This is a genomic window from Albimonas pacifica (assembly GCF_900113695.1).
GTDB lineage: Bacteria > Pseudomonadota > Alphaproteobacteria > Rhodobacterales > Rhodobacteraceae > Albimonas > Albimonas pacifica.
Genome location: NZ_FOQH01000007.1, coordinates 56,270 through 112,154 on the forward strand (window position 1 = coordinate 56,270; position 55,885 = coordinate 112,154).

The 55,885-nt window shown below is 73.7% G+C and carries 50 protein-coding genes (1 of these 50 only partly in view); 24 read left to right on the top strand and 26 right to left on the bottom strand.

Annotated features, from left to right (window positions below; translation table 11 throughout):
• Positions 1-263, top strand: partial view of a sulfite exporter TauE/SafE family protein gene (locus BM064_RS15675; RefSeq protein ID WP_092860970.1) — the 3' end only. Its footprint begins 490 nt before the window's first position; 263 of the gene's 753 nt are visible here — the last part of the coding sequence; its start codon lies off the left edge, out of view; it ends in the stop codon at positions 261-263.
• A 4-nt stretch (positions 264-267) separates the two neighbouring features.
• Here the strand turns inward: BM064_RS15675 and BM064_RS15680 are convergent, their stop codons facing one another.
• A complete protein-coding gene (locus tag BM064_RS15680) occupies positions 268-1,383 on the bottom strand; it encodes a CaiB/BaiF CoA transferase family protein (RefSeq protein ID WP_092860972.1) in 1,116 nt (371 codons plus the stop codon).
• A 314-nt stretch (positions 1,384-1,697) separates the two neighbouring features.
• On the opposite strand from BM064_RS15680, the gene BM064_RS15685 reads away from it, so the two are divergent.
• The 6 genes from BM064_RS15685 to BM064_RS15710 all read left to right on the top strand — a co-directional run bounded on the left by BM064_RS15685 (position 1,698) and on the right by BM064_RS15710 (position 9,404).
• A complete protein-coding gene (locus tag BM064_RS15685) occupies positions 1,698-3,002 on the top strand; it encodes an amidohydrolase family protein (RefSeq protein WP_092860974.1) in 1,305 nt (434 codons plus the stop codon).
• Positions 3,003-3,319: 317 nt separating this feature from the next.
• On the top strand, positions 3,320-4,309 hold the full coding sequence (locus BM064_RS15690) for a BMP family protein (protein ID WP_092860976.1): 990 nt from the start codon (positions 3,320-3,322) through the stop codon (positions 4,307-4,309).
• Between the two features lie 62 nt (positions 4,310-4,371).
• A complete protein-coding gene (locus BM064_RS15695; RefSeq protein WP_218161055.1) occupies positions 4,372-5,778 on the top strand; it encodes an amidase family protein in 1,407 nt (468 codons plus the stop codon).
• Positions 5,775-7,307 (top strand): ABC transporter ATP-binding protein, encoded by a 1,533-nt coding sequence (locus BM064_RS15700; protein ID WP_092860978.1) that lies wholly within the window; start codon positions 5,775-5,777, stop codon positions 7,305-7,307. The genes BM064_RS15695 and BM064_RS15700 overlap by 4 nt, the downstream gene beginning before the upstream one ends.
• The gene (locus tag BM064_RS15705; RefSeq protein WP_092860980.1) at positions 7,307-8,356 is read left to right on the top strand and encodes an ABC transporter permease; all 1,050 of its coding nucleotides are present in this window, start codon (positions 7,307-7,309) and stop codon (positions 8,354-8,356) included. The genes BM064_RS15700 and BM064_RS15705 overlap by 1 nt, the downstream gene beginning before the upstream one ends.
• Before the next feature lie 109 nt (positions 8,357-8,465).
• A complete protein-coding gene (locus BM064_RS15710) occupies positions 8,466-9,404 on the top strand; it encodes an ABC transporter permease (RefSeq protein WP_218161064.1) in 939 nt (312 codons plus the stop codon).
• A 234-nt stretch (positions 9,405-9,638) separates the two neighbouring features.
• On the opposite strand, the gene BM064_RS15715 is transcribed toward BM064_RS15710, so the two are convergent.
• Both BM064_RS15715 and BM064_RS26940 read right to left on the bottom strand, forming a co-directional pair.
• Positions 9,639-10,328: a flagellar hook capping FlgD N-terminal domain-containing protein gene (locus tag BM064_RS15715; protein ID WP_092860984.1), complete on the bottom strand. Its 690-nt coding sequence runs from the start codon at positions 10,326-10,328 to the stop codon at positions 9,639-9,641.
• A gap of 9 nt (positions 10,329-10,337) precedes the next feature.
• Entirely contained in the window at positions 10,338-10,787 is a 450-nt protein-coding gene (locus BM064_RS26940; RefSeq protein WP_177236281.1) for a flagellar hook-length control protein FliK, read from the bottom strand.
• 1,261 nt (positions 10,788-12,048) lie between these two features.
• Here BM064_RS26940 and BM064_RS15725 point away from each other — a divergent pair.
• On the top strand, positions 12,049-12,354 hold the full coding sequence (locus BM064_RS15725; RefSeq protein WP_092860988.1) for a rod-binding protein: 306 nt from the start codon (positions 12,049-12,051) through the stop codon (positions 12,352-12,354).
• Complete coding sequence (locus BM064_RS15730; protein ID WP_092860990.1) at positions 12,351-12,788, top strand: hypothetical protein; 438 nt, start codon at positions 12,351-12,353, stop codon at positions 12,786-12,788. Before BM064_RS15725 ends, BM064_RS15730 begins: the two co-directional genes overlap by 4 nt.
• A gap of 186 nt (positions 12,789-12,974) precedes the next feature.
• Here the strand turns inward: BM064_RS15730 and BM064_RS15735 are convergent, their stop codons facing one another.
• From BM064_RS15735 to BM064_RS28375, 4 genes are all read right to left on the bottom strand, one after another.
• A complete protein-coding gene (locus BM064_RS15735) occupies positions 12,975-13,817 on the bottom strand; it encodes a DUF1217 domain-containing protein (protein WP_092860992.1) in 843 nt (280 codons plus the stop codon).
• A gap of 11 nt (positions 13,818-13,828) precedes the next feature.
• Positions 13,829-14,248 (bottom strand): flagellar biosynthesis repressor FlbT, encoded by a 420-nt coding sequence (gene flbT, locus BM064_RS15740; protein ID WP_092860994.1) that lies wholly within the window; start codon positions 14,246-14,248, stop codon positions 13,829-13,831.
• Between the two features lies 1 nt (position 14,249).
• A complete protein-coding gene (flaF, locus tag BM064_RS15745) occupies positions 14,250-14,675 on the bottom strand; it encodes a flagellar biosynthesis regulator FlaF (RefSeq protein WP_177236282.1) in 426 nt (141 codons plus the stop codon).
• Between the two features lie 182 nt (positions 14,676-14,857).
• On the bottom strand, positions 14,858-16,432 hold the full coding sequence (locus BM064_RS28375) for a flagellin (RefSeq protein ID WP_092860998.1): 1,575 nt from the start codon (positions 16,430-16,432) through the stop codon (positions 14,858-14,860).
• A gap of 384 nt (positions 16,433-16,816) precedes the next feature.
• On the opposite strand from BM064_RS28375, the gene BM064_RS15755 reads away from it, so the two are divergent.
• The gene (locus BM064_RS15755) at positions 16,817-18,019 is read left to right on the top strand and encodes a hypothetical protein (RefSeq protein ID WP_092861000.1); all 1,203 of its coding nucleotides are present in this window, start codon (positions 16,817-16,819) and stop codon (positions 18,017-18,019) included.
• Between the two features lie 3 nt (positions 18,020-18,022).
• Positions 18,023-19,936, top strand: coding sequence for a peptidoglycan -binding protein (locus tag BM064_RS15760; RefSeq protein ID WP_092861002.1), 1,914 nt, complete (start codon positions 18,023-18,025; stop codon positions 19,934-19,936).
• A gap of 94 nt (positions 19,937-20,030) precedes the next feature.
• Here the strand turns inward: BM064_RS15760 and BM064_RS15765 are convergent, their stop codons facing one another.
• Positions 20,031-20,816, bottom strand: a complete 786-nt coding sequence (locus BM064_RS15765) for a dimethylsulfonioproprionate lyase family protein (RefSeq protein WP_092861004.1) — start codon at positions 20,814-20,816, stop codon at positions 20,031-20,033.
• A 331-nt stretch (positions 20,817-21,147) separates the two neighbouring features.
• On the opposite strand from BM064_RS15765, the gene BM064_RS15770 reads away from it, so the two are divergent.
• Positions 21,148-21,549 carry a GFA family protein gene (locus BM064_RS15770; RefSeq protein ID WP_092861006.1) on the top strand — a complete coding sequence of 134 codons (402 nt, stop codon included), beginning with the start codon at positions 21,148-21,150 and terminating at the stop codon, positions 21,547-21,549.
• Positions 21,550-21,715: 166 nt separating this feature from the next.
• Here BM064_RS15770 and BM064_RS15775 read toward each other — a convergent pair whose 3' ends face one another.
• The 6 genes from BM064_RS15775 to speB form a co-directional block, all read right to left on the bottom strand.
• Positions 21,716-22,513: an inositol monophosphatase family protein gene (locus tag BM064_RS15775; protein ID WP_092861008.1), complete on the bottom strand. Its 798-nt coding sequence runs from the start codon at positions 22,511-22,513 to the stop codon at positions 21,716-21,718.
• A 168-nt stretch (positions 22,514-22,681) separates the two neighbouring features.
• Positions 22,682-23,002 carry a cupin domain-containing protein gene (locus BM064_RS15780; protein ID WP_281244875.1) on the bottom strand — a complete coding sequence of 107 codons (321 nt, stop codon included), beginning with the start codon at positions 23,000-23,002 and terminating at the stop codon, positions 22,682-22,684.
• Positions 23,003-23,004: 2 nt separating this feature from the next.
• Positions 23,005-23,565, bottom strand: a complete 561-nt coding sequence (efp, locus tag BM064_RS15785) for an elongation factor P (RefSeq protein WP_092861010.1) — start codon at positions 23,563-23,565, stop codon at positions 23,005-23,007.
• 220 nt (positions 23,566-23,785) lie between these two features.
• Positions 23,786-25,519, bottom strand: coding sequence for a CpsD/CapB family tyrosine-protein kinase (locus tag BM064_RS15790; protein WP_092861012.1), 1,734 nt, complete (start codon positions 25,517-25,519; stop codon positions 23,786-23,788).
• A 1,099-nt stretch (positions 25,520-26,618) separates the two neighbouring features.
• Positions 26,619-27,164 carry a gamma carbonic anhydrase family protein gene (locus BM064_RS15800; protein WP_218161056.1) on the bottom strand — a complete coding sequence of 182 codons (546 nt, stop codon included), beginning with the start codon at positions 27,162-27,164 and terminating at the stop codon, positions 26,619-26,621.
• Between the two features lie 112 nt (positions 27,165-27,276).
• A complete protein-coding gene (gene speB / locus BM064_RS15805; RefSeq protein ID WP_092861014.1) occupies positions 27,277-28,239 on the bottom strand; it encodes an agmatinase in 963 nt (320 codons plus the stop codon).
• Positions 28,240-28,412: 173 nt separating this feature from the next.
• On the opposite strand from speB, the gene BM064_RS15810 reads away from it, so the two are divergent.
• Complete coding sequence (locus BM064_RS15810) at positions 28,413-28,613, top strand: CsbD family protein (protein ID WP_092861016.1); 201 nt, start codon at positions 28,413-28,415, stop codon at positions 28,611-28,613.
• A 109-nt stretch (positions 28,614-28,722) separates the two neighbouring features.
• Here the strand turns inward: BM064_RS15810 and BM064_RS27510 are convergent, their stop codons facing one another.
• Positions 28,723-28,869, bottom strand: coding sequence for a hypothetical protein (locus tag BM064_RS27510; protein ID WP_177236283.1), 147 nt, complete (start codon positions 28,867-28,869; stop codon positions 28,723-28,725).
• Between the two features lie 138 nt (positions 28,870-29,007).
• Between BM064_RS27510 and BM064_RS15815 the strand changes: the two genes are divergently transcribed.
• The 3 genes from BM064_RS15815 to BM064_RS15825 all read left to right on the top strand — a co-directional run bounded on the left by BM064_RS15815 (position 29,008) and on the right by BM064_RS15825 (position 36,720).
• Positions 29,008-32,412 (top strand): transglutaminase family protein, encoded by a 3,405-nt coding sequence (locus tag BM064_RS15815; RefSeq protein ID WP_092861018.1) that lies wholly within the window; start codon positions 29,008-29,010, stop codon positions 32,410-32,412.
• A 655-nt stretch (positions 32,413-33,067) separates the two neighbouring features.
• Positions 33,068-35,728 carry a circularly permuted type 2 ATP-grasp protein gene (locus tag BM064_RS15820; protein ID WP_092861020.1) on the top strand — a complete coding sequence of 887 codons (2,661 nt, stop codon included), beginning with the start codon at positions 33,068-33,070 and terminating at the stop codon, positions 35,726-35,728.
• Positions 35,725-36,720, top strand: coding sequence for a transglutaminase family protein (locus tag BM064_RS15825; RefSeq protein WP_092861022.1), 996 nt, complete (start codon positions 35,725-35,727; stop codon positions 36,718-36,720). The genes BM064_RS15820 and BM064_RS15825 overlap by 4 nt, the downstream gene beginning before the upstream one ends.
• A 187-nt stretch (positions 36,721-36,907) precedes the next feature.
• Here the strand turns inward: BM064_RS15825 and BM064_RS15830 are convergent, their stop codons facing one another.
• Positions 36,908-37,375, bottom strand: coding sequence for a hypothetical protein (locus BM064_RS15830; RefSeq protein WP_092861024.1), 468 nt, complete (start codon positions 37,373-37,375; stop codon positions 36,908-36,910).
• Between the two features lie 13 nt (positions 37,376-37,388).
• Positions 37,389-38,510, bottom strand: coding sequence for an isopenicillin N synthase family dioxygenase (locus tag BM064_RS15835; protein WP_092861026.1), 1,122 nt, complete (start codon positions 38,508-38,510; stop codon positions 37,389-37,391).
• A 579-nt stretch (positions 38,511-39,089) separates the two neighbouring features.
• Here BM064_RS15835 and BM064_RS15840 point away from each other — a divergent pair.
• The 6 genes from BM064_RS15840 to BM064_RS15865 all read left to right on the top strand — a co-directional run bounded on the left by BM064_RS15840 (position 39,090) and on the right by BM064_RS15865 (position 44,691).
• Positions 39,090-40,202, top strand: coding sequence for an ABC transporter substrate-binding protein (locus BM064_RS15840; RefSeq protein ID WP_143103348.1), 1,113 nt, complete (start codon positions 39,090-39,092; stop codon positions 40,200-40,202).
• Positions 40,203-40,213: 11 nt separating this feature from the next.
• Positions 40,214-41,326: an ABC transporter ATP-binding protein gene (locus BM064_RS15845; protein WP_092861030.1), complete on the top strand. Its 1,113-nt coding sequence runs from the start codon at positions 40,214-40,216 to the stop codon at positions 41,324-41,326.
• A gap of 163 nt (positions 41,327-41,489) precedes the next feature.
• On the top strand, positions 41,490-42,449 hold the full coding sequence (locus tag BM064_RS15850) for an ABC transporter permease (protein WP_092861032.1): 960 nt from the start codon (positions 41,490-41,492) through the stop codon (positions 42,447-42,449).
• Positions 42,446-43,246, top strand: coding sequence for an ABC transporter permease (locus BM064_RS15855; RefSeq protein WP_092861035.1), 801 nt, complete (start codon positions 42,446-42,448; stop codon positions 43,244-43,246). Before BM064_RS15850 ends, BM064_RS15855 begins: the two co-directional genes overlap by 4 nt.
• 13 nt (positions 43,247-43,259) lie before the next feature.
• A complete protein-coding gene (locus BM064_RS15860) occupies positions 43,260-43,877 on the top strand; it encodes a cysteine hydrolase family protein (RefSeq protein ID WP_092861037.1) in 618 nt (205 codons plus the stop codon).
• A 1-nt stretch (position 43,878) separates the two neighbouring features.
• Positions 43,879-44,691 carry a hypothetical protein gene (locus BM064_RS15865; RefSeq protein ID WP_092861039.1) on the top strand — a complete coding sequence of 271 codons (813 nt, stop codon included), beginning with the start codon at positions 43,879-43,881 and terminating at the stop codon, positions 44,689-44,691.
• A 296-nt stretch (positions 44,692-44,987) separates the two neighbouring features.
• Here BM064_RS15865 and BM064_RS15870 read toward each other — a convergent pair whose 3' ends face one another.
• Together BM064_RS15870 and ubiG are read right to left on the bottom strand one after the other, a co-directional pair.
• Positions 44,988-45,809 carry an MBL fold metallo-hydrolase gene (locus BM064_RS15870; RefSeq protein WP_092861041.1) on the bottom strand — a complete coding sequence of 274 codons (822 nt, stop codon included), beginning with the start codon at positions 45,807-45,809 and terminating at the stop codon, positions 44,988-44,990.
• The gene (gene ubiG, locus BM064_RS15875; RefSeq protein WP_245779187.1) at positions 45,806-46,579 is read right to left on the bottom strand and encodes a bifunctional 2-polyprenyl-6-hydroxyphenol methylase/3-demethylubiquinol 3-O-methyltransferase UbiG; all 774 of its coding nucleotides are present in this window, start codon (positions 46,577-46,579) and stop codon (positions 45,806-45,808) included. Before ubiG ends, BM064_RS15870 begins: the two co-directional genes overlap by 4 nt.
• 60 nt (positions 46,580-46,639) lie before the next feature.
• Between ubiG and pip the strand changes: the two genes are divergently transcribed.
• Positions 46,640-47,605, top strand: a complete 966-nt coding sequence (gene pip / locus BM064_RS15880; protein ID WP_092861043.1) for a prolyl aminopeptidase — start codon at positions 46,640-46,642, stop codon at positions 47,603-47,605.
• 76 nt (positions 47,606-47,681) lie between these two features.
• On the opposite strand, the gene BM064_RS15885 is transcribed toward pip, so the two are convergent.
• From BM064_RS15885 to BM064_RS15910, 6 genes are all read right to left on the bottom strand, one after another.
• A complete protein-coding gene (locus BM064_RS15885; RefSeq protein WP_092861045.1) occupies positions 47,682-48,545 on the bottom strand; it encodes an urea carboxylase-associated family protein in 864 nt (287 codons plus the stop codon).
• Positions 48,546-48,889: 344 nt separating this feature from the next.
• Positions 48,890-49,195 (bottom strand): hypothetical protein, encoded by a 306-nt coding sequence (locus tag BM064_RS15890; RefSeq protein WP_092861047.1) that lies wholly within the window; start codon positions 49,193-49,195, stop codon positions 48,890-48,892.
• 164 nt (positions 49,196-49,359) lie between these two features.
• The gene (locus BM064_RS15895) at positions 49,360-49,680 is read right to left on the bottom strand and encodes a 2Fe-2S iron-sulfur cluster-binding protein (protein WP_092861049.1); all 321 of its coding nucleotides are present in this window, start codon (positions 49,678-49,680) and stop codon (positions 49,360-49,362) included.
• A 124-nt stretch (positions 49,681-49,804) separates the two neighbouring features.
• The gene (locus tag BM064_RS15900; RefSeq protein ID WP_092861051.1) at positions 49,805-51,235 is read right to left on the bottom strand and encodes an MATE family efflux transporter; all 1,431 of its coding nucleotides are present in this window, start codon (positions 51,233-51,235) and stop codon (positions 49,805-49,807) included.
• Positions 51,236-51,316: 81 nt separating this feature from the next.
• Positions 51,317-52,573 (bottom strand): MFS transporter, encoded by a 1,257-nt coding sequence (locus tag BM064_RS15905; RefSeq protein WP_092861053.1) that lies wholly within the window; start codon positions 52,571-52,573, stop codon positions 51,317-51,319.
• Between the two features lie 215 nt (positions 52,574-52,788).
• A complete protein-coding gene (locus tag BM064_RS15910; protein WP_143103349.1) occupies positions 52,789-53,604 on the bottom strand; it encodes a VPLPA-CTERM sorting domain-containing protein in 816 nt (271 codons plus the stop codon).
• A gap of 295 nt (positions 53,605-53,899) precedes the next feature.
• Here BM064_RS15910 and rimO point away from each other — a divergent pair, with 295 nt between their 5' ends.
• A complete protein-coding gene (gene rimO, locus BM064_RS15915) occupies positions 53,900-55,264 on the top strand; it encodes a 30S ribosomal protein S12 methylthiotransferase RimO (RefSeq protein ID WP_092861057.1) in 1,365 nt (454 codons plus the stop codon).
• Between the two features lie 30 nt (positions 55,265-55,294).
• Here rimO and BM064_RS15920 read toward each other — a convergent pair whose 3' ends face one another.
• On the bottom strand, positions 55,295-55,867 hold the full coding sequence (locus BM064_RS15920) for a hypothetical protein (RefSeq protein WP_092861059.1): 573 nt from the start codon (positions 55,865-55,867) through the stop codon (positions 55,295-55,297).
• Positions 55,868-55,885 lie beyond the last annotated feature (18 nt).

The window sequence follows — 55,885 nt, forward strand, 5'->3', positions numbered from 1 at the left end:
GGATGGAGCACGTGGCCACCCACGCGACGATGATGACCGCCCAGCACCTGCTGAAGGTGATCGCCTTCGGCTTCCTCGGCTTCGCCTTCGGGCCCTGGCTCCTGCCGGTGGCGCTGATGGCGGCGACGGGGTTCCTGGGCACGCTGGCGGGCAAGCGGGCGCTGTTGCGGATCGACGACCGGCTGTTCAAGCGGGCGCTCGCCGCGATCCTGTGCCTGCTCGCCGCCCGGCTGATCTGGAGCGGGGCGGCGGAGCTTCTCTGACGCCTCAGCCGAACTCGGCGCGGATCGCGTCGTCGTGCTCGCCGACGCCGGGCACCTTGCCATAGGTCGGCGCATCGCCCGCGACGATGGCGCCCGGCGCGATCAGCTCCACCGGGCCGCCGTCGGTCGAGACCGAGATCAGCCGGTTCTGCGGATGCTCCATCAGGTCGGCCATGCCGTTGAGGCGGCCGTAGGCGATCTTGGCGGCGTCCAGCTTGGCCGCCAGCTCTTCGCGCCCGTGCTGCTGGAACAGCGCCGCGACGCGGGCGTCCAGCTCGGCCCGGTTCTCGATCCGCGCGGTGTTGTCGTGGAAGCGCGGGTCGTCGGCCATGGCGGCGTCGCCCAGCACCTGGTCGCAGAGCATCCGCCACTCGCGCTGGTTCTGGATCGAGATCAGAATCGCGCCGTCCGCGCAGGGGAACACGCCGTAGGGGGCGATGGTTGGGTGGCGCAGGCCCTCGCGCTGGGGCGGGCGGCCGCCGTAGCGGGCCTGCAGGTAGGGCACGTTCATCCAGTCGGCCATGGCGTGGAACAGGCTGACCTCGATCTGGCGCCCCTGCCCGGTGCGCCCGCGCCCGATCAGCGCCTGCAGGATCGCGGCATGGGCCGTGATCCCTGCGCCGATGTCGCAGATCGAGACGCCGACGCGCGCCTCCTCCGTCGGCGAGCCGGTGATCGAGGCGAGCCCCGTCTCCGCCTGGATCAGCAGGTCGTAGGCCTTCTGGTCGCGCCGCGGCCCGTCCTCGCCATAGCCGGAGATCGAGCAGGTGATCAGTTCGGGACGTTTCCTGCGCAGCTCCGCCATGCCGTAGCCCATGCGGCCGATGGCGCCGGGGGCGAGGTTCTGGATGAACACGTCGGCCTGATCCAGCAGGCGGCCCAGCAGGGCGTGGTCCTCGGGGTTCTTCAGATCCAGCCGCAGGCTTTCCTTGCCGCGGTTGAGCCAGACGAAATAGGCGCTCTGCCCCTCGACCATGCGGTCGTAGCCGCGGGCGAAATCGCCCTCGGGGCGCTCGATCTTGATGACGCGGGCGCCGGCGTCGGCCAGGCGCGCCGAGCAGTAGGGGGCGGCGACCGCCTGCTCCACCGCCACCACCAGCAGTCCTTCGAGATCGCGCATGTGTCCTCCGGGGGCATGGCCGGCGCGGGCCGGCTGGATTGGCCGGCGCGGCCGGCGCCTCTTTCCACCGGAAGCGGGGCTCCGGGTCAACCGTCCGGCCGGTCATCGCGGCGGGAAGCCGGGTTGCAGGCCAGCGCGCGCCCCGCCCTCGCCCCCCTCCGGCGGAGGCGAGGGCGGGCGGGTGGGGAGCCTCCGCCGGAGGGGGGCGAGGGCGGGGCGGCGCCGCCTCGGCTCCGGGGCGCGACGCCCCGTGCGTTGCGCGCGCCGGGTCCGCGTGCTGATCTGCGCGGGCCGGCGGATTTCGAGGGGACCCCATGCTGCAGCTCAAGATCGTGAACGCGCGCCTGCCCGTGGCCTCGGGCCTGGGAAGCGCCCCGCTGTCGGTGGCCGTCCGCAACGGCCGCATCGCCGAGATCGCCCCCGTGATCGACGGCGAGGCCGAGCGCGTGATCGACGCCGCCGGCCGGCTGCTGTCGCCGCCCTTCACGGATCCGCATTTCCACATGGACGCGACCCTCTCGCTGGGCCTGCCGCGCCTGAACGTCTCGGGCACGCTGCTGGAGGGCATCGCGCTCTGGGGCGAGCTGAAGCCCCTGCTGACGGTCGAGGCGGTGGCCGAGCGCGCCCTGCGCTACTGCGACCTCGCCGTCGCCCAGGGCCTGCTGGCGATCCGCACCCATGTCGACGTCTGCGACGACCGGCTGACCGCGGTCGAGGCGCTGCTCGAGGTCCGCAAGCAGGTCGCGCCTTACATCGACCTGCAGCTGGTGGCCTTCCCGCAGGACGGGCTCTACCGCGACCCCACCGCCCGCGCGAACCTGCTGCGCGCGCTCGACATGGGCGTCGACGTCGTCGGCGGCATCCCGCATTTCGAGCGCACCATGGCCGACGGCGCCGCCTCGGTGCGCGAGCTCGCCGAGCTCGCCGCCGACCGCGGCCTGATGCTCGACCTGCATTGCGACGAGAGCGACGATCCCCTGTCGCGCCATGTCGAGACCCTGGCCGCCGAGACCGTGCGCTGCGGCCTGCAGGGCCGGGCCGCGGGCAGCCACCTCAGCTCGATGCACTCGATGGACAACTACTACGCCTCGAAGCTGATCCCCCTGATCGCGGAGGCCGAGCTGCACGCGATCCCCAATCCGCTGATCAACATCACCCTTCAGGGCCGCTCCGACACCTACCCGCGCCGCCGCGGCCTGACCCGGATCCCCGAGCTGCGGGCCGCCGGCGTGAACGTCGCGCTCGGCCAGGACTGCACCATGGACCCGTGGTATCCGCTGGGCTCGGCCGACATGCTCGACGTCGCGCACATGGCGATCCACGCCGTCCCGATGACCAGCCGCGAGGCGATGGCCTGGACCCACACGGCCGTCACCGTGAACAACCGCCTCGCCATGGGCCTGCCCGACCCGACCCTGCGCGAGGGCGCGCCCGCCGACATGGTCCTCCTCCAGGCCCGGGACGAGATCGAGGCCGTCCGCCTGCGCGCCACCCGCCTCGCCGTGATCAAGGCCGGCCAGGTGATCGCCGAAACCCCCGCGCGCCAGGCCGCCCTGACCGTCCCCGGCCGTCCCTCCACCCTCGATCCCGCCGCCTACGCCCCCGCCGCCGAGGGCTGATCGCCCGCCCCAGGCGCCCTTCGCCGCACGCCCCGGCGGGAGCGCCTGGTATTGGGCCAGTGAGGAACCCGCCGGAGGCTCCGCCAGCAGCCGATCGTGCGCGTCCTCGCCGCCCGCGCGACGCAGCCAGGCCCGCCCGCAGGGCGCCTGCATACCGCTCGTCCCAGTTTTCGCCGCAGCGCAGCGACGCCGCTGTTGACAGCGCCCCTCCTCCTCCGGCTTCATTTTCTGATCGGTCAAAAAACGCTGCGTCCGCGCGCCTCGACAAGCGTCCACCACAACGGCCCCAAGGCCGGATCATCCCGACAGGACATGCCATGCCCATCACGCCTTCCCGCCGCCAGCTTCTCGCAGGCGCAGCAACGCTCCTCGCCACGCCCGCCATCCTGCGTGTCCGCCGCGCCCATGCGGCCGACCCGGTGAAGGTCGCCGGCGTCCACGCCTCGCCGGTCGAGAACGCCTGGAACTCGCGCATCCACTCCGCCATGCAGGCCGCGGCCGCCGACGGACTGATCACCTACGAGTTCTCCGAGGGCGTCTCGGCCACCGACTACCCCCGCGCCATGCGCGAATACGCCGAGGCCGGCGCGCAGCTGGTCTGGGGCGAGTCCTACGCCGTCGAGCGCGACGCCCGCGCGGTCGCCACCGACTACCCCGAGACCGCCTTCCTGATGGGCTCCTCCGGCGGCCCGCAGGGCGACAACTTCGGCGTCTTCGGCACCCGCAACCACGAGGCCGCCTACCTCGCCGGGATGCTGGCCGCGAAGATGTCTCAGACCGGGACCTTCGGCTCCGTCGGCGGCTACCCGATCCCCGAGGTCAACATGCTGATCAACGCCTTCCGCGCCGGCGTCAGCGAAGTGAACCCGGACGCGAAATTCCTCAACGGCTTCATCGGCGCCTGGTTCGACCCGGCCAAGGCCAAGGAGGCGGCCCTCGCCCAGATCGACGCCGGCGCCGACATCCTGTTCGGCGAGCGCATCGGCACCGCCGACGCCGCCAAGGAGGCCGGGATCAAGGCCGTGGGCTCGCTGATCGACTACACGCCCCGCTACCCCGACACGGTCTTCGCCAACGCCATCTGGAACTACCGCCCCACCATCGACGCCATCGTCAAGGACATCGCCGAGGGCGCGGCGACCGGGCGCGACTACACCGAGTATTCCTTCATGAAATACGGCGGCAACGAGCTGGTCTTCGTCGAGTCCATGGTCCCCGCCGACGCCATCCCCGCCATGCAGGAGAAGCAGGCCGCGATCCAGGCCGGCGCGTTCGACGTGCCGATCGACGAGTCCGAGCCCGCCTGAACCCAGCCCCGGCGCGGGAGCCCGCCTCCCGCGCCCACCTCGCCAGCATCCGGGGGACGGCCATGACAGGCCCGATCGGCGGCGACGCCACCCTGCTCGCCCGCGCCATCGCCGAGGGCCGCCTCCGCGCGGCCGAGGCGATGGAGGCGGCGTTGCTGGCCGCCGAGACCGACCCGCTGGGCGCCCTCGCCCGCCTCGCGCCCGAGCAGGGCCGGGCCGGCGCCGCGCGCGCCGACGCGATCCTGGCGGCAGGAGGCGCGGCCGCCTCGGCCCCGTTCCGCGGCGTGCCCTTCCTGGGCAAGGACCTGGGCGCCTCCGGCCGTGGCCTCGCCGCCTGCGGAGGCAACGCCGCGCTGCGCGCCAGAACCCCGGACCCCGAGGCCGACGACGCCCTCTTCGCCCGCTTCCGCGCCGCCGGGCTGATCCCCTTCGGCCTGACCACGGTCCCCGAGTTCGGCAACGCCCTGACCTCCGAGCCGATGGGCGCCCCCCCGGCCCGCAACCCCTGGAACCCCGATCTTTCGCCGGGCGGGTCCTCCGGCGGCGCCGCGGCGGCGGTCGCCTCCGGCATCGTGGCGATGGCGCATGCCACGGACGCCGCCGGCTCGATCCGGGTGCCGGCCGCCTGCTGCGGGCTGGTGGGCCTGAAGCCCTCCCGCGGGGCCACGCCGATGGGCCCCGGTTTCTCCAACTGGCTCGACGGTCTGGTCGGCGAGGGGGTGCTCGCCCGCTCGGTGCGCGACGTCGCCGCGATCTTCGGCGCGATCTCCGGCGGCGCGCAGGGCCCGGTCCCCGACCCGGCGCTGCACGGCATCCCCGCCACCCCTCGCGTGGCCCTGGCGATCCCGCCCTCGGTCTCCGAGGCCGCCGCCCGCCCGGCGCGCGAGGCCTCCCAGGCCCTCGGCGGCCCGGTGACGGAACTGGACCCCGCCGGCTGGGCCGCCCTCTCCGCCCGCGCCGCCGCCGTCGCCGACCTGGTGCTGGCGGTATCCCTCGCCGAATGGGTCGGCGCCGCCGGCCTGAGCGACGCCGACATCGCCCCGATTTCCGCCGCCGCCGCCCGCTTCGGCCGCGCGACCTCCGCCCCCGCCTTCTTCGCCGCCACCCGCGAGGCCGCCTCCGTCGCCCACGCGCTGTGGCGGATCTTCGACGAGGCGGACGTGATCCTGACCCCGGTGCTGGCCGACGGCCCGCCGCCGCTGGGCCATTTCGACCCCGCCTCGACCGACCTCGACGCCCACCACGCGAAGATGGACGCGACCGCCCCCGGCGTCGCCATCGCCAACGTCTCCGGCTTCCCGGCGCTGGCGGTGCCCTTCGGCATGGAAAACGGCCTGCCCCGCAGCTTCCAGATGATCGCCCCCTTCGGGACCGGCCGCGCCCTGCTGGCGCTCGCCGCCCGGATCGAGGACGCCGCCCCCGCCATCCCCTTCCCCCGCCTCGCCGGCCTGCCGGAATCCCTGCGATGACCCCGGTCCTGGAACTGGACGGCATCACCAAGCGCTTCGGCGCGCTGACCGCGAACGAGGACGTGTCCCTCTCCCTCGGCCAAGGCGAGATCCTGGCCCTGCTGGGCGAGAACGGCGCCGGCAAGACGACGCTGATGAACATCCTCTTCGGCCACTACACCGCCGACGAGGGCGAGGTCCGCGTCTTCGGCGCCCCCCTCCCCTCCGGCCGCCCCCGCGCCGCCATCGAGGCCGGCGTGGGCATGGTCCACCAGCACTTCACCCTCGCCGGAAACCTCACGGTGCTCGAGAACATCACCATCGGGGCCGAGCCCCTCTCCCGCCTGATGTCCGCCACCGGCCCCGCCCGCCGCCGCCTGCGCGAGCTGTCGGACCGGTTCGGCCTGGCGGTGGACCCCGACGCCCGCGTCGGCGACCTCTCGGTCGGCGAGCGCCAGCGGGTCGAGATCCTCAAGGCGTTGTATCGCGAGGCGAAAATCCTGATCCTGGACGAGCCCACCGCCGTCCTCGCCCGCCCCGAGGCCGAGCGCCTGTTCCAGACCCTGCGCGGCATGACCGCCGAGGGCCTTTCCCTCATCTTCATCTCCCACAAGCTGCACGAGGTGATGGCCGCCTCCGACCGCGTCGTGGTCCTGCGCCGCGGCCGCGTCGCCGCCGAGCGGCGGACCTCCGAGACCTCCGCCCCCGAACTCGCCGAACTCATGGTCGGCCGCCGCGTCGCCCGCCCGGTGCGCGAGGCGCAGCCCCCCGGCGCCCCCGTCTGCATCGCCTCCGCCGTGACGGTGACCGAAGGTGGCCGGGACCTGCTCGACGAGGCCGACTTCACCGTCCACGCCGGCGAAATCCTCGGCATCGTCGGCGTGGCGGGCAACGGCCAGGCCACCCTGGGCCGCCTGCTCTGGGGCCTGACCCGCCCCACCCGCGGCCGCCTCGCCCTGGGAACCGAGGACCTCGGCCGCATGACGCCGGCCGACTGCGTCGCCGCCGGCGTCGGCCGCATCCCCGAGGACCGCCACGCCGAGGGCGTCGTCGGCGAAATGACGGTGTGGGAGAACGCGACGCTCGAGCGCCTCTCCTCCCCCGCCTTCTCCCGCCGCGGCTTCGTCAGGCGCTCCGCCGCCCGCGCCTACGCCGCCGACCTGATCCGCCGCTTCGACATCCGAGGCGCCGAGCCCGACACCCGCGCCCGCCTCCTCTCGGGGGGCAACATGCAGAAGCTGATCCTGGGGCGGAACCTGGCGCAGGGCCCGCGCCTGATCCTCGCCAACCAGCCCACGCGCGGCCTCGACGAGGGTGCGGTCGCCGCCGTCCACGCCGAACTGCTGGCTGCCCGAGGGGCCGGGGCGGCCGTTCTGCTGATCTCCGAAGACCTCGACGAAGTCCTCGGCCTCGCCGACCGCATCCAGGCGATCGTGAAGGGGCGGCTGTCCAGGCCGATCCCCGCCGAACAGGCCGACGCCCGCCGCATCGGCCTGATGATGGCCGGCGCCTGGGACGAACCCGTGCCGTCCTCCGCGGGGGCGTCCTGATGCGCCTCGAGCGCCGCCCCCAGCCCTCGCTGACCATGACCGTCGCCGCCCCCTTCGCGGCGGTTCTGGCCTCGCTGGTCCTCTGCGCCGGGCTGATCGCCCTGGCCGGCGTGAACCCATTGGACGCCTATGCCGAGATGCTGCGCGGCGCCTTCGGCTCCCGCCTCTCGATCACCGAGACGCTGGCCCGCGCGACGCCCCTGATCCTGACCGGCCTCGCCGCCACCGTCGCCTTCCGCGCCCGGCTGTGGAACATCGGCGGCGAGGGCCAGTTCTACGTCGGCGCGCTCGCCGCCGCCTGGCTGGGCTCCGAGGCGCTGGCGGGGCTGCCGCCTGCGCTGGGCATCCTCGGCGTGATGATCGCCGGCATGATCGCGGGCGCTTTGCTGCTGCTGGTCCCCGCCTTCCTGCGCGTGCGCTTCGGCGTGGACGAGGTGGTCACGACCCTTCTGACCAACTTCATCGTCATGCTGTTCGTCGGCATGATGGTCGAGGGGCCGTTGAAAGATCCGCTCGCCTTCGGCTGGCCGCAGTCCGTGCCAGTGGCCAACGAGCTGATGCTCCCCAAGCTGGTCGAGCGCACCCGCCTGCACATCGGCCTGCTGATCGCGCTGGCGACGGCGGGGCTGGTGTGGCTGATGCTCGCCCGCACGGTCTTCGGCGCGCGCGCCCGCGCGGCCGGCCTCTCCGCCGGCGCCGCCGAGTTCGCCGGCGTGCCCCTGGCGCGCACCCTGCTGGGCGTGGCGGTCATCTCCGGCGCCCTCGCGGGGCTGGCCGGCGCGATCGAGGTGGCGGGCGTGAAGGGCTACGTCACCACGGACCTGTCGCCGGGCTACGGCTACTCCGGCATCGTGGTGGCGATGCTGGCGGGGCTGCAGCCGCTGGGCGTGGCGGTCGCGGCGGTCTTCGTGGCGGTGGTCTTCGTGGGCGCCGACGCCATGTCCCGCGCGCTGGGCGCCCCCACCTTCATCGCCGACGTGATCGTCGCGGTGTCCCTGCTGACCATGCTCGTCGCCCTGCTGTTCGCCACCTACCGGGTGCGGAAATGACCCCCCCGGCGCCGGAGGGCCGCCCCGCGGGGGCATCGAGCCCCCGCGTGCCGGGGCGCCGGCGCGCCGGGCGCATTCCGGCCGATGCCGCACGGGGAGGCCTGCGTTGATCGAGGCGCTCGAGATCCTGACCACCGCCTCCCTATGGGCCGCGGTCCTGCGCATCGCGACGCCGCTGATCTTCGGCGCGCTGGGCGCGCTGATCTGCGAGCGATCCGGCGTTCTGAACCTCGGCATCGAGGGGATCATGACGCTGGGCGCGATGATCGCCTGGCTGGCCGCCTACCAGGGCGCCGACCTCTGGGTCGCGCTGGCCGCCGCGGCGGCGGCGGGGGCCTGCTTCGGCCTTCTGCATGCTGTCCTGACCGTGCCGCTGGGCCTGTCGCAGCACGTCTCGGGCCTCGGCATCACGCTCTTCGCCTCCTCCTTCACCTACTACGTCTACCGGCTCGTGGTGGTGGTCGGCGACGCGCCCCCCACCATCGAGCCGTTCCGGCCCCTCGCGATCCCCGGCCTCTCCGACCTGCCCTTCGTGGGCCCGGTGGTCTTCGCCCAGACGGCGCCCACCTACGCGGCGCTGGCGGCGGCGGGGCTCTGCGCCTGGATCCTCGCCCGCACGCCGCTCGGCCTCGCGGTCCGAATGGCCGGCGAGAACCCCCACGCGGTCGAGGCGCAGGGGCTGAACCCGCTTTCGATCCGCACCGGGGCGGTGGTCGTCGGCTCGGCCCTGATGGCGCTGGGCGGCGCCTTCCTGACCACGGCGGCCTTCAACAGCTTCTTTCCGCAGATGGTCCAGGGCCGCGGCTGGATCTGCATCGCGCTGGTGGTCTTCGCCGGCTGGCGTCCGGGAAAGGCGCTGCTCGGCGCCCTGCTCTTCGCCTTCTTCGACGCCTACCAGCTGCGCCTTCAGCATGTGGTCGAGGGGCTGCCCTACCAGCTGTTCCTGATGGCGCCCTACCTCCTCTCGATCGTCGCCCTCATCGCCGTCGCCCGCCGCGGCCGCGCGCCCGAGGCGCTGATGGCACCCTACCGTCGCGGCGAGCGCTGACCGCGCAGGCCGCCCGCGTCCTGCCGCGTCGCCCCTCCCGCCGACGCCCCAGCCCGCGCCCGTCCCTCCCCGTTCCTGCCGGCGGGGCCACGTTCGGGGGCGGGGTTGCGGCGGACGCCACAGCCGGAGCCGCCGCCCGAACCGGATTGCTCCGCCTCGGATCCAGGCCGGCGGACCGGGTCGCCGCCTCCCGTCTCGCCTGGCTCCGGGAGGGGTTCCGCAAGCGTTCGCCCCTCAGTTTCCGGCGCGGATCGCCGTCACCGCGTCGGCCGAGATCTCCTCGCCCCCGGCCAGCACCAGCATCGGCTCCTCGCCGCCCAGCCGCAGTTCGACGACCTCTGCATAGACGCGGCCCGGCCGGCTTTCGATCAGCGCATCCTCGCCAAGGTATTCGACCGAGAACCGGTAGGCGCCCGGCGCCGCCTCCCCGGCGCCGGTCTCGCCGGACCAGGTCAGGCTCTGCGCCGTGGGGTCGACGGCGAGGCGCGCGACCTCCGTGCCGTCGGCCGTCTCGACGACCAGGATCGCGCGCTCGGCCTCGGCCGGCGGATCGACCTCGAGGCCAAGGGGCTCGCCGTCGTAGGGGACCGCCGCGGCGGCCTGCACCTCCTTGCCGATCCACTCGGCCAGGCCCGCCCCGTCGCCGCCCAGCGCCGCCAGGATCGCGTCCAGGCGGTCGTTGGACCGGATCTGCTGCTCCACCGCCGAGAAACTGGCGAGCTGGGCCACGAACTCTGTCGATTCCACCGGTTTCAGCGGATCCTGGTTGCGCATCTGCGTCGTCAGCAGCTTCAGGAAGGTCTCGAAATCGCCGGCCGCCTGCGCCGCGGGCGAGTCGCCCGCCGGCGCCGGCGTGGGCGCGGCCCGCGGGCCGGCGCCGCCTCCGGCGGGGCCGGCGAGGGGCGAGGTCGCGGCATCCGTCATTCCATCCTCCTAGACTCTGAGGTCGAGCCCGCGGAGTCCCGCGAGGCTCCCCGTGGGCGGTCGCGCAGGCTCCTCCTCCGCGGCGAGGTCGGCGGGACCGCCGCCGCCCGGCGGCGCGTCGCGCTCCCCCCCGCCGCGGCCGAACTGCAGGTCGACCCGGGAATGGCCGGCCTCGGCGAGGGACTGGCCCAGCAGGTCGGCGTGACGGCGCAGGAGGTCCGCGACCTCCGGCCGCTCCGCCACGATGGAGACCACCAGCGCGTGGTCATGCCGGGAGAGCGACAGGCGCACGCGCCCCAGCTCCGGCGGGTCGAGGCGGATCTCGACCTCCCCGGAGGTCTCTCGCCTGGCCAGCCGCACCGCCTGCTCGGCGACGGCATGAGCCGCGGGCGGCGCCTGCGCGAAGCTGGCCGCAGGGGGCGACGTCGACGACGGCCCCGTGGCGCCGGCTCCGGTCACGAGGCCGCCGGCCTCCGCGTACCCCGACCCTCGCGCGGTCTCGGCCGCCGGCGTCTCGCGCAGGGCGCGGGCGGCCGCGTCGATCCCGCCGCCGGCCGCGACGCCGGCCAAGTCGGGCGCGGGCGCCGCAGCCGTCGGGACCTGCGGCGTGGCCGGCGGGGTCAGGCGCGACGCCGCAGGGCCCTCCGGCGCGCGAACGCCGGACGCTTCCCCCCGCTCCGCGCGCGCCTCTCCGGTCCACCTGTCGCGAAGGGTCGCCCTGCCCTCCGGCGCCGCCCCTGCGGGCGTCGCCTGAAGTCCCGCAGGCCCGACCGAGGCGGCGATCGCGCCGAGTTGCACGGGCGTCGCGGACGCCGCCTGCGGGCGCGCCGCGCCGACCTCGTCCAGCTTCCCGGGCGATCGGGGGCCGCCGTCGGACGACCGTGACGTCGCCACGGTCGCAGAAGCCATCGCGGGCGCCCGTTCCACGAGCCGCGCGTCGGGCGTCGGCGACGACAAGGGAGAAGCGCCCGGGTGGGCCGACTCGCGCGCCGTGGCGCTTGATGTCGCAAGGTCCGCGCGGCGCTGCGATGAACCGCCCGCGGCATCCGCCACCGCCGGCGCTTGCCCTTGCGCCCGCCAGTCTGCAACGGCGGCCGCGGAGGACAGCTTCGGAACCGACGACGCCTGAGCGTCGTCTGCCCGCGTCGCGCCAGGGGCCGGCAGGAGGGCGTCGCCTTCCGGAAGGGTCGCGCCTGCACGGCTGTCCAGGGCGGCGCGACGAGGCGCGGCGGGGGAGGCCCCCGACCCCGCCGCTTCAACGGATGGCCGACCGACGACCGAGGCCGCGGACGGCGTCGCGGGCGACCACGACGCCTCGGCGACGGGACGGCGCGAAGTCTCCGCCCAGGGAGGGGATGGCGCGGGTTCGGGCGTCGGTTTCGTCGGCGGCGCGGCGGCCGCGAACGCCAGGTCGAACGCCAGCGCCGCGGACGCAGGGTCCAGTTCGGCGGCCGGCTCCATCGCCGCGGGCCGCCCCCGCGCCCGATCGGAACTGCCGGGGTCCGCGACCTCCGGCGGCGCTGCGCCCGAGGCCTCGCCCGAAGGCGTCGACGCGCGCCCCCGCAACGGGGCGGAGACGGGACGGGGCGAGGCGTCCGGGATCTCGAAATGGGGCATGGGCGCATTCTGCTCCGCGGCTGGGTCGGGAGGCAGAATGGCCGCGAATCGTTACCCAACGTTTACCGACGCGGGCGTATCGAGGCGGCGAAGGAGATCCGCGATGCTCGACGCCCCCTCCGCCGTCCCGCTCGGCGCCGGCGCCACGACGCCCGACCGCCCGATCCGGGGCTCGGACGACGCCGCCCTGCGCAAGGCGGCCGTGGAGTTCGAAACGATGTTCCTGGCGGAGGCGCTCTCGGCCGCAGGTCTCGGCCGCCCGCCGGAAGGCTTCGGCGGCGGCGTCGGGGAACAGGCCTTCACGAGCCTGCTGGTCCGCGAACAGGCGCGCCTGCTCGCGGAAAGCGGCGGCATCGGGCTGGCCGAGCGCATCTATCGATCCCTCATCGGGAAAACGGAGGCCGGATGACCGAGGATGGCTGGAACGGCCTGCGCGCCGGCATGCCCAACGGCGGCGACGGCCCGGGCGGGCGAATCGGCGCGGCCCTGCGCGGCGCCGCCTGGCGGGGCCGGGCCCGACAGGTGCGCGCCCTGCTGGAGGAGGAGCGGGAGCTGATCCTTCGCGGCGATCTGAAGGCGCTCGCAGGCCACGCCGCGCGCAGCCGGACGGCGCTGGACGATCTGACCTCGACGCCTCCGGGCGGCGAGGCGCCCGGGCGCGAGCTCGAGCGGATCCGCGTCGCGGCAGAGCGCAACCGGCGACTGCTCTCGGCGCTGCTCGAAGGAGCGGCCGAGGCGCGTCGCGAACTGGCGCGGCATGAGAAGGCGCGCAAGCGGCTCGGCTACGATCGGTCGGGCGATCCGCTTGCCGGCTCGGACACGGGGCGCGGCCGCCGCGCCTGACGATGGCGAGGCCGGGAGCGAGGTCTGCGCCGCGGCAGCGCAACCTCCGATGACTCCGCCGGGAATGCGGTTCTCCCTCTCGTCCCATGGGCGCGGCGACGCAACAAGGCGCCGGTCGCCCTCCGATGCGCGCGCGACGTGAGGGAGGCGCCTCCTGCAATCCAGTCGCAGACCGGGTCGGCGGGATCAGCCGAACCTGGACTGAACGAGGTTTGCGAAGCTCGCGGCGCCGGCCTGGAGCAGCGAGACGGCGCCTTGGCCGGGGACATAGCCGCTGAGGCCCTGCTCTGCGGCGGAGCGGGCGAGGAAGCGACGGATCACGGTCTCGACCTTTTCGGGGTCGGTGAAGACGGCGATGGACTCCTCGCCGAACAGTTCGCGGGTCTTGGCGCGCAGGGTCTCGCGCTGCTGGTCGAGGTCGATCTGGGCGAAGGCGGAGGGCAGGCCGTAGGCCTTCTCGATCACCGCGCGCAGGGGACGGTCGCCCAGCGCGGCGAACCAGGATTTGCCGTCGCTGCCCGAGTCCTCCGCCGCGGCGGCATGTTTGGCGAGCTCGCGACGCGCGTTCAGGGCCAGCCGCAGGTCGGAGTCGGCGTCGCCGACCGCGACCTCGAACTGCCGCTCCTTGAAGGCGGCGGCGATCTCGCCGGGAAAGCCGATATCGGCGACGCGAGGTCCGAGGATGCTGCCGTAGCCGAAGGCGTTTGCGAGGTCGCGGTAGCGGGAGTCGACCAGGCGGTTGGCGAAGGACTGGGCGTCGAGCGGATCGCTCTCCAGCACCTTCTGAATGAAGGCCCGCTTGTCGATCTCGTCCTCGAGGCCGAAGGCGCCCAGGGCGACCTGCAGGAGGCGGCGATCCTTGACCAGGTCCGCGGCGGTGGCGGCGGTGTGGATCTTCTCTTCGAAATGCGCGGTCGCCCGGGTGATCTCGGGAGATTTCTCGAAGGTCTCGCGCTGCTGGTCCTCGATCCGCTGGAGCAGGGACCAGCCGGCGACGCCGCCGACGGGGAGGACGGGCGTGAAGGCCATGGCGGCCGCCTCTACTGGGCGGCCGTCGCGGCGGAGGAGACGGCGAGCAGCCGTTCCTCCCGCGGCAGCAGCGTGCGCAGGGTCTTCAAGGACTGGTAGAACCGCTCGGCGATCGCGTGCTCGGTCGCCTCGGTGAGGCGCGCGCGGCTGTCGGGATCGTCGAAGACCTGGGAGAGCTGCTCGATCCCCGCGAGGATCTGGCGGCGCGCCTCGAACGGCTCGGCCTCGCCGGCCAGCACCAGCTGGGCGACGTAGCAGACCCGGCGGACCGGGGTGGTGACCTCGTGCGGGTGGATCGCGTCGCGCAGGCGCAGGACATTGGCCTCGGGCGTCAGGATGTTGATCCGCGTGCGGCGCGGCCCGTTCTCCATCACCACGCCGTTGACCATCACTCGTTCGCCCGGGCCGAGCTTCAGGATCAGGCCGGGCATCTCAGGCGCCCTCGACCTGGCCGCGCAGGCCCTTCATCACCGACGCGTTGATCTCCACCAGCGCCGCGGAAGTGATCTCTCGCCGCACGAGGCGGGGGGTCTCGCGCTCGACGAAGGCGGCGAGCGACAGCAGGCCCGCGCGCAGCGCGTCGGGCAGCCCGTTCTCCGCCACCGAAAGATCGGCGGCGAGGGCCAGCCAGAGGCGGAGGTTGTCGTGAGCCGCGGCGGCGAGGCGGGCGTTGGCCCCGGTCTCGCCGGCGTCGAGCGCGGCCTGGGACTCGGAGAGGCGGTGGGTGACGTTGGCGAAGACCCGATACTCGGCCTGGCGGGGCGTCAGCGCGGCATGGCCGGCGTCGCCGTAGGCCGGCCGGCGGTCGGCGCCGCGGCCGAGACCGGATCGGGAGGGAGAGAGCGCGGCGGCGGTCATGGCGGCTCCTGGGTCTGGCGAGGTCCGGCGCCGGCGATTCATGCCCTGGCCGCGCGTCTCGCCGTGAATTCCCGTGCGCCCCAGTCCCCGGCGGCGGCGGCGCGCAAGCGGCGCGCCCCCCCGCGCGGGGCGCGGGGCGGTGGTGGGGAAGGCCGGGTTCCCGGCCTTCCCCGTCGTCTCCCTTAGCGGAAGAGCGACAGCACGCTCTGCGGCGCCTGGTTGGCGATCGACAGCGCCTGGATGCCCAGCTGCTGCTGGACCTGCAGGGCCTGCAGGCGGGCCGAGGCCTCCTCCAGGTTGGCGTCCACCAGGGCGCCGATGCCCGAGGTCAGCGAGTCGGTCAGCGACTTCACGAAGTCGGCCTGGATGTCGATCCGGCCCTGGACGGAGCCGAACTCGGCGGCGGCGTCGATCGAGGTCTGGATCAGCGACTCGATGTTGGCCAGCGCGTTCGCGGCGCCGTCGGCGGTGGACACGTCGATGCCGTCGAGGCCCACCAGACCGCCCGAGGCGACGCCGCCCGAGCCGTCGTCGACCGTCAGCGCCACCGTTGCGGCGGCGTCGTTGTCGATCTGCAGCGTCGGGGGCTGCGAGATCGGGTCGTCCGACAGGTTCACCTGCACCGAGATGCCGTCGATCCCGCCGGCGTCGATCACGCGCTTCAGGCCCGTCGCCACGTCGTTGAGCGTGTCGCCCTCCTTCGCGGTGTAGTCGAAGTTCTGGCCGCCCAGCGAGATGCGGAAGCCGTCGCCCTCGTTCACCACGCCGCCGGTGTTGCCGGCGCCGCCGAGCGAGACCGTCTCGGCCCGGGCGGTCAGGGTGCCCGCCGCGCCGGCCGCGCCGGCCGCCTGGGCGCCGCCGGCGTCAGGGTCGACCACGAAGGTGGTCGCGCCGGTGGAGGAGCCCTGCATGGTGATGGACTCGAACGAGTTGGTCGAGGAGATCGTCACCTCTCCCGCACCGGACACCGCGGTGGTCACCCCCTCGACGCCCAGGTTGGCCAGGCCCGCGGCGACGATGTCGTCCAGGTCGGCCACCGTGATGTTGGCGCCGGTGTTGTTGGTGAAGGTGAACTGCTGGTCGGCGAAGTCGATGGTCAGCGTGTCGCCGTCCGCCATGTCGTTGGCGATGGTGATGGTCGCGTCGTTCGCCGCGTTCGACAGGGTGGCGCCGGCGCCCACGGTATAGGTGCCGTCGTCGGCCACGGTGCCGATGCGGTCGATGGCGCTGGCGGTCTCGACCGTGCCGGCCTCCGAGGTCAGGTTCTGGCCGCGGAAGGAGATCGAGGACGAGGAGACCGAGCCGTTGCCCGCACGGTCGAGCGACGAGAGCACCGAGGTCTCGTCATAGGAGTCGACCAGGTTCTTGCCGTTGAACTGGGCGGCGCCGAGCACCGAGGTGATCTGGCTGCGCAGCGCGTCGATGTCGGTCTGGATCTTGGCGCGGTCGACGTTCTCCTCCTGCGAGGCGACGATCTTGCCCTTGATGTCCGTCAGCAGCTCGGTGACCGTCTCGGCGGCCTGGCGGCCGACCTCGACGGTCGAGGCGCCGAGCGACAGCGATTCGCTGATGCCCTTGAAGCCCTTCACGTCCGACTGCATGACCGAGGAGATCGCCCAGACGGCCGCGTTGTCCTTGGCGGACCCGACCTTCTTGCCGGTCGAGATCTGCTGCTGGATCTGGTTAAGGTTCTTGTTGGTGCCGTTCAGGGTCTGCAGCGCGACCATCGCGCTGGTGTTCGTGAGAATGCTGGCCATTTGCTCCGTTTCCCAAAGCTGGCGGCGCGTGCCGGCGCCGCATATTGCAGACCGACCGGAAACTTCCTCCGGCCGGAGAGAACCGCCTTTCTGACGGAGCGCATCGGGCGTTCGACCCGCCGCGCCGGCCCACCCCTTGGGGCCGCGACGAGGGAATTAGCGCGCCGACTCTGAAGAAGGTCTTAGCGGGCCGTCCCGTCCTGACGCGACTTCGCTCTGTTTTTAGGGGGATGCGGGGCATTCCTCGCACGGGCGCGCGACGCTCTTCGCTTCCTTGGCCTGCCGTGCTCTGTTAACTGAACCGGAGGCCCGCCGCGCCGTCACCCATGCGCAGCGGCCGCAGGCGCGGGCCGCACATGGGCAATTGGGGGGCCGGAGCCGCGGATGGCCATCGTTCAGGACCGCAAGATCGAATTCTCGCAGCCGGTCAGGCAGATCGTGCTGATGGTCGTCGTCCTGGCGCTGGTGGCGGTGGGGATCTTCTTCCTCCTCGGCCCCATCGAGGCGGTGTTCTCGGCCAACGTCTGGCTCAACGGCTTCATCGCCGCCGTCTTCGTGATCGGCGTGCTGTCGTGCTTCTGGCAGGCGCTGTCGCTGGTGCGCGCGGTGAACTGGCTGGAAGGCTTCGCCATCGACCGGCCGGGGCATGAGTTCGTCAATCCGCCGCGCCTGCTGACCTCGCTCGCCTCGCTGCTGCGCGACCGCCGCGCGCGCGAGGCGCTGACCGCGACCTCCTCGCGCTCCCTGCTCGACACCGTGGCCACCCGGCTCGACGAGCAGCGCGACATCACCCGCTACATCATCAACCTGCTGATCCTGGTCGGTCTTCTGGGCACCTTCTGGGGCCTGAGCCAGGTGGTCCCGGGCATCGTCGAGACGATGCGCTCGCTGTCGGGCACCCAGGATGCGAACGCCGATTCGATGCAGGTCTTCGCCAACCTGATGGCGGGGCTGAACAGCCAGCTCGACGGCATGGGCACGGCCTTCGCCTCGTCGCTGCTGGGCCTCGCCGGCAGCCTGGTGGTGGGGCTGCTGGACCTGTTCGCCGGCCACGGCCAGAACCGCTTCTACCGCGAGCTGGAGGAGTGGCTGTCGTCGATCTCCCGGATCTCGCTGGGCGGCGGCGAGGGCGAGGCCTCGGTCGGCGCGCTGGCCGTCGACGCGCTGGACCGCAACGCCGAGCAGATCGAATCCCTCGTCGCCGCGCTGCGCGACGCCGAGGACCGCCAGCGCGCCGCCGACGCCCGGCTGGAGACGCTGGCCGCCGGCCTCTCGGGCCTGGTCCGCGCCCTGGAGGAGGAGCGCGAGACCCGCGCCCCCGCCCCGGCTGCGGCCCCGGCCTTCGACGACTCGAACCTCACCGCCCGCCTCGACCGGCTGGCCGCCGCGCAGGAGCGGGTGGTGCACCTGCTGGAGAAGGCGCAGGACAAGGAGGAGACGGACGAGGGCCGCCAGCGCCTGCGCTCGATCGACCTGCAGATCACCCGCCTGCTGGAGGAGGTCTCCGCCGGCCGCCAGGAGGCGACGGCCGAGCTGCGCATGGACCTCGCCCGCCTGACCCGCGCCGTGTCGGGCGAGCGGGGCTGACGCATGGCGCTGTCGCGACGCAACCAGCGCTACGAGGGCAACGTCTGGCCCGGGTTCGTGGATGCGATGACGGCGCTGCTGCTGGTGCTGATCTTCGTCCTGTCGATCTTCATGATCATCCAGTTCGTGCTGCGCGACCTGGTGACGGGCAAGGACCAGGAGCTCGACAACCTCACCGCCCAGCTCGCCGAGGTCGCCCAGGTCCTGTCGCTGGAGCGCACCCGCGGCGAGCGGCTGCAGGGCGAGGTCGAGACGCTGTCGGCGACGCTGACGCGCGAGCGCTCGGAGATCGACCGCCTCTCGGCCCTGTCGGACAGCCTGCGCGCCGAGCGCGACGCCGCCGCCGCGCGCAACGACGACTACGAGGCCCGCGTCGCCGCCCTGCTGGACGACATCGGCGCCGCCCGCGACCGCATCGGGACCCTGACCGCCCGCGTCTCCGACGTCGAGGCCGAACGCGACGCCGAGACCGCGCGGGCCGAGGACCTGACCCAGACCCTCTCCCAGGCCCGCGCCTCGATCGACGAGCTGGAGGCGGCGCGCACCCGCGCGATCTCCGAGCAGGAGGCGATGCAGCTCACGCTCGCCCGGATGCGCGACGAGATCTCGGCGCAGGAGGAGGCCGCCCGCCTCGCCGCCGCGAAGACCGAGGCGCTGGAGGCCCTGACCGCCGACCTGCGCGCCGAGGCGCAGGAGACCCAGGCCACCCTGTCCGAGACCCTCCAGGCGCTGGCCGAGCGCAACCGGACGGTCGAGGAGCAGGACGCCGCCATCGCCTCGCTGTCCTCCGACGTCGAGGCCGCCGAACAGGCCCGCGCCGAGCAGGAGGCCGCCCGCGAGGCCGCGCAGACCGAGCTGCTGGAGCTGCGCGTCACGGAGGCAGAGAAGGAGAAGCTCCTCGCCGCCCTCCAGCAGGACCTGACCGAGGCCGAGAAGCAGAAGGCGGCCGAGGCCGCCGCCGCCCAGGCCCTGCGCGACCGGCTGGCGAACAGCCAGGACGAGCTGACCGCGATGGAGCTGGCGCTGGAGGAGCAGCGCCGCAAGGCCGAGGAGACGCTGACCCTTCTCGCCGCCGCCAACCTCGCCAGGCAGGAGCTGCAGGACCAGGTCGAGGCCTCGGAGGAGGAGATCGCCGCGGCCCGCGCCGAGATGACCGAGCGCGAGGCGCTGCTGTCCGCCGCCCAGCGCCGCCTGACCGAGGAGCAGACCTCCGCCGCCGACGAGGCCCGACGCGTGGCGCTGCTCAACGCCCAGGCCCAGGAGCTGCGCCGCCAGCTCTCCGGCCTGCAGGAGCTGCTCGACGCGGAGGAATCACGTAACGAGAACCTGAAGGTGCAGGTCTCCAACCTCGGCAGCCAGCTCAACTCGGCGCTGGCGCGCGAGCTGCAGCTCAAGCGCCGCGAGGCGGAGCGCAACGCCCAGGAGGTCGCCCGGCTGGAGGCGGAGAAGAAGTCGCTGGAGGCCCGCCGCTCGGAGTTCTTCGGCCGCATCCGCGAGGCGATCGAGGGCCGCGAGGGCGTCGAGGTGGTCGGCGACCGCTTCGTCTTCCAGTCCGAGGTGCTGTTCGCCCCCGGCTCGGCGGATCTCGGGGCCGACGGGCGCGCCGCGCTCGACGATTTCGCCCAGCTCTTCCGCGAGGTGCAGGACGCCCTGCCCAACGAGCTGCCCTGGGTGCTGCGGGTCGACGGGCATACCGACGACGTGCCGCTGACCGGCTCCGGCCGCTACCGCGACAACTGGGAGCTTTCCCAGGCCCGCGCGCTGTCGGTGGTGCGCTACCTCGCCGACGCCCAGGGTTTCCCGCCCGAGCGGCTGGCCGCCAACGGCTTCGGCGAATACCAGCCCATCGACCCCGCCGACACGCCCGAGGCCCGCGCCCGCAACCGCCGCATCGAGCTGAAGCTGACCGAGCGCTGAGGCCCGCCGCCCTTCGCCTGGCCGCGCCGGGGCCGCGGGGACGTCGGCCCGACCGGCCCGCGCCCGGGCGCCCCGCCCCTCGGCGGCGGGACCGTCAGATGCCGTGCGCCATCCGCGCCCGCCGGGACGCCGACAGCTTCATCCCCGGCGCCGCCAGCCGCCCCTCGGGCCCCGTCCAGGCGTAGGCCAGCAGGCAGGGCTCGAGGTCGCCGGTGGTGATCCGGTGCTCATGCTCCGGGCGGTTGAGGATCAGCGAGCCGGGGGCGTAGACGGCGGCGTCGTTCTCCGACCAGGCGCCGGCGACCGAGAGATAGCTCTCCTCGATCTCCTTGTGGCTGTGCTGGGGATAGGTGGTCGAGGGCGCAAGCAGCACGAAGCCCAGGATCAGCCGCTCGGAGGGAACCGGGCCCTGCGGGCCCATCACCTCGCAATAGGCGTAGCGGCGCATCAGGTGGCGCGGGGGCCTGGCGTAGCCGTATTCCCAGGTCAGCCGACCCGCGACCCGGCCCAGCGCGCGCGCCAGCGCCGACATCGCGCCGCGCTCGCCCACGTCCAGCGCGCGCGGCAGGTAGGCGGTCACCGGCTTCTCCTGCGGCGCGCGCGCCAGCAGGCGCGGATCGGCGTCGAGCACCGAGGACAGCGTCTCGCGCACCCGCCGGCGATGGGCGCGGATCGCCTTGCTGCCCCCCGCCGAGCCGCCGGCGCGGTAGAGCGTCTCGAACTCCCGCAGCAGGTAGCTCCAGTCCGGCGCCTCCGACAGGCGCGGGCCCGGCTCGGGCTCCGGGCTGGGCTCGGCGGCGGTCGCCGCCTCTCCGCCCGGGTCGCAGGGCGCGGGCGCCTCGTGCAGGGGCGTCTGGGTCTCGGGCCGGGAGGGCTGCATCGGCGGAGCTCCGGGGAGGGCGCCGGGCTCGCCCCAGGCGGCCGACGCGGATCGAAACGCGGATCGAGGGCGGGCGCGGGCCGGATCGGACCGGCAGGCGGCGGAGGCGGGCGGCGGGGCGTCGGCAGGGACGAGCGCACGGCGCGCCGCGGGCGCCCGGCGCGGTCGCCGACGCCGCGTCACAGATCGCGCCGCGCGGCCCTGGCGTCGGCGTCGAAAGCGACCTGTCGCACGTGGGCGCCGACATCGGCCCGGCTGGCGCTTGCGCGCCGCCCGTCCCGCCCCCAGACTGCGCCGGCCCGCGCAGACGGGCGCTGGACGGGAGGATGCGATGAAGCTGTCAGGCCGCTGCTACTGCGGCGAGGTCCGCTACGAGGTCGAGGGCGACCCGGTGCTGCAGGCGCAGTGCCATTGCCGCGAGTGCCAGTATATCACCGGCGGCGCCCCCAACACCTTCATGATGTTCCCGCGCGAGGGCTTCCGCTACGTTCAGGGCGCCCCGAAGGACTTCGCCCGCAGCGATCTCGAGAAGCCGGTCACCCGCCAGTTCTGCCCGACCTGCGGCACGCATCTGGCGACCCAGATCTCGCGGGCGCCGATGACGGTGGTGAAGGTGGGCACGCTGGACGATCCCGCGGTGTTCGCGCCCGCCATGGCGATCTTCGCCTGCGACCGGCAGCCGTTCCACCAGGTCGCCGAGGGCCTCGCCGTCTTCGACAAGCGCCCCGGCTGATCGCGAAGCGCCCGCCGTCCGCGGCGGGCGCGTCTCCTGCCCCTCGCCTCCCGCGCCGGCCTCGCCAGTCCGCGGCGCCGCCCCCCGGCGCGCCGGGGCGGGCGGGTGGGAGGCGCGCCGGGGGGCGGCGCCGCGGCCGGTCCGGGCGCGCTGCGCCCGAAAAGGCTCAGCCGCGCAGCAGGCCGGCGAACTTCTCGAAGATCTCGGCGTTGGCGGCGACCACGTCGGCGGTCTCGAACGGATTGCGCTCGGGGTCCGAGAGCGACTCGGCGAAGCCGCCCGCCTCGCGCACCATCAGCAGGCCCGCGGCCATGTCCCAGGGCTTCAACCCCCGCTCCCAGAACCCGTCGTAGCGGCCCGCGGCCACCCAGGCGAGATCCAGCGCCGCCGCCCCGAAGCGACGCACGCCCGCGCAGCGCGGCATCAGCTTCGAGAGGTCCTTCAGCGTCGCCGGCAGCCCTTCGGTGCCGGCGAAGGGAATGCCGGTGGCGAACAGCATCTCGGTCATGTCGCGGCGCGAGCTGACCCGCAGGCGGCGGTCGTTCAGCCAGGCGCCGGCGCCCTTCTCGGCGGCGAAGATCTCGTCCTTGGTCGCGTCCAGGATCACCCCGGCCACCACCTCGCCCTTGTGCTCCAGCGCGATCGAGATCGCCCAGTGCGGCAGGCCGTGCAGGAAGTTGGTGGTGCCGTCGAGCGGGTCGACGATCCAGCGCCGGGTCTGGTCGGCGCCCTTGATCTCCCTGTCGCTCTCCTCGCCCAGCCAGCCGTAGGCAGGACGGGCCTCCATCAGCTCCTTCTTGATGATCTCCTCGGCCTTGAGGTCGGCGCGCGAGACGAAGTCCGCGGCGCCCTTGCGGCTGACCTGCAGGTTCTCGACCTCGCCGAAGTCGCGCAGCAGCCCGCGGGCGGCCTTGCGCGCGGCCTTGATCATCACGTTGAGATTGGCGGAACCGCTAGCGGACATGTCTTCGATTCTCCTCGAGGCGCCCCGCCTCCCCGGGCGGGAGGCGATCGGCGCCGCGGTCAGCTCAGGCCGCCGCGGATCGGGGGCCTGCGGAATGCATGAGCCGCGCCGGGGGCCGGCGCGGCGTCGTTCAGGCGGGATCCGGCGGGCGCAGGCGCGCCGCGCGGATCACTTCAGCTCGGTCTCGACGAAGCGCAGCTCGCCGTCGCCGGCGTTGATCACGTCGTGGGCCACGCCCTTCTGGCGGAAGTAGCTCACGCCCGCGGTCATCTGCACGCGGGTCGCCGCGCCGTCGGGCCCGACGATGTCGACGGGCTGGGTGGTGACCGGGGTCACCACATAGTCCATCTGGTGCGTGTGCCAGCCCGTCGCCTGGCCGGGCGCGAAGACCCACTCGGTCACCCGCACGCGGTCGTTGTCGACCATCTGCCGGTGCGAGGCGGCGGGCCTGGCCACGTAGCCTTCGGGCGCGGGGGTCTCGAGGCACATGGTCAGGCGCGCTCGACGTATTCGAAGGTCTCGGTGTTCACCACCACCTGCTCGCCGGTTCCCACGAAGGGGGGGACGGTGATGCGCACGCCGTTGTCGAGGGTGGCGGGCTTGTAGGAGTTGGCGGCCGTCTGGCCCTTCACCACCGGCTCGGTCTCCTCGATGGTGCAGACCACCTTCTCGGGGAGCTGCATCGAGAGCGCCTCTTCCTCGTGGTATTCGACCACCACGGTCATGCCGTCCTGCAGGAACGGGCGGCGGTCGCCCAGCAGGTCGGCGGGCAGCGCGATCTGCTCGAAGGTCTCGCTGTCCATGAAGGTCAGCATGCCGTCGGTCTCGTACAGGAACTGCTGGTCCTTCTGCTCGAGGCGCACGCGCTCGACCTTGTCGGCGGAGCGGAAGCGCTCGTTGAGCTTGGTGCCGTTGCGCAGGTTCTTCAGCTCGACCTGAGCGAAGGCCCCGCCCTTGCCGGGCTTCACGTGGGCGGTCTTCACCGCCACCCACAGGCCGCCGTCATGCTCGATGATGTTGCCGGGGCGGATTTCGTTGCCGTTGATCTTCATCGAAGCGCCTATGTTCGGTTCCGTCGGCCGCTTCCGGTGCGGAGGGCCGCGCACGCCATGCGCGCCGGGCGCGGACCGCCCGTTCGCAGCCCGCGCCCGGGCGCGATCCGCGCGGGGTATAGCCTCGCCCCGCCGCCGGGGCAAGCCGCAGCGGCCGCGGCGCCGCCGCCCTTTCCATGGCCGTCCCGCCGGCAGGTCCGGGCGGGCGCCGTGCGCGGGTTCAGCCGTCGAACCCCTCCAGGAAGCCGCCGTAGCGCGGGCGATCCGCCGTCGCGGCGGGCCCGCGCGCGCGGGGGGCTGCGAGCAACGCGAGCCCGCTCGCCGGCGCGCCCGCCTCGCGCAGCGTCTCGGCCGCGGCGCGCAGATCGCCGCGGCGCGTCGCGCCCCAGCGCATCGCCAGCAGGCGCCGGTCGGCGAGGCCCGCCAGCGCCCGCGCCTCGGCCGCGTGCAGCAGCGGCGGCGTGTCGAGGATCACCACGTCGAAACGCCGGCGCAGCTCCTCGACCAGCCGGACCATCGCCGGACCGGCGAGCAGCTCCGCCCGCCGGGCGGTGGCGGGGTCGGCGGGCAGCAGCCAGGGCCCGCCCTCCTCCGGGCGCAGCAGCGCCTCGGCCGCGGTCGCCTCGCCCGCCAGCACGGCCAGCAGGTCGGTCGCCCCGTCGGCCCCGCAGCGCCGGGCCTGCGAGGGCGCGCGCAGGTCCGCGTCGACCAGCGCCGTGCGCAGGCCGGCGCGCGCGCAGCTCTCGGCCAGCAGGGCGGCGAGGGTCGAGCGTCCCTCCCCCGGGCCGGGCGACAGCACGGCGAGCACCTGCACCGCCTCGGGCGTCTCCGCGCCGGCGTCGAGCGCCTGGCGCAGGCGACGCGCCCCCTCGGCGAGGGGTGAGCCGGGACGCCGGCGCGCCGTCTCCACCGGGTCGGCGCGGCCCCGCGCGCGCGGCAGCGCCGCCAGCGCCGGGGCGCCCGCGTCCGCGGCGGCCATCGCCGCGGAGAGGGGCGGTCCGTCGCCCGTCTCGCGCAGCCAGGCCAGCGCCCCGCCCAGCGCCAGCCCGCCGCCCAGCGCCAGCGACAGCGCCAGCCCGGGCGAGGGTCCCGCCGCCCGGCCCCGCACGTCGACCGAGACCCGCCGCGCCTCGGGCGCCGCGGTCGCGGCGGCCAGGCGCGCGGCGGCGAGCCCGTCGACCAGCGCCGCCCGCTCGGCGGCGCGGGCGTCCGGCGCGGGGGGCGGCAACGCCGCCGGACGCGCGTCCGCCTCCTGCGCATGGGCCGCCAGCGCCGCGGCGAGGCCGGCGCCCCGGGCGACCGGGGCGTCCGGTTCGGGCGGCGCGTCGCCGGGCGCGTCGAGCCGGGCCAGCCGGTCGGACAGCCGCGTCGCGGCGGAACGGGCCTCCCGCGCCGCGGCCTCGGCCTGGACCTGCAGGCGGTCGTCGACCACGGCCGCGGCGATGCGGGCGGCAAGCGCCGGGTCGGCGCTGCGCGCGCGCAGCACGATCAGCCGGCTGTCGCCCAGCCGCCGTGCCGAGAGGCGGGACGCGAGCCGCCGCGCCGCCTCGGCGACCCGCGCCTCGGCCTCGCTCGGATCCGCGGCCGGGGCGGCGGCGGGAGCCTCCGGGGCGGGGCCGGCCGGCGGGGGCCCGCCGGTCGGCGGCCGCGGGGCGGCGGGCGGCAGCACGCCGGCCGAGGCGATCAGCGCCCTCGCGCCCCAGGGACCCGGCGGGCGGCCGAATTCGGCGGTGGCGGCGAGGCCGAGGCGACGCGTCACCCGCTCCAGCGCCTCGGGCGCAAGCAGCAGCCGGCGCTCGGTCTCGATGCCGGCGGGGTCCAGCGCGGCCGCGGCGGCGGGCGCGGCGGCCCAGGACGCGGCCGGACGCGCGGCGACCTCGACCACCGCCTCGGCGACGTAGCGCGCGGGCGCCAGCGACAGCGCCGCCATGACCGCCGCGACCGCCAGCGCCATGCATCCCGCCGCCAGCCGCCAGTGCCGGCGCAGCGCCCAGCCGAGCAGCTCGGGCCCGGAGACGAGCGCCTCCGGCCCGCCTGCCGTGGACGCCGGCAGGGGCGGGATCGGCGCCGCCTCCGCCGGCGCGACGTCGCGCGCAGGACGGCCGGCGTCGCCGCCCTCCGCCCGCGCCGCAACCTCGGCCGGGGCGGTCGGCGGCGGCGGGTCGCCTGCGGATGGCGAAGGCGGGGCGTCGCGAGCGCCTGCGGGAACGCGCGCAGCGGACGGCTCGCCCGGCTCGGCGACCGGCGCCGTGCGCTCTGACGACGACGGACGAGCGGGCGCGGCGGGGGGCGGCGCGGGAGGGGGCGGAGCGGCTTCGGCAGGCGGCGTGGCGGGCGCGGGCGCCTCCGCGCCGAGGCTGCGTCGCGTCTGTTGCGCCCGGGCGATCGCCTGCGTCAGCGCATCCCGGCGAGGTCCGCGCGACGCCTGCGGCGGGGCGTCGAGGAGGGGGGCGCCGCGCGTCGCGTCCGGAGCGGCCGGGCGGCGAGCCGGCGTGACGGACGGCGTCGCGACGCCCTCGTCGCCTCGTCCCGGCGCCATGGCCTCCGGCGGCGAGCCGAAGGGGGGCGGCGCGGGGAGCGGCGGCGGGGGGCGGCGCAGGCCGGCCTCGCGCAGGGCGGCGATCCGGGGACTGACGTCGGGCAGATTGGCCGAGAGGTCGGGCCCGTCCCGAGGGGCCCGGATCGGGGGAACCGGCGCGGCGGACGGCGGCGGCGGAACGCGCGGCGCGGCGGGCGGCGGCGCGGCGGACCGGGCCCGGGGCCCTGCATCGTCCTGCGCGGCCGGGCGGGCGCGAAGCCAGGGTCCTGCGCCGGCGTCGGCGACGCCCCCGGCCGGCCCGGACTCCGACGCCCCCCGATGCGGGCCCTGAGGCTCGGGGGCGGCGAACCTCCGTCCAGGCGGCGGTCGGGACAATCCTGCTCTCCCTGCGCGAAGCGGGAGGCGGCGCAGCCTTCCCGGCAAGGTTAAAGCTAGGATTCGACCGGTTAAGAATCGGTAACCATGCGCGCCCGCCGTGCCGGCCCCGGGCCGTCCGCCGGGCGCGGGCCGCGGCCTACCAGTCCTCTTCCCGGTGCACCCCGTGGGCGTAGGCCTGGGCGTTGCGCCAGTACCACTCGGCGTTGCCGCGGTTGGGGACGGTGCAGTCGCGCTCGGCCACCCGCTTCGCCGGCACGCCGGCGATGATCGAGTGCGGCGGGAACTCGGCGTTCTCGGTGACGATGGCGTGGCCCGCGACGATCGAACCCGCGCCGATCTTCGCCCCGTCCATCACCGTGGCGTTGATCCCGATCAGGCAGTCGTCGCCGATCTCGCAGCCGTGGATCGTGACGTGGTGGGTGATCGAGCAGTTCCGCCCCACCTTCGTGCCCGAGTTCATCCCCACATGAACCATCACGAAGTCCTGCAGGTTGGCGCCCTCGCCGATCTCGACGAAGTCGCGCTCCGCCCGGATCACCACGTTGGGCCAGACCGACACGCGCGCGGCGAGGCTGACCTTGCCGTGGATCAGCGCGGTGTCGTGGACCAGCGCGTCGGGCGCGATCTCGACCAGGGGGCCGAAGACGCGGCCCGTGCGCATCTGGGGCAGTTTTCCGATCATTCCTCTCCTCCCGCGCCGTCCCGCTCCGCGCCCGGCTGCGCGGCGCTTCGCCGGTCGTCGGCGGCCAGACTAGACCGGGGCGGGGCCGAAGCCCAAGCCCGCGCGCCGGCGCTCAGCCGCGGGCGTGCAGCACCCGGCCGAGGAGGTTGAGCAGGAGCTGCGCCGCGAGGATCGAGGTCGAGCCGGTGCGGTCGTAGTCGGGCGCCACCTCCACCAGGTCGACGCCGACCACCTCGCAGCGCTGCGCGACGCCGGCCAGCAGCTCCAGCCCCTCGTAGTAGAGGAACCCGCCGTGGGAGGGCGTGCCGGTGCCCGGGGCGATCGAGGGGTCGAAACCGTCGATGTCGATCGTCAGATAGACCCGGGCGCCGGCGGGGATGCGGGCGAGCGTCGCCTCGATCCCCAGCGCCCGCACCTGGCGCACCGAGAGGATGTCGGAGCCCCGCGCGCGGGCGTCATCGTAGCCCTCCCGCGCGGTGGAGGAGACGTTGCGGATGCCGAGCTGGGTCAGGCCCCCGACCCACGGCTTCTCGGCCGCGCGGCGCATCGGGTTGCCGTGGCCGCGGGTCACCCCGTGGCGGACGTCGACGAAATCGAGATGGGCGTCGATCTGCACCACATGGATCGGGCCGTGGCGGGCGCAGTCGTCCTCGAAGGCCTCGATGCAGGGGATGTTGACGGAATGGTCGCCCCCGATCACCACCGGCAGGGCGCCGGCGTCGAGGATCCGGCGCACGCCGGCGGCGATGTTGTCATGCGAGCGGAGCGTGTCGGTGTGCACGATGTCGGCGTCGCCCAGGTCCACGATGCGCGCGCCGTCGAGATAGACCACGTCGTCCTCGTGGTCGTAGGCGCCGGCATGGCCGAAGCTGAACAGCGTCGAGGCCTCGCGCACCCCGCGGGGCCCGAAGCGGGCGCCGGCGCGCCACTGGGCGCCGGCGTCGAAGGGGGCGCCGAGGATGCACACGTCGGCGTCGATGGGCTGGTCCGGCAGGACGATGGGATATTTCCCGAAGCTGCAGATGCCGGTGAAGGGCAGGTTCAGCCTGCCGGCGTCGTAGGCGTTGCCGCTCATCGCGCTCGCCCTCCTCTCGTCACTTACATTCCTTGGGGTCGCCGCAGGCCGGCCGCGGTTCCTCCTTGGTCGGCTCCACATCAGGATCACCCCCGGGTCGCGCCCCGCCCGACCGCCATCCCCCCAATGCGGCGGGCGCGGCGCGGCCCCCCGATTTCAGGAAGGAGACCGCCATGAACTGGGATCAGATCGAAGGCAAGTGGAAGCAATTCACCGGCGCCGCGCAGGCCGAGTGGGGCAAGCTCACCTCGGACGAGGTCGACGAGGTCGCGGGCAACCGCGAGCGCCTCGAGGGCAAGATCCAGGAGCGCTACGGCGTCGCCAAGGAAGACGCCCAGAAGCAGGTCGACGCGTGGATCGCCAGGCAGAAGTGAGCGATCCGCTCCGCGGGGGCGCCGCCCCCGCCTGATCTCGCCGCCGCGCCGCCCCCTTCGGCGCGGCGGTCGCACGTCCGGGGTGCGGCGGGCGCGCCCGATCCCGCGGTCATACGCGGACGCGCGGCGCACGCGGCCCGGCGCGATAGGCCAGGCCCGCCGCCCGGGGCGCGATCGGAAGCGCGGCGACGGCGACTGGGGTCAGCGCCAGCCAGACCTGCGGCGTGTCCCGCCAGCCGTCGGTCGTGACAGTCATCGCCGCCTCTCGGGAGCGCCCGGGCCCCCGCGGCCCCGCGTTCCGACCATAAGGGCAGCCTCCCCTAGGAATCGCCTCCGGAATATGCTGCGCTGCGAGTGCGCCGCCAACGCGCGCAGCCGGACAGGGACGCATCGAATGAGCATCAACGCGGCGATCACGCACCGCACCACCTATCGCTACGACAAGCCCATCACCATGGGCCCCCAGGTGGTCCGCCTGCGCCCCGCGCCTCACTCGCGCACCAAGATCCTGAGCTATTCCCAGAAGATCTCCCCCGAGCCGCATTTCATCAACTGGCAGCAGGACCCGTTCGGCAACTGGCTGGCGCGGCTGGTGTTCCCCGAGAAGGTCGACCACTTCGAGGTGAAGGTCGACCTGGTGGCCGACATGGCCGCGGTGAACCCGTTCGACTTCTTCATGGAGGACTACGCCCAGTCCTTCCCCTTCGACTACACGGCCGAAGACCGCAAGGACCTGGCCCCCTATCTCGAGACCGGCCCCCAGGGCGAGCGGTTCGAGGCGATCCTCGCCGCCCTCCCCGAGAAGGAGGAGCACACGGTCGACTGGCTGGTGAAGGTCAACCAGGTCGTCCAGAACGCCGTCGCCTACCTGGTGCGCATGGAGCCCGGCGTGCAGACGCCGGAAGAGACGCTGGAGATCGGCTCCGGCTCCTGCCGCGACAGCGCCTGGCTGCTGGTGCACCTGATGCGCCGAAGGGGCCTCGCGGCCCGGTTCGTCTCGGGCTACCTGATCCAGCTGACGCCCGACGTGAAGTCCGTGGACGGGCCGTCCGGGCCCGACGCCGACTTCACCGACCTGCACGCCTGGTGCGAGGTCTACGTGCCCGGCGCGGGGTGGATCGGGCTGGACCCGACCTCGGGCCTCTTCGCCTCCGAGGGGCATATCCCGCTGGCGGCCACGCCCTCGCCCCGCTCGGCCGCGCCGATCTCGGGCGGGCATGAGCGGACCGACAAGGTCGACTTCGACTTCCACATGGAGATCGCGCGCGTCCGCGAGGAGCCGCGCGTCACCTTCCCCTTCACCGACGAGGCCTGGGCGGCGATCAACGCCGCAGGCCAGGAGGTGGACCGCCGCCTCGCCGCCGACGGCGTCGCGCTGACCATGGGCGGCGAGCCGACCTTCGTCGCCGAATACGACCGCGACGCGCCCGAGTGGAACGAGGCCGCCGTCGGCCCCACCAAGCGCATCTACGCCGACAAGCTGATCCGCCGCCTGCGCACCCGCTTCGCCCCCCAGGGCCTGCTGCACCACGGCCAGGGCAAGTGGTATCCCGGCGAGCAGCTCCCCCGCTGGGCCTTCGGCCTCTACTGGCGCAAGGACGGCGTGCCGCTGTGGGACAAGCCCGAGCTGATCGCCCCCGAAACCGCCTCCGGCGCCGGCTTCCCCGAGGCGAAGAAGTTCACCGAGGCGCTGTGCGAGGCGCTCGACATCGACCCCATCGCCGCCGAGGCCGCCTACGAGGATCCCGCGCCCTTCCTGCTGCGCGAGCAGGAGCTGCCGGTGAACCTCGATCCGGTGGACAACAAGCTCGACGACCCGATGGAACGCCAGCGCCTCGCCCGCGTCTTCGACCGCGGCCTCGGCCAGCCGGTGTGCATGGTGCTGCCGGTGCAGGCCCAGCAGGCGCGCGACCGCTCCCGCCGCCGGTTCTTCTGGGCGACCGAGCGCTGGCGCACCCGGCGCGGCAAGCTGTTCCTCGCGCCCGGCGACAGCGCGGCGGGCTATCGCCTGCCGCTGAGCTCGCTGGCCTGGATCACCGAGATCGACCGGCCCTGGATGAACCCGCTGGACCCGTTCGCGCCCCGCGCGCCGCTGGCCCGGCGCACCGCGATGCAGGGCCGCGCGGCGACGGGGGTGAACCCCGGCGCCGGCGTCTGGGGCTACGGCCCCGGCATCGGCGAGGCCGCCCCCGGCCACACCCCCATGCCCATCGCCGGAGAGCTGCACCCCGAGGCGGCGATGAACGCCCCCCAGCAGCCCGACCCCGGCATCGCCATCTACACCAACCTGGTGCGCACCGCCGTGACGGTGGAGCCGCGCGAGGGCCGTCTGCACATCTTCATGCCGCCGCTGCCCTCGGCCGACAGTTTCGTCGACCTGATCGCGGCCATCGAGGAGGCGGCCGAGATCACCGGCCTGCCGGTGCAGCTCGAGGGCTACTCGCCCCCCTCCGACCCGCGCCTGCAGAAGATCATGGTCACCCCCGACCCCGGCGTGGTGGAGGTCAACATCCAGCCCGCCGAGACCTGGGAGGAATTGGTGGAAATTTCCGAGGGTCTTTATGAAGATGCTCGGCATTGTTCGCTGGCAACTACAAAATTCCTCTATGACGGCCGCCAGACCGGCTCCGGCGGCGGCAACCACATCGTCGTCGGGGGCGCCACGCCCGAGCAGTCGCCGTTCCTGCGCCGCCCGGACATGCTGGCCTCGATCGTGCGCTACTGGCAGCTGCACCCGTCGCTGTCGTTCCTGTTCTCGGGTCAGTTCGTCGGCCCGACCAGCCAGGCCCCGCGGATGGACGAGGCGCGCGACGACATCCTCTACGAGATGGAGATCGCGCTCGAGCAGGCGCCCAAGCCCGGCTGGCAGACGCCCCTGTGGCTGGTGGACCGGATCTTCCGCAACCTGCTGACCGACGTCTCGGGCAACACCCACCGCGCGGAAATCTGCATCGACAAGATGTATTCTCCCGACGGGCCCACCGGCCGCCTCGGCCTGGTGGAATTCCGCGCCTTCGAGATGCCGCCCCACCCGCGCATGTCGCTCGCCCAGTCGCTGATCCTGCGCGCCCTGATCGCCAAGTTCTGGAAGGAGCCGTTCGAGCGTCCCCTGCGCCGCTGGGGCGCCGCCCTGCACGACCGCTTCATGCTCCCGCATTTCGTCTGGGAGGATTTCCTGGAGGTGCTCGCCGACATCGAGGCGTTCCTCGGGACCCCCATCGACCCCGAGTGGTTCCGCGCCCAGTTCGAGTTCCGCTTCCCGCTGGCCGGCGACGTGAAGCACAAGGGCGTGACGCTGGAGCTGCGCTCTGCCATCGAGCCCTGGCACGTGCTGGGCGAGACCGGCGCCATCGGCGGCACGGTGCGCTACGTCGACAGCTCGCTCGAGCGGCTGCAGCTGCGCGTGGCGGGGGACCTCGAGGGCCGCTACAAGGTCGCCTGCAACGGCTACGAGGTTCCCCTGACCGAGACGGGGCGCAAGGACGAGCGGGTGGCGGGCGTGCGCTACCGCGCCTGGCAGCCGCCGGAGTGCCTGCACCCCACCATCGGGGTGCACACGCCGATGGTCTTCGACCTGTGGGATTCGTACTCGAACCGCTCGGTGGGCGGCTGCGTGCTGCGCTCCGCCCACCCCGGCGGGCGGGCCTTCGACACCCAGCCGATCAACGACCTGGAGGCCGAGGGCCGGCGCCTGGCCCGCTTCGAGACCATCGGCCACACGCCCGGCCGGATGATGCCCGCGCCCGCGCGCATCTCCCCCGACCAGCCCCTGACCCTGGACCTGCGCCGCCAGCGCTGAGGCCGGGGGGCGAAGCCTCCCCGCGAGAGCGGGGAGGCGCAGGCCCGCAGGCGCCCTGCGGGCGGGCCTGGGCCCGCGGCGAAGGGCGCGCCCGGGCGCCCTGCGTGCGCCTCCCGCGGAACCGTGGGAGGCGCCGCGTCGACGGTTGCGCCGGCCGCGCGCCCCCGCCCGCGGCGCGGGGCTGGGGGAGCCGCCCGACGCCGGCGTCGAGGCGCCCGCGGCCAGCCTCGCGCGTGCCCGCCCGCCCTGCGCCGCGGGCGAGTCCTCGCCCCCCGCGCAACCGTCGACGCGGCGCTCCCGCGGCCGCCGGCCTGCGCCGGCGGCCCGGTCCCGGCCGCCCGCCCCCGGCGCCGCCGCCCGCCCTGCGCCGCGGGCGCCGCCGCCCGCCCTGCGCCGCGCGCGCGGCCTCGCCGCCGGCGCGCGGGTCGACGCGGCCCCCCCCCCGCCGGCCGGGCCGCAGGCCCCGGCCGCGGCGCCCGGTCGCCGAGCGAAACCATTCCCTCGCTTGGCGCCCTCCCCGCCCCGGTGCATAATCCGGCGCTTGCGCCCGGTCGGCGCGCCGACGCCCCGCGCCGCCTTCGCGCCCGCGTCCGGCGGCCGCCCGCCGGGATCCGCCAGCGCGCCCCGGGCCCCGCCAAGCCCTCGAAGGAGATCCATGACCGTCGCCGACCGCCTCGAAGAGGACCTCAGGGGCCTCTTCGCGCACTATCCCTCCGACCGGAGCGCTTCCGGCCGGACCGACGGCCCTGCGCCCGCCGCAGCCGCCGCCCAGGGACAGGGCGCGGTCGACGCGGGCCTGGCGATCGCCACCGCCGACCCGCCCGCCCCCGGCGTGATCCCCCCCGCCCTGCCCCCCGAGCGCGTCTTCGACGAGGCCATCGATTCGGACGGCCGCCTGCGCCCCCACTGGCGCGGAGTGATCGAATGGGCCGGCCGCGCCGGGCCCGAGGGCTACGAGGCGGTGCTGACCGAGAACCGCCGCCTGCGCCTCGAATCCGGCGTCGCCTTCGATCCCGCCGGCGCCTCCGACGCCATGGCCGCCGCCGCCGACGCCTTCCCGGTGGTCATCGCCCCGGAGGAATGGGAGACCATCTCCCTCGGCGTCGCCCAGCGCGCCCGCCTGATCGAGGCGGCGCTGCGCGACCTCTACGGCCCCCAGAAAGCCCTCAAGGAGGGCTGGCTGCCCCCCGGCCTCGCCTTCGGCAACCCCGACTTCGCGCTGTGGCGACGCGACTGGCCCGCCCAGGACGCCCCCTGGCTGACGCTGTTCGAGATGGACCTCGCCCGCGGCGCCGACGGCCGCTGGATGGTGCTCGCCGACCGGGTCGACAGCCCGCTGGGCGACGGCTGGCTGATCGCCAACCGCGTCGCCGCCTCCCAGTCCTTCGCCGAGCCGTTCCTCGGCGCCCGCGTCCGCCGCCTCGCCGGCCACTACCTCGCGCTCCAGCAAGTGCTGGAGGACGCCATGGGTCCCGACGGGCGCGTGGCGCTGATGTCGGGGGGCGGGCGCGACCCGCGCTATTTCTCCCACGCCTACTTCGCCCGCTACCTCGGCGCCGCCCTGATCGAGCCGGGCGACGTCACCGTCCGCCACGGCGCCGCCTACGTGAAGACGGTCGAGGGGCTGAAGCCCCTCTCGGTCCTGCTGCGCGGCGTGCACTCGCGCCACCTCGACGCGCTCTTCGCCCCGGACGAGGCGGCGCCCGGCGCCCCCGCCCTGTCGCTCGCCGCCCGCTCCGGCCGGCTGCGGCTGGCGAACGGGCTGGGCACGGGCGCCTTCGCCTACCGCGCCATGGCCCCCTTCGCCCACGTCCTGTGCGAGAACCTGCTGGAGGAGCCGCTGATCCTCCACGACGCGCCCTGCCTGTGGATGGGCGACGCCCGGGCGCGCGAGCAGGCGATGGACGAGCCGGAGCTGTGGCGGCTGGAGCGGATCACCCGCGGCCCGATGACCGAGAAGGGCGCCCCGGTCCTGACCATGCGCGACCGCGACGCGCTGATCCGCTTCCTGCGACGCTCCGGCGACCGGCTGGCGGCGGTGGCGACGCCCCCGCTCTCGACCACGCCCGCCTGGGTCGACGGCGCCCTGGCGCCGCGCCAGTGGATGATGCGGGTCTTCGCGGGCCTGACGCCCAAGGGCTGGTCCGTGGCGCCGGGCGGCGTCGCCACCCTGGTCGAGCCCGGCTGCCCGCCGCCCCCGCTCGCCTTCGGCAAGGACGTCTGGATCCCCGCGCGCACCGAGGACGAGGCGCGCACCGCCCCCTCGATCGAGCGGCGCATGGCCGGCGCCCACCTGCGCCGCACCGGCGGCGACCTGCTCTCCCGCGTGGCCGACGACCTGTTCTGGCTCGGCCGCACCACCGAGCGCGCCGACGGCACCCTGCGCGCCCTGCGCGTGGTCATCGACCGCATGCTCTCGGGCCAGGAGGAGGACGAGAGCCCCGAGGTCCTCTCCGCCATCCTCGAGATCCAGGCCGGCGCCGACGAGCGGCGCGTGGGCATGGTCCGGGTGCGCGACGCCATCGGCCGGCTGACCGCCGACCCGCACGAGCCGATGGGCATCGCCGCCCTGCTGTCGGGCCTGCGCCGCACCGGCCAGCGGGTGCGGCCCTACCTGTCGGAGGAATCCTGGCGCTCCATCGACCGGCTGTGCTCGGACAAGGGCTGGAAGATGCCGCCGCCGCCGCAGAACGCCTCGGCCCTGCTGCGCCTGATCGACGACAGCCTGCTGGCGCTCGCCGCCTTCGCCGGCGCCACGCACGAGAACCAGACCCGCAACCATGTCTGGCGGTTCCTGGAGCTCGGCCGCGGGATCGAGCGCGGGCTGACCTTCGCCCGCGCCGCCGACGCGCTGGCCGGCCGCAGGCGCGAGCCCGACGAGACCTGGCTGCGCGCCTGGCTGACCCTGCTCGACAGCCGCTCGGCCTACCGCACGCGCTACATGACCACGCCGGCCCCCGCGCCGGCGGTGGACCTGCTGATCCTCGACGAGCGCAACCCCCGCTCCCTCGTCTTCCAGCTGATGCGCCTCGAGGAGGCGCTCGAGCGCCTGCCCTCCCCCGGCCCCCGCCGCTCCCGCGAACTGCGCCTCGCGATGCGCACGCTGATGGAGATCCGCCTCGCCGACCCCGAGGCCCTGGCCGAGGAGGACGAGGACGGCGTGCGCCCGCGCCTGCGCGCCCTGATCCACGACGTGCGCGAGGCGCTGGCGGACCTCTCGGACGAGCTCGCCCGCTCGTTCTTCGCCCATACCCAGAGCCACGCGCAGGTGCAGGCCCACCAGCGCATGATGGCCCCTCCGGAGAGCCCGGCATGAGCCGCCTGCGCGTCCGCCACGAGACCCGCTACGTCTACGGCGCGCCGGCCGCCTTCTCGCAGCACCTGCTGCGGCTGACGCCCCGCGACCGCGAGGACCAGAAGGTGATCTCCACCGAGATCGCGGTCACGCCGGACCCGCAGGAGCTGCAGTGGTTCGACGACGGCTTCGGCAACCGGCTGGGCACGGCCACGGTCTACGAGCCCCACGACACGCTGGAGATCGTCGCCGAGTCGGTGGTCGAGCGCCTGCCGGTCACCGAGATCATGCCCGGCGCCTCGATGCCCTGGGAGGCGGCGGCGGCCGCGGCCGCCGCGCCCGCAGGCCTCGCGGCCGCGCTCTACGCCTTCCCCACCCGCTACACCGACGCCGACGACGCGATCGAGGCCTATGCCCGGCGCATCTTCACCCCTGGCCGGCCGGTGCTGGAGGCGGCGCGCGAGCTGTGCTCGGCGATCCACGACGACTTCGCCTATGCGCCCGGGGCCACCGGCGCGGAGACGGTCGCCTCCGACAGCTACGCGGCGCGCGAGGGGGTCTGCCAGGACTTCGCTCACGTGATGCTGGCGGCGATGCGGGCGCTGCGGCTGCCCTGCGCCTATGTCTCGGGCTACCTGCGCACGATCCCGCCGCCGGGACAGGCGCGGCTGATCGGGGCGGACGCGACCCACGCCTGGGTCTCGGTCTGGGATCCGGGGCTCGGCTGGATGCAGCTCGACCCCACCAACGACATGGAGCCGGGCCCCGACCATGTGCTCGCCGCCACCGGGCGCGACTACGCCGACTGCGCGCCGGTGACCGGGCTGGTGGTGGGATCGGGGGGGCAGATGCTGTCGGTCTCGGTCGACGTGGCCGCGATCGACGAGACCGGCGCCGAGCGCGCGCCCGACCCGGCCCCCGCCAAGGCGCCCCCGCCCCCGCCCGCGCCCGTCGCCCCGGCCGGGTCCGCGCCGGCGACGGCTGCCGGCCCCTCCCCCGACGCCAAGAGCTGACCCCCGGCCGCGGAGGCGCCGCGCTCCGGTTCCGCCTGCGGCCGGCGCCTCGCCCGCGGCGCGAGCCCGGCGGCCCGCCCGGGGCGGGGCCCGCCCCCCGCGCAACGCCCGACCGCGCCGCGGGCCGGAGACCGGCCCCCGGCGCGACGGCCGACGCGGCGCCTCCGGGCCCGCGTCGGGCGCGGCGTCAGGCGGGAGGCGGAAGACCGTGAACCGAGGCGATCCGCATCGGCGGCCAGGGCGCCTCCGCCAGCCAGTCGAGGAACAGGCGCGGGAAGCGCTCGGCCAGCGCCTCCTCGGCGGCGGTGCGGAACCACCACACGACCTTGACCTGCGCCTCGGCCGCGAACGCCGGATAGACGTAGGCGCAGCCGAGGTAGGCGTCGTCGCGCGCGTCCGCGATCACCCAGGCGAAGGAGCGCTCGGCCTGGAACTCCCGCCGATGCCAGCAGAGATCGACGAGGTTCTCCTCCCGCCCGATCCCCTCGGGCCAGCCGGAACCGTCGCCGAACAGCCCGATCAGGGCCGCCTCGCTCTCGCGCAGGGCGGCGAGGTCCGCGTCCAGATCCTCCGGCCCCAGCCCGCGCAGGTGGAAGGGCCCGAGCCGCAGCCGCGCGGGGATGGCGCGGCCGGCGAAGGCGGGATGCGGCTCCACCCCGCCCGCCGCCTCAGCCGCGCGCGGGGGCGGCTTCGGGGGCGGCCTCGCCCCCGATGGGCTTCGCCTCGCGCTTGAAGGGGTTGGCCTCGGGCACCTCGAAGTCCGGGACCAGCTCGCCCTTGGCATGGGCGTCGGACATGTAGCGGAAGCCGCCGATGGTCATCCGCATCAGGTGGTCGCCGGCCTTGAAGGGCGGATACCTTTCCAGCGCCTCGGCGGTGCGGAACGTCTCCAGCGGCTGCACCACCGCGTGATAGTTCAGGCCGAAGAACAGCGGGCAGGAGAAGCGCTCCGTCCCCTGGTTCAGCACCCGGTGCTGGGTGGACTTGTAGCGCCCGCCCGACCAGGCCTCGAAGATGTCGCCGATGTTGACCACGAAGGCGCCCGGGATCGGCGGCGCCTCGACCCACTGGTCGTCCGCATTCATCACCTGCAGACCGGGCCCGCCGGTGTGCAGGATGGTGAAGCACTCGAAGTCCGAGTGGCTGTCGATGCCCACGTAGTCCGTGGACTTCGGCATGTCGTTGGGCACGTAGCGCAGCAGGCGAAGCTGCGAGGTCGGACAGGTGCACTGCGCGCGCAGCTCGTCCCTGTCGACGCCCAGCTCGAAGGCGAGGCAGTCGAGCATCCTGAGCCCCAGCGCGAAGACCGCCTCGTAGTAGGCCGAGACCGTCTCCTTCCACCCGGGAATCTCCGGCCACACGTTCGGCCCGGTCATCCGCCAGCCGGCGAGGAAGTCGGGATGGTCCGCCGGCGCCTCGAAGCCCATGTCCCAGGCCTCGTTGAAGTTGATGCGCTTGGGAAACTTCGAGCCGTTCTCCTCGAAGGGCACGTAGCCGCGATGATGGGTCGAGAACCCGCACCAGTTGCGCATCTTGAAGCGGCGCGAGCGGCCGTGGAAGTCCTTCGAGGCCGCCATCACCCCGTCGACCAGCTCCTGCGGCACGCCGTGGTTGACGATGTAGAAGAACCCCGAGGTCCGCGCCGCCGCGCCCAGGCTCGCGGCCACCGTCACGATCCCCTCGGCCGAGCCGTCGGCCAGCGGCCCGAGGTCGACCACGGGAAGCTGCGCATCCTCCAGCGTCAGCGCGCGGTGGTCTGCGGGCAGGGCGTCGGCGGGACCGTCATGCATGGCCGGGCTCCAGGATAGCGTCGGGCGATTCCTCTCGCATCCTGCCACCCTGCAAATCGTTTGACCACGCAAACTCCAACGCCCATTTCAGCGCCATCGACCGCGCCCATCCTGCACCCTTTGCGGGCAAACACGCCGCCGCTCGCCCCGGGCGCGCCTGCCCCAGGCGCCGCCGGGAGCGCCTGTTCTCCGGAGCCGTCCATCGCGGATGCCGATCGGAGCGACTCGGGGGGAGCGGTCAAGGATCGCGAAGCGACCGCGCTTGCGCGGCTCGTCCTTGACCGCTCCCCCCGAGTCGCTCAGGCATTCGACGCGATGGACGGATCCGGAGGACAGGCGCGGGCGCCTTGTTCTTGGGTGAGTCCGGAGCCCGCCGGAGGCTCCCCCCTTCCCAATCCCTCGCAAGCCTTCCGGACGCGCCTCCCCGCCAGGCCCGCCCGCAGGGCGCCCGCGTCCCCGGTCCCCCGCGGCCCTCGGCGCCCGCTGGCACGCCCCCTGCATGGCCTCTGCGCACAACCCGGCGCCAGTCCGGGACCCCCCAACAGGGCTCCGCGCCCCTCGCCCGACAGGAGAGCGCCCATGACCTCGCGCCTCGCGACCCCGTCCCTCGCCCGTTCCGGCGCCCTGCGCGTCTCCCGCCGCTCGATCCTCAAGGGCGCGGCCGGCCTCGCCGCCGTCTCGGCGCTCGGCGCCCCGGCGCTGGCCCAGAGCCGCAGCCTGAAGATCGGCTCCTACGGCGGCTACTTCGAGAACTCGTTCAAGGAGCACGTCTACCCGAAGTTCACCGAGGCCACCGGCATCGCGGTCGAATCCGTCACCCAGCCCAACTCCTCGGACTGGCTGGTGACCATGCAGAACGCGGCGCAGTCGGGCACGGTCCCTGCGGATCTGTCGCTCTATGCGCGCGACACGATGATCCGCGCCTCGCGCATCGGCGGCCTGCTGGCCCCGCTGCAGCCCGCGGCGATGCCCAAGGCCGAGGGGCTCGACCCCAAGTTCCTCTACACCGCCGACAGCGGCCTGGTGGGGGTCGGCGCGATGTCGTGGTTCACCTCGATGGTGGTGAACCCCAACGTGGTCGAGGCGCCGGCCTCCTGGGCCGAGTTCTGGGATCCCTCGACCTACGAGGCGTCGCTCGGCATCTCCAAGCTCTACAACTCCCATTTCCTCGACATCGCCGCGGCCACCTTCTTCGACGGCGAGGCGACGATGATGTCCAGGGACGGCATCGTCGCCGTGGTCGAGAAGGTCGCCGAGCTGAAGGGCAACGTCGGCCTCTGGTGGTCGGCCGAGAGCCAGATGGAGCAGGCGATGAAGAACGAGGACGTGATCGGCGGCATCTACTACCACGACGTCGCCGGCATCATGGCCGCCGAAGGCTTCCCCATCGCCTCGATCTTCCCCAAGGAGGGCAACCCCCAGGACTACGGCTCGTGGTGCCTCGCGGAAGGGTCGGAAAAGGCCGAGGAGGCCGCCGCCTTCATCGACTTCTCCTCCGACCCGGCCACCCAGGCCCTGATGAGCCGCATGATCGGCACCGCGCCGCTGCTGCCCCAGTCCGCCACCGACCTGACCGACGAGGAGTTCGCCGCCGTCTCCGGAACCCCCGCGATCACGCCGGCCTACGAGGCCTATCTCGACATGGGCGAATTCATCAAGGAGACGTGGGAGAAGATGCTGGCGGCCGCCTGAGAGCCCCCGCGATGAGCTCCGGAGAGCCCGGACCCGGCGCCCCCCAGGGGGACCCGGCGGACCTGCGCCTGTGGGATGTGCGCAAGACGTTCCCCGGCGGGGCGGTGGCGGTCGAGAGCGTCGACCTCCGCTTCCCCGCCGGGGAGCTCACCGCCCTGCTCGGCCCCTCCGGCTGCGGAAAGACCACGCTGCTGCGGATGATCGCGGGGCTCGAGAGCCCCTCCTTCGGCCGCATCGAGCTGGGCGGGGAGGACATCACCGACCTCCCCGCCCACAAGCGCCGCTTCGGCATGGTGTTCCAGAACTTCGCGCTGTTCCCGCATCTGACGGTCGCCGAAAACGTCGCCTACTCGCTCGCCATCGAGGGCGTGGCGAAGCCGAAACGCCGGGCCCGCGCCGAGGAGCTCCTCGATCTCGTCCAGCTCCCCGGCTACGGCGCCCGCCGGATCGGAGAGCTCTCCGGCGGCCAGCGCCAGCGCGTCGCCATCGCCCGCGCGCTCGCGCAGGAGCCCTCGGTCTTCCTCCTCGACGAGCCGATGTCCGCCCTCGACGCCAAGCTGCGCGAGGAGATGCAGGTCGAGCTGCGCCTCCTCCAGCAGCGGCTGGGCATCACCACCGTCGTGGTCACCCACGACCAGCGCGAGGCGATGACCATGGCCGACCGCATCGTGGTGATGTCGAACGGGCGGGCCGAGCAGGTGGGCCCCCCGCAGGAGGTCTACCAGCGCCCCGCCAACCGCTTCGTGGCGGGCTTCATCGGCAAGGCCAACTTCCTCTCGGGCACGGCCGACCGGGGCGAGGTGCTGCTCGCCACCGGCGCGCGTCTCTCCGTCGCCCCCGCCGCGAACTTCCGCGACGGCGCGCCGGTGCAGGTCGCCTGCCGCCCGGAATGGACGTTCCTCGCCTCCGAGCCGGGCGCCAACACCCTCGCCGGCCGCGTCGCCTTCGTGCGCGACATCGGCCAGGTCCGCGAGATCCACGTCGAGACCCCGGCCGGCCCCCAGGTCTGCGAGCTCCCCTTCTCCAGCCCCGCGCGCCCCAGGCTCGGCGACGCGGTGCACCTGTTCCTCCCCCCCGAGCTGATCCGCGTCTTTCCCGCCCAGGACCGGGCCGAGGCCGCATGATCCCCGCCCGCCGCCCGCCCCCGCGCGCAGCGCGCCAGCCGAGCGGGCCCCGCCTCGCGAGGCCCGCCCCGCGCGCCCCGTCCGCCCCGCGCCGCGCGCCCGCCGCCCGCCCCGGGCGCGAGGCCCGACGCGGCGCCCCCTCCCGTCGCCCGGAGCGCGCCCGATGACCGCCGCGCGCCCGCAGGCCTCCGGCGGCCGCCGCCCCGGCTTCGGCGCCGTCCAGGCCCTGCTCGGCCTCGTCCTCGCGGCGCTCTGCGTCGCGCCCTTCGCGATCGTCCTCGTGGTCTCCTTCGGGCAGGTGGTCGAGGGCGCCTCCTGGCGGTGGGCGCTGAGCCTCGAGAACTACCTGCGCTTCTTCGTGGGGCTCGAGTGGCCGGCCTCCACCTCCTTCCTCTATCTGCAAAAGCTGTGGTGGACGCTGGTCTACGCCGGCCTCGCCGCGGTGATCGCGGTGGCCTTCGCCTTCCCCTTCACCTGGCTGACGACCCGCCAGTCCCGCCGGATCCAGACCGTGTGGCTGGTGTTCCTGCTGTCGTCGCTGTCGCTGTCGGAAGTCTTCGTGGTGATGGGCTGGGACGTGCTGCTGTCGAACCGCTCGGGCCTTCCGATGGTGTTCCGCGAGACCGGGCTGACCGACTGGCTCCAGTCGGTCGGCTGGTTCGACACGCTGCGCGACTGGGGCATGGCGACGCCCCGCAACGTGCGCTTCAAGACCTCCGTCTTCGCCACCGTGCTGACCATGAGCTACCTGGTCTTCCCCTACGCGGTGATCCTGCTCTACCCCGCGCTCAGCCGGCTCGACCCCGCGATGCTGGAGGCCGCGCGCACCATGGGCGCGCGCCCGTTCACGGTGATCCGCACGGTGGTGCTGCCGGCCGCGCGGCTGCCGCTGACGGGGGCGGCGCTGCTGCTTTTCGTCTATCTGCTGGGGGCCTACGTGGTGGTCTCGGTCTTCGCGGACCCGGCGCGGCAGACGCTGACCATCACCATCTACGAATCCGTGCGCGGCGCCACGCTCAACGCGCCCTTCGGCGCGGCGCAGGCGGTGATCCTGCTGCTGACCGCGGGCGGCTTCCTGCTCGCCTCGCTCCGCCTCTCGCGCCTGGCGGAGGCGAAGGCATGAGCCGCCTCGCGGGTCGCCTATACCTCGCCTGGTGCGCGCTCTTCGTGCTGGCCCCCATCGTGGTGGTCTGCGCGGCGGCGCTGAACGGCGGGCGCACCATGTTGTTCCCGCCCGAGGACCCGACCCTCGAGCGCTTCGTCGAGTTCTTCGTCTCCGATCCCGTCTGGACCCGGGCCCTGCAGCGCTCGATCCTGATCGCGGTCGCCTCCGCCGCCATCGCCACGCTGATCGCCTGGCCCACCGCCTACGGGCTGTGGCGGCGCGACACGAAGCTCTCGAAGCTGCTGGCGGCTTCGATGGCGATGCCCTTCGCCCTGCCGCCCATCGTCTTCGGCGTCGGCCTGGGGTTCCTGTGGGCCTTCTCCGGCCTGATCGGCACGATCCCGGCCGGGATCCTCTCCCACGCCGCGCTGCATGGCGCCCTGCCGCTCGCCACCATCTCCATCGGCCTGCAATCGATCGACCGCGCCCATCTCGACGCCGCCGCCACCATGGGCGCGACCGAGCGCACGGCCTTCCGCACCATCGTCCTGCCCCAGACGATCCCCTACACGCTGTCGGGCTTCTTCTTCGCGCTGGTGCTCAGCTTCAACGAGTTCATCGTGATGTTCTTCGTCTCCGCCTCGGCCTACGCCACGGTGACGCTGCAGATCTTCAACTCCCTGCGCAACGGCTTCACGCCCACCATGGCGGTCGGCGCCATCGTCTTCATCCTGACCTCCGTCGCCGTCTTCAGCCTCGTCGCCCGCTTCGGCGACCTGCCGCGGCTGATGGGGGCCGACCCCTCCCGCCGCTAGAAAGGTCCCCGCCATGCCCCGCCAGCCCATGATCGTCGGCAACCCCGTGGTGCTCGTCATCGACATCCAGAAGGGCGGCTTTCTCGACGGCTACGACGTCGGCATCCCCAAGATGGCCGGCTGGCGCGCCAACATGGCCCGCGCCCGCCAGGTGATCGACGCGGCCCGCGACACCGGCGTCCCCCTGATCTTCTTCCAGGAGGCCCACCGCCCCGACCTCATCGACTTCGGCCGCGAGCTCGACGGCGCCGAGGGCGTGCACTGCGTCGAGGGCCGCGAGGGCACCGAGATCGCCGTCGAGGAAACCGGCTACCGCCCGGGCGAGGACTATTTCATCCGCAAGCGCCGCTACTCCTGCTTCTTCGGCACCGAGCTCGAGATCCTGCTCAAAGGGCTGAAGGCCCAGACCCTGATCCTGATCGGCGGCCTGACGGACGTGTGCTGCCACTACACCTTCGCCGACGGCCACCAGCACGACTACCACTGCCGCATCGTGGGCGACGCGGTGGGCGGCAGCTCGGACGAGGCCCACGCCGCCTCGCTGCGGGCGATGGAATACCTGCAGGAGGGCGCCGTCCGCTCCGCCGCCGACATCGCGGCCGGTCTCGCCGCCCTGAAGGCGGCCGCCTGAGATGACCGCCGCCCCCTCGGCCGCCGAGCCTCCGGACCCGCGTCTCGTCGCGGCGCTGGCGCTGGAACCCACGCTGGAGGCGGTGCAGGGCCTGTGGCGGCGCGCCTGGCTGCGCGCGCCCGGGCACGAGGACGCCACGACCGAGGTCCACTGGATCCAGGCCGGCCGCCTCCACGTCGACCTGCGCCTGCCCGAGGGCCTGCCCGACGTGCGCGGCGCGAAGGCGCTGGCCGACCTGCCCCCCCGCGTCCTGCGCGCGCTCGCCCGCGCCGAGGGCTTCGCCGGCGCCACGGCGGTGGAGCGGGGCGTGTGCACCTGGACCCGCCGCGTGAACTGGCGCGGCCCGCTCGACGGGCCCGACGTCGGCGCCCTGTTCTTCGAGAACGGCGCGCTGATCGAGCGCGGCGTCTTCGCCGACTACGCCGAGCTGTGGCGGCGCGAGCCGACCGAGGCGCCGCTCGCCGCCCGCCAGCTCCGCCGCGCCGACGGCCAGGCCGCGGTGCTGGCCCGCGCCGGCGACCGCTTCCTGCTGGGCCGCGGCGCGCCCGAGGCGCTGGCCGCCCCCGCCCCCCTGCCCGAGCGGCTGGAGCGGGCGCTGGCCCACCGCCACCGCGGCGCGCTGCGCCGGCTCTTCGACCAGGAGTTCTGCCGCGGCCGCCTGACCCCCGAGGGCGGGATCATCGAGCGCTCGACCAACCCGCTGCGCGAAGGCGCCCTCGCCTTCCCCGCGGACGCGTTCGAGGCCGAGACCGTCTCCCTCACCGCCCAGGATTTCGACGGCGCCACCGAGACCTCCCCCTGGATCCCGGTCTAGACGCCCGCCCCCCGCAGGCCCGCCCCCAGCCCTCCCGGGAGCGCCTGTTCTCCGGAGCCGTCCATCGCTGATGCCGATCAGAGCGACTCGTCGGGGGCGGTCAAGGATCGCGAAGCGACCGCGCCTGCGCGGCTCGTCCTTGACCGCCTCCGGCGAGTCGCTCAGGCATCTTCAGCGATGGACGGGTCCGGAGGACAGGCGCGGGCCTGTTCTCTGGTGAGCTCCGGAAGCGCCCCTTCGCGGGCGCCCGCCCGCGCGCGCGGACCGCGCGCAAGCCAGGCCCGCCCGCAGGGCGCCTAGCTCCACTTCGCCAGGTATTGCGCGCAGATCTCGCGCATCCGCTGCTGCCCGAAGCTCAGGTCATGCCCGCCGTGGACGATGGAGACCTCCATGCCCGCCAGCCGCTCCAGCGTGCGCAGGTAGTCCGCCATCACCCCGATCGGCAGCAGCGGCCCGTCGTAGATCGCGTCGCCCGAGAACAGCGTCCCGTCCGCCTCGTCCAGCAGCCCGATCCCGCCGGCGGAATGGCCCGGCAGATGCACCACCGTGAACCCGCGCGAGCCGAGCTCCACCCGGTCGCCTTCCTCCAGCAGCCCCGTCGCCGGCGCCGCCTTCAGCCGGTAGCCCGAGGGGTCGTAGTCCGCCGAGGGCCGGGCCGTGACCAGCACGTCGGGCAGCGGGCGATACCCCTCCGCCTCGAACCCGTCGCGCAGCGCCCGGGGGATCTTGTCGCGGAACAGGGTGGCGAGACCCACGTCCGTGCGCTGCAGGTCCGCCGCCTCGGCCGGGTGGATCAGGCGGCTGTCGAATTCCCACGAGCCGCCCATGTGGTCGATATGCGCATGGCTCAGGACATGGACCAGCGGTTTCGAGGCGTCGCGCAGCCCGTCCACGAAGGGCGCGAGCAGCCCCACCCCCATGCCGCTGTCGATCAGCATGTCGCGCTCGGAGCCCTCGACCAGCCACAGGTTCGCCTGCAGCAGCGGGTCGAGATGCGGCTCGACGATCTTGGTCACGCCCGGCGCCACGCGCTCGGCCGTCCACCAGTCCGCCACGGGCAGCGCGCGGGCGCGCGCGCGGACCTCGGCGCCCACGGGATCGAGGGCCGGATCGCTCATCCCCGCACCTCCCGCTTCACCGAGCAGGTGACGTAGTTCACCGACAGGTCGCGGGCCGAGATCGACCACGACCAGGTCACCGGGTTGAACACGAAACCCTTGCGGTCGACCACCTCCAGCCCGGCGGCGGCGATCATCGTGGTCAGCTCGTCCGGCGTGATGAATTTCGACCACTCGTGCGTGCCCTTGGGCAGCCAGCGCATCACGTGCTCGGCCCCCACGATCGCCATCATGAAGCTCTTGGGATTGCGGTTGATCGTCGAGCAGACCATCAGCCCGCCGGGTTGCACCAGCCGCGCGCAGGCGCCCAGATAGGCGGCGGGGTCGGGGACGTGCTCGACCACCTCCATGTTCAGCACCGCGTCGAAGGTCTCGCCCGCCTCGGCCAGCGCCTCGGCCGAGGCGGCGCGGTAGTCGATCTCGAGCCCCATGCGCTCGGCGTGGATGCGGGCGACGGGGATGTTGCGCTCGGCCGGGTCGACGCCCACGACCGTCGCGCCCAGCCGCGCCATCGGCTCGCACAGCAGCCCGCCGCCGCAGCCGATGTCGAGGATGCGCAGGCCCTTGAACGCCTCCGGCTGGGAGGGATCGCGCCCGAACTCGGCGGCGACCTGGTCGACGATATAGCCCAGCCGGCACGGGTTCATCATGTGCAGGGGCTTGAACTTGCCGTTCAGGTCCCACCATTCCGAGGCCATCGCCTCGAACTTGGCGATCTCGCCCGGGTCGATGTTGGTTCCCGCGGTCGGGGACTGTTGCATGGAGGTCATGTGGCGATCCGCTCCGCTGCCGGCGCTTGTGATCCGCGCCCGATGTGACATAGATCGGACATGCGCGAAAGCGAAGCCGACATCTCGGCCCGCCAGGCCCTTTATCCCGCCATCGAGCCCTTCTCACGGCTGCGGCTCGAGGTGCCGGGCGGTCACGACCTTTACGTAGAGCAATGCGGCAACCCCAAGGGCAAGCCCGTGGTGGTGCTGCACGGCGGACCGGGCGGCGGCTGCTCTCCGGGGATGCGCCGGTTCTTCGACCCCGAGGTCTTCCGCGTCATCCTGTTCGACCAGCGGGGCTGCGGCCGCTCGCGCCCGCATTCCAGCCTCGAGAACAACACCGCCTGGGATCTCGTCGCCGACATCGAGCGGATCCGCGAGAAGCTGGGCATCGACAAGTGGATCCTGTTCGGCGGCTCCTGGGGGGCGACCTTGTCGCTGCTCTACGCCGAAGCCCACCCCGAGCGGGTCGAGGCGATGGCGCTGCGCGGCATCTTCCTGATGATGCAGCGCGAGCTCGCCTGGTTCTACGGCGGCGGCGCCGGCCAGTTCCGCCCCGTCGAGTGGAAGCGCTTCGCCGAGGCGATCCCCGCCGCCGAGCGCGCCGATCTGATCGCCGCCTACCACAAGCGCCTGACCTCCGACGACCTGATGGAGCAGACCCGCCACGCCCGCCTCTGGGCCGGGTGGGAGGCCGCCTGCGCGACGCTTCAGGGCGGCGGCGGCCACGGGCCGGACGGGGCCTATGCGCGGGCCTTCAGCCGGATCGAGTGCCACTACTTCGTCCACCAGGGCTGGCTCACGCGCGACGACCAGCTGCTGGGCGACGCCTCGCGCCTCGCCGGCATCCCCGGCCATATCGTGCAGGGGCGCTACGACCTGATCTGCCCGCCCCTCTCGGCGCAACTGCTGCACGAGGCCTGGCCCGGCTCGCAGCTGCACATGATCCAGCAGGGGGGGCACGCGCTCTCCGAGCCCGGGATCGCGGCGAAGCTGGTGGAGATCATGAACGGGATGCGCGGCTGAGCGGCCAGGTGGGCGTCCTCGGGGGCGTCGAGCCCCCTCGGCCGCCGCCCGTTCCGGGCGCTCCCCCCTCCCGACGTCAGAGCCCGTGGCTGCGGTCGTAGGCCGAGGGCGCGGGGCTTTCCCACCCCTCCAGCGTCGCGGGATCGGGCCGCAGCACCTCCATGCGCAGCGGAAAGCAGGCGGCGGCGTCGGAGGAATGCGAGGCCGAGCAATCGCCCCCCGGGCAGGCCGACAACCCCGCCAGCAGGTCGATCTCGGCGAAGAGGGTCAGCGCATCGCCGGGGCGCACTGGGCTCGCCTTCATGAAATACTGGTGCGTGTCGCGGGTGAAGCCGGTGCACATGAAGACGTTGAGCACGTCATGGACCAGCGGCTCGGCGGCCTCGGGCGCGAGGCCCGTCGCCTCGGCCAGCGCCCGCACCAGGTTGGAATGGCAGCAGTGGTGGTAGTCCGACCCCGCCAGCAGCCGGTTCGTATAGGGATCGCAGCGGGTGCCGATCACGTCATGCACCCCAGCCCCGTCGGCGTCGAACCCGTACCACTCCAGGTCGTCGGCCACGATCGTCGCCATCGGGCGCAGCCAGGGCAGCACGCTCCAGAGGCGATGGCCGCGGGTGACATGGGTCCCGTGCAGGGCGCGGGTCTTGCCGGAGAAGAACCGCTCCTCCAGCCGGCCCGCGTTCCACAGGTTCAGGTCGCCCACCTGCGGGCCCTCGACCGAGACCATGCGCAGGAAGCTCCCCGCCGGGACCCGCACGCAGCGCGCCTCGCGCGGGGGGACCGTCACGACCTCCACCGTCTCCGCCGAGGCCAGAGCGGCGCCGTAGAGCGCCAGATCGGGGCCCGCCAGCGCATCGTCGGGATAGGCCACCACCGGCCGCGCCGCGCGGCGCTGGTCGGCGTCTTCGGGCTCGGGCACGGCGGAGGGCGGACGCGGCATGGATATCTCCTACAGGGGACGCAGCCACCCTGCCCCGCGAGGCGCCCCCAAGCCAACCCGCGCCGAAGCGCAACGTCGCGGAGAGGCGAGTCGGGCCGCGGGTCAAGGCTCGCGAAGCGACCCGGCGAAGCCGGGCTCGGCCTTGAGGCGCGGGCCGACTCGTCGCACGCTCGCCAGAGGCCGGCCCTGCCGGCCGTCTCAGCAGAGGGCGGAAATCCCGACCCCGGCGATGCCTTCGCCTTCCCTGCCGACCCTCGCCAAAGGAAACGGCGCCCATAGGCGCACCCCCCGCAACGCGCCGCGCGCCGGACGCCCACCACAGGCGCGACGCCGGCCGCGGCGCCTCAGGCGCCCAGGCCGGGGGCGGGACAGTCCAGGGGGGCTTTCTCGCGGAACGCCTCGACCAGCGCGCGGCCGCCGACGCCGGGGAGCCAGGCGGTCACCCGGCCTTCCTGCAGCGCCACCGCCCAGCAGCGGCGGTCGTCGGGGTCGTCCTCGTAGATGAAGCAGATCAGGCCGTCGTCGGCCTCCCATCGCCCATGCAGGCACAGGCCCGAGGCGTCGCGCCACTGCACCGAGCCGCCGGGGAAATACTGCTCCGAGCCGAACAGGGCCCCGCCGAGGCCGTAGTGCAGGGTCCAGCCCTCCACCGCCTCCGCGAAGCCCGGCCCGTCCAGCCGCGGCGGCCCGTCCAGCAGGGGCGGGCGCTCCTGCCCCGCCGCTCCGCCCGCCAGAATCGCAAACGCCGCCGCGAGCCCGAGGCCCCGGCGGCGCGTCCCGCGCCCCTCCGGCGATGCGGAGGCGCGGCGCGGTCTCAGATCTGCTTCTCCGGCATCCGCACCACCAGGCCCTCGAGCTCCGGCGTCACCTTCAGCTGGCAGGTCAGGCGCGAGTTCTCCTTCGGCTCGAAGGCGAAGTCGAGCATGTCCTCCTCCATCGCCTCCCGCTCGGGCAGCTTCTCCACCCAGGAGGGGTCCACGTAGACATGGCAGGTCGAGCAGGCGCAGGCGCCGCCGCAGTCGGCCTCGATGCCCGGAATGCCGTTGTCGCGCGCGCCCTCCATCACCGTCAGGCCCTCCTCCACGTCCACGACGTGCTCGGTTCCGCCGAATTCGATGTAGGTGATCTTGACCATTTCCGGCCTCTCCCGCCTCCGGTGCGCTCGATTGCTTGTCGGTCGTGGTAGCCCGACGCGCGCGCCGAGGCCAGAGCCAAACCGCACCCGCGCGTCAACGCCCCGCGAGGCGCGCGCCGACCGATCAGCCCGCCATGGCGGCGCGCGAGGCCTCGACCCGCTCGGCCAGCCGGTTGACGAAGCGCCAGCCCATCCAGCCGGCGACCAGCCCGGCGGCGGCCATGCCCGCGGCCTGGGCGTAGACCACGCCCTCGGGCCCCTCGTAGGCGCCCGCGATCAGCCACAGCATCGCCGGCACCGCCAGCCCGTCGCGGCCCCAGTTGACCAGCGTGGCCCCCAGCGGGCGGCCCAGCGTGTTGAAGGCGGCGGTGGCGACGAAGGCGCAGCCGGCGAAGAGGAAGCCCGCGGCGCCCAGGGTGGCGAAGGCATGGACCACCTCGGCCCCCTCGTCCGCCAGGCTGAAGCCCGCCGAGATCGCCCCCGAGGCGGCGTAGAGGATCGCCCAGATCGCGCCCACGTAGACCACGCAGAACACCACCGCGTCGCGATAGGTGCGCACCACCCGGTGCATCAGGCCGGCGCCGTAGTTCTGGCCGAAGATGCCGCCGATGGCGCCGGCGAGCGACAGCACCCCCGCGAAGGCCAGAACGGTCATCCGGCTGACCACCGCCCAGCCCGCCACCGCGCTGGGCCCGTAGTGGGAGATCGCCGCCGTCAGGATCGCGTTGGCCACCGGCGTGGACATCTGCGCCAGCCCGCTCGGCGCCGCGATCCTGAGCACGCGGCCGGCGTCGGCGCGAACCGTGCGCCAGGTCGGGCGCGCCACCAGGTCGTGCACGCCCACGCAGAAGCGATAGCCCATCGCCGCGGTGGTGAACCGCGTCAGCGCCAGCGCCAGCGCGGCGCCGGTGATCCCCAGGTCCAGCCCCGGCAGGCCCAGCACCGCGTCGAAGATCAGGAACGGCGCCGCCAGCGCCACCACGATCCCCGCCGAGAGCGTCACCATCATCGCCCGCCGCGCATCCCCCGCCGCCCGCAGCACCGAGGAGCCCAGCATCCCGAAGGTCATGAACGGCATGGTGGCGAGCGTGATGGCCAGGAAATCGACCGATTCCTCCAGCACCGCGTCGTCCGCGCCCAGCAGCCGCACGATCGGCCGGCGCAGCGCGATCAACACCAGCGCCCCCAGCACCAGGAACCCGCAGGCCAGCGTCATCGTCGACCCCGCCAGCCGCCGCGCCGCCTTGCGGTCGCGCGCCCCCAGCGCCCGGCTGACCAGCGCGCCCGCGGCGATCGAGAAGCCCATGCCCATCGCCACGGTGAAGAACTGCAGCGTCCAGGCGTAGCCCACCGCCGCCGTCAGCCCCGCGTCCCCCAGCATCGAGACGTAGAGCAGCGTCACGAAGTCCACGAGGAACATGAAGGTCAGGCCCAGCGAGCCCGTCAGCGTCATCACCGAGACATGGCGCATGATCGTGCCGGTGGTGAACCGCCCCGCCTCGCCCTGCGGCGGGGGGCCGGGCGGGGGCGTCTCGGGCAGGCCTGCGTCAGCCATGGGCGGCCTCGCCGATCCGGCCGCGTCCCGGCGCCCCCGAGGGCGGGAGGAGGAGCCCGGCCTGCATCGCGCGCGCCCCGGTCACTCCGCCGGGGCGGCGGGCGGCGGGGGCGTCGGCCGCACGCGGGCGGTCAGCGTCGTCTCCCGCCCCTCGTCCGGATGGCGGGGTATCAGCCGCGCCAGGCCCAGCGAACAGCCGGCGAGGCCCACGGCCAGCACGAACACCGCCTCCGGGCTGACCAGCCACAGGTAGCCCAGCGCGGCCGGCAGGAACACGGCGGCGATGTGGTTGATGGTGAAGGCCACGGCGGCGGTGGGGGCGATGTCGCCCGGCGCCGCGATCTTCTGGAAGTAGGTCTTCAGGGCGAAGGCCATGGCGAACAGCAGGTGGTCGATGACGTAGAGCGCCGCCGCCGCCCAGGCCGGCCAGTCGAAGACGTAGATCCCGGCGTAGAGCGTGAAGACCAGCACCAGGCCCGAATATTCCAGCGTCAGCGCCAGCCGCTCGCCGAAGCGCGCGATCATCCGGCCGACCAGCGGCGCGAAGAGCATGTTGGCGAGGTAGTTGATCAGGAACAGCGCGGTGACCTCGTGCACCTCGAAGCCGAACTTCTCGACCATCATGAAGGCCGCGAAGACCACGAAGATCTGCCGCCGCGCGCCCGAGAAGAACTGCATCAGGTAGTAGAGCCAGTAGCGCCGGCGCAGCACCATCTTCTTGATCTGGGGATTCGGCGCCTCCCACTTGGGGAAGGCGATCCAGGCGAACAGCGCCACCGCCACCGTGGCCGCGCCGCCGACGAGGTAGACCGTCTCGTAGCTCAGGTCGTAGGCCTTCCAGGCCCCCACGATCAGCGCATAGGCCACCAGCGAGGCCGCCGAGGTCGCCGCCAGGATCCAGCCCAGCACCTTGGGGGCCTGCTCCTTGGTCAGCCACTGGAGCTGCAGGGACTGGTTGACCGTCTCGTAGTAGTGGAAGCCGAGGGAGCCGATGAAGGTGGTGATCAGCAGCCCGCCGAAGGTCGGGAACCAGGCCGTCACCGCCACCGCGGCGCCCAGCGCCAGCAGCGAGATCAGGGCCAGCGTCTGCTCGCGCACGAAGATGATCACCGCGATCACGCCGATGGCCGCGAAGCCCGGGATCTCGCGCACCGTCTGCAGCCAGCCGATGTCGGAGCCGTCGAAGCTCGCCGCCTCTATGACGAAGTTGTTCAGCAGGGCGTTCCAGGTCGCGAAGCTGAGCGGCATCCCCGCCGACAGCAGGATCAGCAGGGCGATCGGGCGGCGCCAGGCCGGATAGTTGGGGGCGTCTGCGATGGGAACGGGCGTGCGGCTCATAAGGCGGCCTTATCCGGTCCGCGCGACCTTGGCGAGCGAAATCCACCTGCCGTCGGTCGGAGCGTCGGTCGAGGCCCCGCGCCGCCCGCGGACCGCCCCCCGACGCGACGTCTGCGGGGCTCCGGGCCGTGGTCCGGGCGGGGGCCGGAAACGAAGAAAGCCGCCCGAAGGCGGCTTTCCGATCAGGTCTGGTCCGGGGCCGGAGCCCCGCCCGGTCAGCTCTTGCGGCGACGGGCGGCGAAGAGGCCCAGGCCGGCCATCGCGGCGCCCAGCATCGGCAGGGCCGCGGGCAGCGGGACGGCCGAGGCGAACGGATCCGGCGCGATGCCCGAGTTCACCGAGTCGGCGATGCCGCGGACCGAGAGGGCCAGGCGGAAGCGGTAGTCGGTGCCGGCCGCCAGGGTGGTGGTGATGTCGTACTCGTCCGTGCCGCTGACGACGGTCGAGCCGAAGGCGCCGCCGACGACATACGGGCCCTGGTGGGCGGCGTAGTTCTCGTCGCCGAAGGGGGTCTGGCCGCAGAAGTAACTGCTGCCGCCGGAGCAGCTCGGCTGCCACGCGCCCCAGTTCACGTTGCCGGACGGCTTGGTCGAGTAGGTGACCGTCCAGTACATGTCCGCCCAGGTCGTGCTGCCGCCGCTGTCGGCGGTGGCGAGCAGGTAATCGAGCGTCATCAGCAGCGACAGGTCGGTCGCCTCGGTCAGGCCGGTGATGGTCACCAGGGTGCCGAGCGTCGTCGCGTCGCTGATCGTCTGCAGCGTGGTGCGGGTGTTGTAGGCGTACCAGGCGCGGGCGTTGGCGCCGGCGCCGGTGGCCACGCCCTGCAGCAGGACGTCATGCTCGGCGGTGACCGAGGTGCCCGGGCTGCTGACCGAGTCGGCGTTCTCGGAGAACGTGCTCACGCCGCCGCCGGAGTCCGTGTAGAAGCCGCCCTGCGGCACGCCCGGAGCGAAGTTCTGAACCGTGATCGAGCCGCTCGTAACCGGCGCCTCGTTGCTGTGGTACAGGTAAGCGCTCGTGGAGGTGTCCACGTCGACGGCATAGAAGGCATTGGCCGAAGCCTGATGCGGCGCGAAAGCAGCCACCCCCACAAGCGCCAGGCCGACGATCCCCACATTCTGGCTGCGCATTCCCAACTCCATCGCTTGGCGGATTTTCCCCGATCCGCATAAGATATCAGCGAGGCGCGAACGCATGAACCGTTGCCCCTCGATCTCAGCCGTTTTAACAGACAATTCAGGAACTGAGAAGCCCGAAACCGACGGCTATCTGAACGCCCGGCCGCCGGTTCACACCGCCCCCACGAGAGAGACAAAGCTGCCGGACATGCCCGACCGTTCCCAGGACTCGCCGTTTTCCACTCGAAAAGTGGGTATGGTCTCGCTCGGCTGCCCCAAGGCGCTGGTCGACTCCGAACGAATCCTCACCCGCCTGCGGGCCGAGGGCTACGACTTCGCCCCCGATTACGCAGGGGCCGACGCCGTCATCGTGAACACCTGCGGCTTTCTCGATTCGGCCCGGGCCGAGTCGCTGGACGCCATCGGCGAGGCCCTGGCCGAGAACGGCAAGGTGATCGTCACCGGCTGCCTCGGCGCCGATCCCGCGTTCATCACCGGCCAGCACCCCAGGGTGCTCGCCGTCACCGGGCCGCAGCAATATGAACAGGTCATGGAGGCGGTGCGCGCCGCGGCCCCCGTCGCGCCGAATCCGCTGGTCGATCTGGTGCCGCCGCAAGGGCTTAAGCTGACGCCGCGGCACTATGCGTGGCTGAAGATCTCGGAAGGCTGCAACCACAAGTGCGCCTTCTGCATCATCCCGCAGCTGCGCGGGCCGCTCGCCTCCCGCCCCGTCCACGCCGTGCTGCGCGAAGCCGAGAAGCTGGCCGAGGCGGGGGTGCGCGAGCTGCTGGTGATCTCCCAGGACACCTCCGCCTACGGCCGCGACCTGCGCCACCCGTCGCATCCCTGGCGGGGGCGCGAGCGGCGCACCCACGTCCAGGACCTGGCCGAGGGGCTCGCCTCGCTCGGCCTGTGGACGCGGCTGCACTACATATACCCCTACAAGCACGTCGACGCGCTGATCCCGCTGATGTGCCGGACCTCGGGCGAGGACGCGCCCGCCGGCCTGCTGCCCTATCTCGACATCCCCTTCCAGCACTCCCACCCCGAGGTCCTGCGCCGGATGCGCCGGCCCGCGGCCTCGGAGGACACGCTGGAACGGCTGGCGGCCTGGCGGGCGATCAACCCCGACCTCGTGGTCCGCTCCACCTTCATCGTCGGCTTCCCCGGCGAGACGGAGGCGGAGTTCCAGCACCTGCTCGACTGGATGGAGGCCGCCCAGCTCGATCGCGTCGGCTGCTTCAAGTACGAGAACGTGGTCGGGGCCCCGTCCCGCGACCTGCCCGACCATGTCCCCGAAGAGGTGAAGGAAGCGCGTCACGCCCGCTTCATGGAGGCCGCGCAGCGGATCTCGGCCGCCAAGCTGGCGGCGAAGGTGGGAACCCGCGCCTGGGCGGTGGTCGACGAGATCGACGAGGACGGCGACGCCGTCGCCCGCACCGCCTCCGACGCGCCGGAAATCGACGGCAACGTCTTCGTCGACGGCGAGGACCGGGACTTCGAGGTCGGCGAGATGATCCGGGTCGAAATCACCGACGCCTCCGAATACGACCTCTTCGCCCGGCGCGTCTGAGGCGCCGGACGGGCGGAGGGGCCGGGTCGGTCAGGCCCCCGGGCCCGCGGCGGAGGGCCCATCGCCGCCGGCCTGCGCGTCGCGCAGGCCCTGCAGGATCATGTAGACCCGGCCGGCGTCCTCGATCTGCTCGAAGCCGATGAAGACGGTGCGCCAGCCGGGTTCTCCGGCCCGGCGCACCCGGTCCTTGTGGAACCATACGGCGCCCAGACCCTCGCCAAGTTCGACGAGGTCGAGGGGCGAGTCCGCCCGGATCTCGCGCGCGATCACCTGGCGGCGGCCCAGCGGTCCGTCGCGGATCACCACGCCCCGCCGGTCGGTCAGCACATAGCGCGTGCCCGCCCGGCGCCGGGGCTCGTACCAGAACCCCGCCAGCAGCGCCGCGCCCCCGAAGCCCGAGGCGACCAGCGCCGGCAGCGTCAGGAACAGGTCGGGGCCGGCCTGGAGCGCCCCGGCCAGCATCCACAGGCCCCCCAGCAGCGACGGCGCCCCGACGATCAGGCTGGCGATCTGCGGCAGGCCCCAGCGGAACCCCGTCCGCGGCCGCCCCCGCCACAACACCTCTTCGCCCTCTTGGGGCTGGAACCCGTCCGCCTCCGCCATGATGCGAGGCTCGCGCAG

Coding starts and splice junctions, on each gene's coding strand:
- BM064_RS15840 (WP_143103348.1), top strand. CDS start 39,090: ATGACCTCGCGCCTCGCGACCCCGTCCCTCGCCCGTTCCGGCGCCCTG.
- BM064_RS15790 (WP_092861012.1), bottom strand. CDS start 25,519: ATGGCGCTGGCGGTCGCGGCGGTCATGGCGGCGCTGTCGCTGGCGCCC.
- BM064_RS15900 (WP_092861051.1), bottom strand. CDS start 51,235: ATGGCTGACGCAGGCCTGCCCGAGACGCCCCCGCCCGGCCCCCCGCCG.
- BM064_RS15690 (WP_092860976.1), top strand. CDS start 3,320: ATGCCCATCACGCCTTCCCGCCGCCAGCTTCTCGCAGGCGCAGCAACG.
- efp (WP_092861010.1), bottom strand. CDS start 23,565: ATGAAGATCAACGGCAACGAAATCCGCCCCGGCAACATCATCGAGCAT.
- BM064_RS15870 (WP_092861041.1), bottom strand. CDS start 45,809: ATGAGCGATCCGGCCCTCGATCCCGTGGGCGCCGAGGTCCGCGCGCGC.
- BM064_RS15850 (WP_092861032.1), top strand. CDS start 41,490: ATGACCGCCGCGCGCCCGCAGGCCTCCGGCGGCCGCCGCCCCGGCTTC.
- BM064_RS15715 (WP_092860984.1), bottom strand. CDS start 10,328: ATGACGGATGCCGCGACCTCGCCCCTCGCCGGCCCCGCCGGAGGCGGC.
- ubiG (WP_245779187.1), bottom strand. CDS start 46,579: ATGACCTCCATGCAACAGTCCCCGACCGCGGGAACCAACATCGACCCG.
- BM064_RS15775 (WP_092861008.1), bottom strand. CDS start 22,513: ATGTCCGCTAGCGGTTCCGCCAATCTCAACGTGATGATCAAGGCCGCG.
- rimO (WP_092861057.1), top strand. CDS start 53,900: ATGCCCGACCGTTCCCAGGACTCGCCGTTTTCCACTCGAAAAGTGGGT.
- BM064_RS15885 (WP_092861045.1), bottom strand. CDS start 48,545: ATGCCGCGTCCGCCCTCCGCCGTGCCCGAGCCCGAAGACGCCGACCAG.
- BM064_RS15680 (WP_092860972.1), bottom strand. CDS start 1,383: ATGCGCGATCTCGAAGGACTGCTGGTGGTGGCGGTGGAGCAGGCGGTC.
- BM064_RS15895 (WP_092861049.1), bottom strand. CDS start 49,680: ATGGTCAAGATCACCTACATCGAATTCGGCGGAACCGAGCACGTCGTG.
- BM064_RS15855 (WP_092861035.1), top strand. CDS start 42,446: ATGAGCCGCCTCGCGGGTCGCCTATACCTCGCCTGGTGCGCGCTCTTC.
- BM064_RS15845 (WP_092861030.1), top strand. CDS start 40,214: ATGAGCTCCGGAGAGCCCGGACCCGGCGCCCCCCAGGGGGACCCGGCG.
- BM064_RS15920 (WP_092861059.1), bottom strand. CDS start 55,867: ATGGCGGAGGCGGACGGGTTCCAGCCCCAAGAGGGCGAAGAGGTGTTG.
- BM064_RS15810 (WP_092861016.1), top strand. CDS start 28,413: ATGAACTGGGATCAGATCGAAGGCAAGTGGAAGCAATTCACCGGCGCC.
- BM064_RS15770 (WP_092861006.1), top strand. CDS start 21,148: ATGAAGCTGTCAGGCCGCTGCTACTGCGGCGAGGTCCGCTACGAGGTC.
- BM064_RS28375 (WP_092860998.1), bottom strand. CDS start 16,432: ATGGCCAGCATTCTCACGAACACCAGCGCGATGGTCGCGCTGCAGACC.
- BM064_RS15760 (WP_092861002.1), top strand. CDS start 18,023: ATGGCGCTGTCGCGACGCAACCAGCGCTACGAGGGCAACGTCTGGCCC.
- BM064_RS15905 (WP_092861053.1), bottom strand. CDS start 52,573: ATGAGCCGCACGCCCGTTCCCATCGCAGACGCCCCCAACTATCCGGCC.
- BM064_RS15800 (WP_218161056.1), bottom strand. CDS start 27,164: ATGATCGGAAAACTGCCCCAGATGCGCACGGGCCGCGTCTTCGGCCCC.
- BM064_RS15780 (WP_281244875.1), bottom strand. CDS start 23,002: ATGTGCCTCGAGACCCCCGCGCCCGAAGGCTACGTGGCCAGGCCCGCC.
- BM064_RS15700 (WP_092860978.1), top strand. CDS start 5,775: ATGACCCCGGTCCTGGAACTGGACGGCATCACCAAGCGCTTCGGCGCG.
- BM064_RS15685 (WP_092860974.1), top strand. CDS start 1,698: ATGCTGCAGCTCAAGATCGTGAACGCGCGCCTGCCCGTGGCCTCGGGC.
- BM064_RS15835 (WP_092861026.1), bottom strand. CDS start 38,510: ATGCATGACGGTCCCGCCGACGCCCTGCCCGCAGACCACCGCGCGCTG.
- BM064_RS15755 (WP_092861000.1), top strand. CDS start 16,817: ATGGCCATCGTTCAGGACCGCAAGATCGAATTCTCGCAGCCGGTCAGG.
- speB (WP_092861014.1), bottom strand. CDS start 28,239: ATGAGCGGCAACGCCTACGACGCCGGCAGGCTGAACCTGCCCTTCACC.
- BM064_RS27510 (WP_177236283.1), bottom strand. CDS start 28,869: ATGACTGTCACGACCGACGGCTGGCGGGACACGCCGCAGGTCTGGCTG.
- BM064_RS15815 (WP_092861018.1), top strand. CDS start 29,008: ATGAGCATCAACGCGGCGATCACGCACCGCACCACCTATCGCTACGAC.
- flbT (WP_092860994.1), bottom strand. CDS start 14,248: ATGCCCGGCCTGATCCTGAAGCTCGGCCCGGGCGAACGAGTGATGGTC.
- pip (WP_092861043.1), top strand. CDS start 46,640: ATGCGCGAAAGCGAAGCCGACATCTCGGCCCGCCAGGCCCTTTATCCC.
- BM064_RS15730 (WP_092860990.1), top strand. CDS start 12,351: ATGACCGAGGATGGCTGGAACGGCCTGCGCGCCGGCATGCCCAACGGC.
- flaF (WP_177236282.1), bottom strand. CDS start 14,675: ATGACCGCCGCCGCGCTCTCTCCCTCCCGATCCGGTCTCGGCCGCGGC.
- BM064_RS15735 (WP_092860992.1), bottom strand. CDS start 13,817: ATGGCCTTCACGCCCGTCCTCCCCGTCGGCGGCGTCGCCGGCTGGTCC.
- BM064_RS15860 (WP_092861037.1), top strand. CDS start 43,260: ATGCCCCGCCAGCCCATGATCGTCGGCAACCCCGTGGTGCTCGTCATC.
- BM064_RS15765 (WP_092861004.1), bottom strand. CDS start 20,816: ATGCAGCCCTCCCGGCCCGAGACCCAGACGCCCCTGCACGAGGCGCCC.
- BM064_RS15865 (WP_092861039.1), top strand. CDS start 43,879: ATGACCGCCGCCCCCTCGGCCGCCGAGCCTCCGGACCCGCGTCTCGTC.
- BM064_RS15820 (WP_092861020.1), top strand. CDS start 33,068: ATGACCGTCGCCGACCGCCTCGAAGAGGACCTCAGGGGCCTCTTCGCG.
- BM064_RS15825 (WP_092861022.1), top strand. CDS start 35,725: ATGAGCCGCCTGCGCGTCCGCCACGAGACCCGCTACGTCTACGGCGCG.
- BM064_RS15695 (WP_218161055.1), top strand. CDS start 4,372: ATGACAGGCCCGATCGGCGGCGACGCCACCCTGCTCGCCCGCGCCATC.
- BM064_RS15705 (WP_092860980.1), top strand. CDS start 7,307: ATGCGCCTCGAGCGCCGCCCCCAGCCCTCGCTGACCATGACCGTCGCC.
- BM064_RS15725 (WP_092860988.1), top strand. CDS start 12,049: ATGCTCGACGCCCCCTCCGCCGTCCCGCTCGGCGCCGGCGCCACGACG.